This is a genomic window from Microbacterium sp. MMO-56, assembly GCF_037146215.1.
Taxonomy (GTDB): domain Bacteria; phylum Actinomycetota; class Actinomycetes; order Actinomycetales; family Microbacteriaceae; genus Microbacterium.
On the sequence record NZ_JBBCVW010000003.1, the window covers coordinates 226,674 to 281,799 of the forward strand.

General features: G+C 71.0%; 58 protein-coding genes and 1 tRNA gene (1 of these 59 running past the window's edge). 27 read left to right on the top strand and 32 right to left on the bottom strand.

What is annotated here, in order from left to right; genetic code table 11:
* Nucleotides 1–318, top strand: the 3' end of a protein-coding gene (locus WFI00_RS04320; protein WP_336630742.1) for a PLP-dependent cysteine synthase family protein. Its footprint begins 669 nt before the window's first position; 318 of the gene's 987 nt are visible here — the last part of the coding sequence; its start codon lies beyond the left edge, outside the window; its stop codon occupies nt 316–318.
* 42 nt (nt 319–360) lie between these two features.
* A complete protein-coding gene (locus WFI00_RS04325; RefSeq protein WP_336630743.1) occupies nt 361–1,518 on the top strand; it encodes a cystathionine gamma-synthase in 1,158 nt (385 codons plus the stop codon).
* Between the two features lie 12 nt (nt 1,519–1,530).
* Here WFI00_RS04325 and WFI00_RS04330 read toward each other — a convergent pair whose 3' ends face one another.
* Nucleotides 1,531–2,232: a GTP pyrophosphokinase gene (locus tag WFI00_RS04330; RefSeq protein WP_442928292.1), complete on the bottom strand. Its 702-nt coding sequence runs from the start codon at nt 2,230–2,232 to the stop codon at nt 1,531–1,533.
* Between the two features lie 62 nt (nt 2,233–2,294).
* Between WFI00_RS04330 and WFI00_RS04335 the strand changes: the two genes are divergently transcribed.
* Together WFI00_RS04335 and WFI00_RS04340 are read left to right on the top strand one after the other, a co-directional pair.
* Nucleotides 2,295–3,368 carry an FUSC family protein gene (locus WFI00_RS04335; RefSeq protein WP_336630744.1) on the top strand — a complete coding sequence of 358 codons (1,074 nt, stop codon included), beginning with the start codon at nt 2,295–2,297 and terminating at the stop codon, nt 3,366–3,368.
* Nucleotides 3,369–3,430: 62 nt separating this feature from the next.
* Complete coding sequence (locus WFI00_RS04340; protein ID WP_336630745.1) at nt 3,431–4,090, top strand: PadR family transcriptional regulator; 660 nt, start codon at nt 3,431–3,433, stop codon at nt 4,088–4,090.
* Here the strand turns inward: WFI00_RS04340 and WFI00_RS04345 are convergent.
* Nucleotides 4,062–5,714 carry an MFS transporter gene (locus tag WFI00_RS04345; RefSeq protein ID WP_336630746.1) on the bottom strand — a complete coding sequence of 551 codons (1,653 nt, stop codon included), beginning with the start codon at nt 5,712–5,714 and terminating at the stop codon, nt 4,062–4,064. The genes WFI00_RS04340 and WFI00_RS04345 overlap by 29 nt on opposite strands.
* A gap of 66 nt (nt 5,715–5,780) precedes the next feature.
* Here WFI00_RS04345 and WFI00_RS04350 point away from each other — a divergent pair, with 66 nt between their 5' ends.
* Together WFI00_RS04350 and WFI00_RS04355 are read left to right on the top strand one after the other, a co-directional pair.
* The gene (locus WFI00_RS04350; protein WP_336630747.1) at nt 5,781–6,611 is read left to right on the top strand and encodes a sulfurtransferase; all 831 of its coding nucleotides are present in this window, start codon (nt 5,781–5,783) and stop codon (nt 6,609–6,611) included.
* Between the two features lie 43 nt (nt 6,612–6,654).
* Nucleotides 6,655–7,689 (top strand): zinc-binding dehydrogenase, encoded by a 1,035-nt coding sequence (locus WFI00_RS04355; RefSeq protein WP_336630748.1) that lies wholly within the window; start codon nt 6,655–6,657, stop codon nt 7,687–7,689.
* 28 nt (nt 7,690–7,717) lie between these two features.
* Here the strand turns inward: WFI00_RS04355 and WFI00_RS04360 are convergent, their stop codons facing one another.
* On the bottom strand, nt 7,718–8,776 hold the full coding sequence (locus tag WFI00_RS04360) for a LacI family DNA-binding transcriptional regulator (RefSeq protein ID WP_336630749.1): 1,059 nt from the start codon (nt 8,774–8,776) through the stop codon (nt 7,718–7,720).
* A gap of 224 nt (nt 8,777–9,000) precedes the next feature.
* Here WFI00_RS04360 and WFI00_RS04365 point away from each other — a divergent pair, with 224 nt between their 5' ends.
* The 8 genes from WFI00_RS04365 (at nt 9,001) to WFI00_RS04400 (ending at nt 18,608) form a co-directional block, all read left to right on the top strand.
* Entirely contained in the window at nt 9,001–10,011 is a 1,011-nt protein-coding gene (locus tag WFI00_RS04365) for an ABC transporter substrate-binding protein (RefSeq protein ID WP_336630750.1), read from the top strand.
* A gap of 108 nt (nt 10,012–10,119) precedes the next feature.
* A complete protein-coding gene (locus WFI00_RS04370; RefSeq protein WP_336630751.1) occupies nt 10,120–11,703 on the top strand; it encodes a sugar ABC transporter ATP-binding protein in 1,584 nt (527 codons plus the stop codon).
* The gene (locus tag WFI00_RS04375) at nt 11,700–12,770 is read left to right on the top strand and encodes an ABC transporter permease (RefSeq protein ID WP_336630752.1); all 1,071 of its coding nucleotides are present in this window, start codon (nt 11,700–11,702) and stop codon (nt 12,768–12,770) included. Before WFI00_RS04370 ends, WFI00_RS04375 begins: the two co-directional genes overlap by 4 nt.
* Nucleotides 12,767–13,816, top strand: a complete 1,050-nt coding sequence (locus WFI00_RS04380; protein WP_336630753.1) for an ABC transporter permease — start codon at nt 12,767–12,769, stop codon at nt 13,814–13,816. The genes WFI00_RS04375 and WFI00_RS04380 overlap by 4 nt, the downstream gene beginning before the upstream one ends.
* The gene (locus tag WFI00_RS04385) at nt 13,813–14,535 is read left to right on the top strand and encodes an L-ribulose-5-phosphate 4-epimerase (protein ID WP_336630754.1); all 723 of its coding nucleotides are present in this window, start codon (nt 13,813–13,815) and stop codon (nt 14,533–14,535) included. The genes WFI00_RS04380 and WFI00_RS04385 overlap by 4 nt, the downstream gene beginning before the upstream one ends.
* Nucleotides 14,532–16,130 carry a xylulokinase gene (locus WFI00_RS04390; RefSeq protein ID WP_336630755.1) on the top strand — a complete coding sequence of 533 codons (1,599 nt, stop codon included), beginning with the start codon at nt 14,532–14,534 and terminating at the stop codon, nt 16,128–16,130. Before WFI00_RS04385 ends, WFI00_RS04390 begins: the two co-directional genes overlap by 4 nt.
* A gap of 20 nt (nt 16,131–16,150) precedes the next feature.
* Entirely contained in the window at nt 16,151–17,653 is a 1,503-nt protein-coding gene (araA, locus tag WFI00_RS04395) for an L-arabinose isomerase (RefSeq protein ID WP_336630756.1), read from the top strand.
* Nucleotides 17,654–17,657: 4 nt separating this feature from the next.
* Entirely contained in the window at nt 17,658–18,608 is a 951-nt protein-coding gene (locus WFI00_RS04400; RefSeq protein WP_336630757.1) for an aldose 1-epimerase family protein, read from the top strand.
* An 18-nt stretch (nt 18,609–18,626) separates the two neighbouring features.
* On the opposite strand, the gene WFI00_RS04405 is transcribed toward WFI00_RS04400, so the two are convergent.
* Nucleotides 18,627–18,830: a hypothetical protein gene (locus WFI00_RS04405; protein WP_336630758.1), complete on the bottom strand. Its 204-nt coding sequence runs from the start codon at nt 18,828–18,830 to the stop codon at nt 18,627–18,629.
* A gap of 179 nt (nt 18,831–19,009) precedes the next feature.
* On the opposite strand from WFI00_RS04405, the gene WFI00_RS04410 reads away from it, so the two are divergent.
* The 6 genes from WFI00_RS04410 (at nt 19,010) to WFI00_RS04435 (ending at nt 21,870) form a co-directional block, all read left to right on the top strand.
* A complete protein-coding gene (locus WFI00_RS04410) occupies nt 19,010–19,384 on the top strand; it encodes a DUF5684 domain-containing protein (protein WP_336630759.1) in 375 nt (124 codons plus the stop codon).
* A 60-nt stretch (nt 19,385–19,444) separates the two neighbouring features.
* The gene (locus tag WFI00_RS04415; protein ID WP_336630760.1) at nt 19,445–20,110 is read left to right on the top strand and encodes an asparagine synthase; all 666 of its coding nucleotides are present in this window, start codon (nt 19,445–19,447) and stop codon (nt 20,108–20,110) included.
* A 70-nt stretch (nt 20,111–20,180) separates the two neighbouring features.
* Nucleotides 20,181–20,253 (top strand) — tRNA-Arg (locus WFI00_RS04420).
* A 180-nt stretch (nt 20,254–20,433) separates the two neighbouring features.
* Complete coding sequence (locus WFI00_RS04425; RefSeq protein WP_336630761.1) at nt 20,434–20,718, top strand: hypothetical protein; 285 nt, start codon at nt 20,434–20,436, stop codon at nt 20,716–20,718.
* Nucleotides 20,718–20,978: a hypothetical protein gene (locus WFI00_RS04430; protein WP_336630762.1), complete on the top strand. Its 261-nt coding sequence runs from the start codon at nt 20,718–20,720 to the stop codon at nt 20,976–20,978. The genes WFI00_RS04425 and WFI00_RS04430 overlap by 1 nt, the downstream gene beginning before the upstream one ends.
* A gap of 139 nt (nt 20,979–21,117) precedes the next feature.
* Nucleotides 21,118–21,870 (top strand): tyrosine-type recombinase/integrase, encoded by a 753-nt coding sequence (locus WFI00_RS04435; RefSeq protein WP_336630763.1) that lies wholly within the window; start codon nt 21,118–21,120, stop codon nt 21,868–21,870.
* Here the strand turns inward: WFI00_RS04435 and WFI00_RS04440 are convergent.
* The 18 genes from WFI00_RS04440 to WFI00_RS04525 form a co-directional block, all read right to left on the bottom strand.
* Nucleotides 21,867–22,043: a hypothetical protein gene (locus WFI00_RS04440; protein ID WP_336630764.1), complete on the bottom strand. Its 177-nt coding sequence runs from the start codon at nt 22,041–22,043 to the stop codon at nt 21,867–21,869. The genes WFI00_RS04435 and WFI00_RS04440 overlap by 4 nt on opposite strands.
* 7 nt (nt 22,044–22,050) lie before the next feature.
* On the bottom strand, nt 22,051–22,218 hold the full coding sequence (locus WFI00_RS04445; RefSeq protein WP_336630765.1) for a hypothetical protein: 168 nt from the start codon (nt 22,216–22,218) through the stop codon (nt 22,051–22,053).
* Complete coding sequence (locus tag WFI00_RS04450) at nt 22,215–22,385, bottom strand: hypothetical protein (RefSeq protein WP_336630766.1); 171 nt, start codon at nt 22,383–22,385, stop codon at nt 22,215–22,217. The genes WFI00_RS04445 and WFI00_RS04450 overlap by 4 nt, the downstream gene beginning before the upstream one ends.
* Nucleotides 22,382–23,047 (bottom strand): M23 family metallopeptidase, encoded by a 666-nt coding sequence (locus WFI00_RS04455; RefSeq protein WP_336630767.1) that lies wholly within the window; start codon nt 23,045–23,047, stop codon nt 22,382–22,384. The genes WFI00_RS04450 and WFI00_RS04455 overlap by 4 nt, the downstream gene beginning before the upstream one ends.
* A 10-nt stretch (nt 23,048–23,057) precedes the next feature.
* Nucleotides 23,058–25,460, bottom strand: coding sequence for a fibronectin type III domain-containing protein (locus WFI00_RS04460; protein WP_336630768.1), 2,403 nt, complete (start codon nt 25,458–25,460; stop codon nt 23,058–23,060).
* On the bottom strand, nt 25,457–25,825 hold the full coding sequence (locus WFI00_RS04465; protein ID WP_336630769.1) for a hypothetical protein: 369 nt from the start codon (nt 25,823–25,825) through the stop codon (nt 25,457–25,459). Before WFI00_RS04465 ends, WFI00_RS04460 begins: the two co-directional genes overlap by 4 nt.
* Nucleotides 25,822–27,027, bottom strand: a complete 1,206-nt coding sequence (locus WFI00_RS04470; protein ID WP_336630770.1) for a hypothetical protein — start codon at nt 27,025–27,027, stop codon at nt 25,822–25,824. The genes WFI00_RS04465 and WFI00_RS04470 overlap by 4 nt, the downstream gene beginning before the upstream one ends.
* Nucleotides 27,028–27,534 carry a hypothetical protein gene (locus WFI00_RS04475; protein ID WP_336630771.1) on the bottom strand — a complete coding sequence of 169 codons (507 nt, stop codon included), beginning with the start codon at nt 27,532–27,534 and terminating at the stop codon, nt 27,028–27,030.
* A 3-nt stretch (nt 27,535–27,537) separates the two neighbouring features.
* On the bottom strand, nt 27,538–27,957 hold the full coding sequence (locus tag WFI00_RS04480) for a hypothetical protein (protein ID WP_336630772.1): 420 nt from the start codon (nt 27,955–27,957) through the stop codon (nt 27,538–27,540).
* A 6-nt stretch (nt 27,958–27,963) separates the two neighbouring features.
* Nucleotides 27,964–28,338 carry a hypothetical protein gene (locus tag WFI00_RS04485; RefSeq protein WP_336630773.1) on the bottom strand — a complete coding sequence of 125 codons (375 nt, stop codon included), beginning with the start codon at nt 28,336–28,338 and terminating at the stop codon, nt 27,964–27,966.
* Nucleotides 28,335–28,670: a hypothetical protein gene (locus WFI00_RS04490; protein ID WP_336630774.1), complete on the bottom strand. Its 336-nt coding sequence runs from the start codon at nt 28,668–28,670 to the stop codon at nt 28,335–28,337. Before WFI00_RS04490 ends, WFI00_RS04485 begins: the two co-directional genes overlap by 4 nt.
* Nucleotides 28,671–28,689: 19 nt before the next feature.
* Nucleotides 28,690–30,276: a phage major capsid protein gene (locus WFI00_RS04495; RefSeq protein WP_336630775.1), complete on the bottom strand. Its 1,587-nt coding sequence runs from the start codon at nt 30,274–30,276 to the stop codon at nt 28,690–28,692.
* Nucleotides 30,273–31,229, bottom strand: coding sequence for a phage portal protein (locus WFI00_RS04500; protein WP_336630840.1), 957 nt, complete (start codon nt 31,227–31,229; stop codon nt 30,273–30,275). Before WFI00_RS04500 ends, WFI00_RS04495 begins: the two co-directional genes overlap by 4 nt.
* A 204-nt stretch (nt 31,230–31,433) precedes the next feature.
* Entirely contained in the window at nt 31,434–33,074 is a 1,641-nt protein-coding gene (locus tag WFI00_RS04505) for a hypothetical protein (protein ID WP_336630776.1), read from the bottom strand.
* Nucleotides 33,075–33,152: 78 nt separating this feature from the next.
* Entirely contained in the window at nt 33,153–33,524 is a 372-nt protein-coding gene (locus WFI00_RS04510) for a hypothetical protein (protein ID WP_336630777.1), read from the bottom strand.
* 112 nt (nt 33,525–33,636) lie between these two features.
* Entirely contained in the window at nt 33,637–33,954 is a 318-nt protein-coding gene (locus tag WFI00_RS04515) for a hypothetical protein (protein ID WP_336630778.1), read from the bottom strand.
* A gap of 94 nt (nt 33,955–34,048) precedes the next feature.
* Entirely contained in the window at nt 34,049–34,324 is a 276-nt protein-coding gene (locus tag WFI00_RS04520; RefSeq protein WP_336630779.1) for a hypothetical protein, read from the bottom strand.
* Nucleotides 34,321–34,539 (bottom strand): hypothetical protein, encoded by a 219-nt coding sequence (locus WFI00_RS04525; protein WP_336630780.1) that lies wholly within the window; start codon nt 34,537–34,539, stop codon nt 34,321–34,323. The genes WFI00_RS04520 and WFI00_RS04525 overlap by 4 nt, the downstream gene beginning before the upstream one ends.
* Nucleotides 34,540–35,184: 645 nt before the next feature.
* On the opposite strand from WFI00_RS04525, the gene WFI00_RS04530 reads away from it, so the two are divergent.
* Nucleotides 35,185–35,430, top strand: coding sequence for a helix-turn-helix transcriptional regulator (locus WFI00_RS04530; protein ID WP_336630781.1), 246 nt, complete (start codon nt 35,185–35,187; stop codon nt 35,428–35,430).
* A gap of 102 nt (nt 35,431–35,532) precedes the next feature.
* Here WFI00_RS04530 and WFI00_RS04535 read toward each other — a convergent pair whose 3' ends face one another.
* The 3 genes from WFI00_RS04535 to WFI00_RS04545 are packed head-to-tail and all read right to left on the bottom strand — an operon-like array spanning nt 35,533 to nt 39,535.
* Nucleotides 35,533–36,906, bottom strand: coding sequence for an L-serine ammonia-lyase (locus WFI00_RS04535; RefSeq protein ID WP_336630782.1), 1,374 nt, complete (start codon nt 36,904–36,906; stop codon nt 35,533–35,535).
* Nucleotides 36,903–38,270 carry a DUF3100 domain-containing protein gene (locus tag WFI00_RS04540; protein ID WP_336630783.1) on the bottom strand — a complete coding sequence of 456 codons (1,368 nt, stop codon included), beginning with the start codon at nt 38,268–38,270 and terminating at the stop codon, nt 36,903–36,905. Before WFI00_RS04540 ends, WFI00_RS04535 begins: the two co-directional genes overlap by 4 nt.
* 38 nt (nt 38,271–38,308) lie before the next feature.
* Nucleotides 38,309–39,535 carry an amidohydrolase gene (locus tag WFI00_RS04545; protein WP_336630841.1) on the bottom strand — a complete coding sequence of 409 codons (1,227 nt, stop codon included), beginning with the start codon at nt 39,533–39,535 and terminating at the stop codon, nt 38,309–38,311.
* Between the two features lie 141 nt (nt 39,536–39,676).
* On the opposite strand from WFI00_RS04545, the gene WFI00_RS04550 reads away from it, so the two are divergent.
* On the top strand, nt 39,677–40,675 hold the full coding sequence (locus tag WFI00_RS04550; RefSeq protein WP_336630784.1) for an Lrp/AsnC family transcriptional regulator: 999 nt from the start codon (nt 39,677–39,679) through the stop codon (nt 40,673–40,675).
* 24 nt (nt 40,676–40,699) lie between these two features.
* Here the strand turns inward: WFI00_RS04550 and WFI00_RS04555 are convergent, their stop codons facing one another.
* Nucleotides 40,700–42,508, bottom strand: a complete 1,809-nt coding sequence (locus WFI00_RS04555; RefSeq protein ID WP_336630785.1) for an SLC13 family permease — start codon at nt 42,506–42,508, stop codon at nt 40,700–40,702.
* 165 nt (nt 42,509–42,673) lie between these two features.
* On the opposite strand from WFI00_RS04555, the gene WFI00_RS04560 reads away from it, so the two are divergent.
* Nucleotides 42,674–43,498: a sugar phosphate isomerase/epimerase family protein gene (locus WFI00_RS04560; protein WP_336630786.1), complete on the top strand. Its 825-nt coding sequence runs from the start codon at nt 42,674–42,676 to the stop codon at nt 43,496–43,498.
* Nucleotides 43,495–44,625 (top strand): Gfo/Idh/MocA family protein, encoded by a 1,131-nt coding sequence (locus WFI00_RS04565; RefSeq protein ID WP_336630787.1) that lies wholly within the window; start codon nt 43,495–43,497, stop codon nt 44,623–44,625. The genes WFI00_RS04560 and WFI00_RS04565 overlap by 4 nt, the downstream gene beginning before the upstream one ends.
* A gap of 7 nt (nt 44,626–44,632) precedes the next feature.
* Here WFI00_RS04565 and WFI00_RS04570 read toward each other — a convergent pair whose 3' ends face one another.
* The 3 genes from WFI00_RS04570 to WFI00_RS04580 all read right to left on the bottom strand — a co-directional run bounded on the left by WFI00_RS04570 (nt 44,633) and on the right by WFI00_RS04580 (nt 48,495).
* Nucleotides 44,633–44,986: a cupin domain-containing protein gene (locus WFI00_RS04570; RefSeq protein WP_336630788.1), complete on the bottom strand. Its 354-nt coding sequence runs from the start codon at nt 44,984–44,986 to the stop codon at nt 44,633–44,635.
* On the bottom strand, nt 44,983–46,419 hold the full coding sequence (locus WFI00_RS04575) for an NAD(P)/FAD-dependent oxidoreductase (protein ID WP_336630789.1): 1,437 nt from the start codon (nt 46,417–46,419) through the stop codon (nt 44,983–44,985). Before WFI00_RS04575 ends, WFI00_RS04570 begins: the two co-directional genes overlap by 4 nt.
* 162 nt (nt 46,420–46,581) lie before the next feature.
* The gene (locus tag WFI00_RS04580; protein ID WP_336630790.1) at nt 46,582–48,495 is read right to left on the bottom strand and encodes an alpha-amylase family protein; all 1,914 of its coding nucleotides are present in this window, start codon (nt 48,493–48,495) and stop codon (nt 46,582–46,584) included.
* 88 nt (nt 48,496–48,583) lie between these two features.
* Here WFI00_RS04580 and WFI00_RS04585 point away from each other — a divergent pair, with 88 nt between their 5' ends.
* Nucleotides 48,584–50,074, top strand: coding sequence for an L-serine ammonia-lyase, iron-sulfur-dependent, subunit alpha (locus tag WFI00_RS04585; protein WP_336630791.1), 1,491 nt, complete (start codon nt 48,584–48,586; stop codon nt 50,072–50,074).
* A gap of 150 nt (nt 50,075–50,224) precedes the next feature.
* Entirely contained in the window at nt 50,225–50,680 is a 456-nt protein-coding gene (locus WFI00_RS04590; protein ID WP_336630792.1) for an Hsp20/alpha crystallin family protein, read from the top strand.
* 53 nt (nt 50,681–50,733) lie between these two features.
* Here WFI00_RS04590 and WFI00_RS04595 read toward each other — a convergent pair whose 3' ends face one another.
* The gene (locus tag WFI00_RS04595; protein ID WP_336630793.1) at nt 50,734–51,165 is read right to left on the bottom strand and encodes a MarR family winged helix-turn-helix transcriptional regulator; all 432 of its coding nucleotides are present in this window, start codon (nt 51,163–51,165) and stop codon (nt 50,734–50,736) included.
* 76 nt (nt 51,166–51,241) lie between these two features.
* On the opposite strand from WFI00_RS04595, the gene WFI00_RS04600 reads away from it, so the two are divergent.
* Complete coding sequence (locus WFI00_RS04600; RefSeq protein WP_336630794.1) at nt 51,242–53,110, top strand: DUF2207 domain-containing protein; 1,869 nt, start codon at nt 51,242–51,244, stop codon at nt 53,108–53,110.
* Nucleotides 53,111–53,203: 93 nt separating this feature from the next.
* On the opposite strand, the gene WFI00_RS04605 is transcribed toward WFI00_RS04600, so the two are convergent.
* The gene (locus tag WFI00_RS04605; protein WP_336630795.1) at nt 53,204–53,524 is read right to left on the bottom strand and encodes a hypothetical protein; all 321 of its coding nucleotides are present in this window, start codon (nt 53,522–53,524) and stop codon (nt 53,204–53,206) included.
* Between the two features lie 56 nt (nt 53,525–53,580).
* Nucleotides 53,581–54,915, bottom strand: a complete 1,335-nt coding sequence (locus WFI00_RS04610) for an HNH endonuclease signature motif containing protein (RefSeq protein ID WP_336630796.1) — start codon at nt 54,913–54,915, stop codon at nt 53,581–53,583.
* Nucleotides 54,916–55,126 lie beyond the last annotated feature (211 nt).

Genomic DNA, 55,126 nt, shown 5'->3' on the forward strand with positions numbered 1-55,126 from the left:
GAGGGCGTCGGCGAGGACTTCCTCCCCGACACGTTCGACGCGTCCGTCGTCGACCGCTACGAGAGGATCTCCGACGCCGAGAGCTTCGCGATGACCCGTCGCCTCGCGCGCGAGGAGGGGCTGCTCGTCGGCGGATCGTCCGGGATGGCCGTCGTCGCCGCGCTCCGTGCCGCGCGAGAGCTGCCCGCGGACGCCGTCGTGGTCGTGGTCCTCCCCGACCACGGGCGCGGCTACCTCTCGAAGATCTACGACGACGCCTGGCTGGAGGCCCGCGGCATCCCCGTCGCCGACGTCTCCGGCATCCCGTCCCGACCCTGACCCGACCCCGCTCGATCCGATCCGATCCGCAAGGAGCCTGCCATGACCACGTCCGACGCCGCCCGCGGCTTCGCCAGTCTCGCCGTCCACGCCGGTCAGGAGGCCGACTCCGCGACGGGGGCGGTGATCCCGCCGGTGCACTTCTCCACCACGTACGCGCAGGACGGCATCGGGGGCCTGCGGCAGGGCTACGAGTACGGGCGCAGCGGCAACCCGACGCGGACCGCCCTGCAGCACCAGCTCGCCGCGATCGAGGGCGGTGCGCACGCGTTCTCGTTCGCGTCGGGACTCGCCGCGGAGGACGCCCTGCTGCGCGCCGTCCTGCGCCCGGGCGACGAGGTCCTGCTCGGCAACGACGTCTACGGCGGGACCCACCGCTTGCTCGCCCGGGTCCTCGGCCCGTGGGGCGTGGGTCTGCGCGTCGTGGACATGAGCGATCCGGACGCCGTCCGTGCCGCCGTCGCCGAGCGGCCGCCGCGGATCCTCTGGGTCGAGACGCCCTCGAACCCCCTCCTGCGGATCACCGACATCGCCGGTCTCGCCGCCGTCGGGCACGAGGCGGGCGCCCTCGTCGTCGTGGACAACACGTTCGCCACTCCGGCGCTGCAGCGCCCGCTCGCCCTCGGCGCCGACGTCGTCGTGCACTCGACGACCAAGTACCTCGGCGGACATTCGGACGTCGTGGGCGGCGCGCTGATCCTCGACGACGACGCGCTCGCCGAGAAGATCGGTTTCCTGCAGTTCGCCGTCGGTGCCGTCTCCGGCCCGCTCGACGCGTGGCTGACGACGCGGGGGATCAAGACCCTCGCCGTGCGGATGCAGCGGCACAGCGAGAACGCCGCGGCCGTCGCGGACTTCCTGTCCCGGAACGCGCGCGTCGCGCGCGTCTACTACCCGGGTCTCGCCGCGCACCCGGGGCACGAGATCGCCGCGCGCCAGATGTCGGGATACGGCGGGATCGTCACCCTCGCCCTGGAATCCGGCGCGGCGGCGCGTCGCTTCGCCGAGTCGACGCGACTGTTCCAGCTCGCCGAGTCCCTCGGCGGCGTCGAGTCGCTCGTCAACTATCCCGACGCCATGACGCACGCCTCGGTCCGCGGGACCGAGGCCGCCGTGCCCGTCGAGGTCGTGCGCCTCTCCGTCGGTATCGAGGACGAGGCCGATCTCCTCGAGGACCTCGACCGCGCCCTGCGGGTCTGAGCGCCGCTCGGCTCACACCGGCCGGAGCGGCGTGGTGCGCGGTCCGTGCAGCTGCTCGTGGAGCCCCTCCATCCGGGCGTCGAGCAGGGCGGCCGATTCGGCGGCCTCCTTGAGCTCGCTCAGGAGACCGTCGGGGACGGCGCCGTCGTACTTGTAGTAGATCTTGTGCTCGAGGCTCGCCCAGAAGTCCATCGCGATCGTCCGGAACTGCACCTCGACGGGGACCTCCACGCGTCCGGTCGACAGGAACACGGGCACCTCGACGATCACGTGGAGGCTCTTGTAGCCGTTCGACTTCGGGTGGGCGATGTAGTCCTTGACGACGCGCACCGAGATGTCGTCCTGAGCGGTCAGCAGGTCGAAGAGGCGGTAGGCGTCCTTCGCGAAGCTCGTCGTCACGCGGATGCCCGCGATGTCGCTGATCCCGGCCCAGATGGCCTCGAACGTGGGGGCGATGCCCTTGCGCGCGACCTTCTCGACGAGGCTGTCGGCGCTCTTGACGCGGCTGGAGACGTGCTCGATCGGGTTGTAGTCGTGCGTGAGCTGGAACTCGTCGCGCAGGATGACGAGCTTGGTCTCGACCTCGCGCAGACCGAACTGGTACTCGAGCAGGAAACGCTGGAACTCGTCGCGCATCGATCGGAGCTGCTCCGCCGAGAACGTGGCGACGTCGCCTCCGACCGAGATGGACAGATCGGGACTGCTGGCGCTCATGTCCCCGACGCTACCCACCCTGCGTGGACGGCGGCTGGGAGCGCCCGGGTGAGAATGGAGGGATGAGCTCCGACCGCGTGCCCCTCGCCGCGCGCGCCCGTCGCGAGGTGCGGCACGTCGTCGGGAGCCTCACGACGTTCGGCCCGGCGACGGGCCGGCGCTGGCCCCTCGCCGTGCAGGCAGGGCTGGCGATGGCCGTGCCGATCGTGGTGCTCGCCGCCGCCGGGCATCCGGAGATCGCCCTGCTCGCCGCCGCGGGGGCGTTCACCGTCATCTACGGCGGATGGCTGCGCCCGCGCGAGCGTGCGCGGTTCGCGCCGCTGATCGCGCTCGCGCTCCTGTGCTGCGCCGCGGCGGGGACCCTCGCCGCGGCGGGCGGGACGGCGACGGTGCTCCTCGGCGTCGTCGTCGTGACGATCGCTTCGGCGGCGCTCGCCTCCCGGTACTCCCTCGGCCCTCCCGGCCCGGTGTTCTTCGTGCTCGTCTTCGGCCTGTCCGCCCAGGTGACCGCGATCCACGGCGGCGCGCGCCTCGTCGATCCGGGGGTCTACCTCGCCGTCGTCGCGGCGTCCTGCGCCTTCGCGTGCCTCCTCGTCGCGGCGCCGCTCGCCCTGCCGCGCTATCGCCGGGAGCGCCCTCGCCCCCTGCGCGTGCTCTTCCCGACGACCCGGGGTGCGGTGGCCCGCACGGTGACCCTGCGCTGCGCCGTGGTCGCGGTCGCGGGCGTCGCCGCCGCCGTCCTCCTCGACCCCGAGCGCTCCTACTGGATCGTGTGTGCGGGGATCGCGGTGGCCGGCATCCCGGTCGGGCGACGGGCCGCCGCCACCCGGGGAGTCCACCGCACGGTCGGCACCGTGCTCGGCGCCGCCGTCTATCTCGTCCTCGCGATGGTCCCGCTGCCGATCTGGGCGGTGGGGCTGATGCTCGGCGCGCTCCAGGTGCTCATCGAGCTCGTCGTCGTGCGCCACTACGCGCTCGCGCTCGTGTTCATCACTCCGCTCGTGCTGCTGCTCATCGGTGCCGCGAGCGGGCACGCCGCGACGCTGCCGCTGGCGTTCGAGCGCGTCGTCGACACGCTCGCCGGCGCCGCGATCGGGACGGTGGCCGCCCTCGTCGTCCGACTGCGCGCGGACTGACGGAGACCGCCGGGTACCTATACTCGGAATGCACATACCCGGCATGCATGAGGAGGCGATCGATGTCGGTCCGGCAGAGCCTGCTCGCGATCCTCGACCAGGGGCCGTGCTACGGGTATCAGCTGCGCGCGGAGTTCGACCGCCGCACGGCGTCGCGGTGGCCCCTCAACGTCGGTCAGATCTACAACACGCTGGATCGTCTCGAGCGCGACGGACTCGTGGAGAAGGCCGAGACGGATGCGCAGGGCCACGTCTACTGGCGGATCACCCCCGCGGGTTCGGACGACGTGCGCGCCTGGCTGTCGCACCCCGTGCTCCGCTCGGAGAGCGTGCGCGACGAGCTCGTGCTGAAGCTCGCGGTCGCCGCGACGCTGCCGGGCGTCGACGTCGGAGAGATCGTGCGGGCGCAGCGGGAGGCGTCGCGCGCCCGCCGCGACGCGCTCGCCGCGCAGTACGCGCCGCTCGCGGAGTCGTCGGAGCCGGATGCCGTGCTGGCGGAGCTGGCGCCGTCGGCGGCCCTGTTCGCCGCGGACGGCGAGGTGCGGTGGCTCGACCACGTCGCCGCGCGCCTGGCGGCCCTCGCTCCCGGTGCCGCGGCGCTCGCGCTCTCGGATCAGAAGCCCGCGCGCGGACGCCCTCGCGCTCTCCGGCCGGACGCCGCAGCCCGCGGCTCGGCGGCGCGCGAGCCGGGCGTCAGCGCAGCGCGGGCGGCGACACTCTGACGGAGGCGCGCTCGAGCCTCCGCAGCCGTGCGGCACCCACGAGCCCGAGCGCGAGGAAGGCCGCCGCGACCAGGAGCGACCAGCGGGTCGCGTCGGCGAAGCCCGCCGACAGCGCGGCGATCGCGGCATCCGTCTGGGTGCCCAGCGCGCTCGCGGAACCCTCGGCGCGCAGCTGGGCGATCACCGTCCCCGCCGAGATCCGGGTCGCGTCGGCCAGGTGCTCGGCCGCGGGGCCGGACATCCCCGCGGACGACAGAGCTCCGGGCAGGGTGAGAGCGAGGGAGACCGACAGGGCGGCGCCGGCGAACGCCGTGCCCAAGGCCGAGCCGATCTGGCGCACGGTCGACTGCGTCGCCGACGCCTGGCCGCTCACCCCCACGGGCACGTCGCGCAGGACCGTGCCGGTGAGCTGGGCGGATGCGAGCCCGAGGCCGAGGCCGTAGACGACGAGGGGGAGCGCGATCACGACGCCCGGCGTGGAGGGGGAGAGCACGACGACGAGGACGAGGACACCGACCACTTCGAGCGCCAGGCCGATGAGGACCGTGCCGGGCGCGCCGAAACGCGCGGCGAGGTGGCGCGCCGCCGCGCCCGAGACGAAGGCCCCGAAGGCCATCGCCGCCAGGACGAGACCCGTCTGCACGACGGTCAGCCCGAGCGCGGAGACCAGGAACAGCGGCAGCACGAAGATGAGCGCGAACTCGCCCACCGCGACCGTCGCCGCCGTCACGTTCCCCCATGAGAAGGTCCGCAGCGAGAACAGGCTCAGGTCCAGGAGGGCGTCGCGCTGCACGCGCTCGCGGTGCCGCTCCCAGAGCACGAACAGGGTCAGCGCCACGGCGGACACCGCCAGGCACACCGGCACCGCGGACACCGGTGCCGACGCCGGCCACACCCACCCGAAGAGGGACAGGTCGCTCTTCGGCGTCCACCACCCCAGATCGGGCCCCTCGATGACGGCGAACACGAGAGTGCCGAAGCCGATCGCGGACAGGAGGGCCCCGTCGACGTCCGCCCCCCGCCGGAACGCGGTTCCGCGGGTCTCCGGCACGGCCCATACGGCGACGGCGAAGACGACCGCTCCCAGGGGCAGGTTCACCAGGAACACCCACGGCCAGGACGCGTACTGCGTGAGCAGGCCGCCCGCGAGCGGACCGATCGCGGCGGCCCCGGAGATCACGGCTCCCCAGACGCCGAACGCCGCCGCGCGCGCCCGCCCGCGGAAGACCGCGTTGACGGTGGAGAGCGTCGACGGCATGATCAGCGCCGCCCCGACGGCCTGGACCGCGCGAGCGGCCAGCAGGGGTCCGGCGCCGGCCGCGCCGGCCGCACCGAGGCTCCCCGCGACGAACCCGACGATCCCCGCCAGGAACAGCCGCTTGCGCCCGAAGCGGTCGGCGAGCTTCCCGGTCGACAGCAGGAGGGCCGCCAGGAGGACGGCGTACAGGCTGGAGACCCACTGGGCATCGGTGAGATCGAGCCCGAGATCGCCGATCATCGTCGGCAGCGCGACGCCGACGATCGTGCCGTCCAGCACGATCATCCCGAGCCCCGCGGCGAGCGCGGCGAGGCCGATCCAGGAGCGGCGGGAGGGGGCGGTGTCCACGACGGAACCTTCAGTCATGCTGAAAGTATGCCCCCGACCGGACTCGTTGTCCACCGCGCCCGTCGGCGGCGTAGCGTCGGAGGCATGACCGACAGCCCTCTCATCGACCCGGTCGAGCTCGCCGCGGCACAGACATCCGATGCCCCGCCGCGTGTCCTCGACGTGCGCTACCGCCTCGACGCGCCCGACGGGAGCGGGGCGCACCGCGCCGGTCACGTGCCGGGAGCCGTCTACGTGAGCCTCGACGACGAGCTCGCCGCCCACGCGGGCCCGGCGCAGGGGCGCCACCCGCTCCCCTCGGCGGCCGCCCTCCAGGAGGCGGCTCGGCGGTGGGGACTGCGCGAGGGCGAACCGGTCGTCGTCTACGACGACTGGAACTCGTTCGCCGCGGCCCGCGCGTGGTGGATGCTCGCCGACGCCGGAGTCGCCGTGCGGGTGCTGGACGGGGGCCTGTCGGCATGGCGCCGCGCCGGTCTGCCGCTCGAGACCGGCGACGTCCGGGCCGCCCCGGGGGATGTGACGCTGCGCCCCGGCCGGCTGCCGCGACTCGACATCGACGAGGCCGCCGACCTCGCGCGCACCGGGGTCCTGCTGGACGCCCGCGCACCGGAACGCTACCGCGGCGAGGTCGAGCCGCTCGATCCGCGCGCCGGTCACATCCCGGGCGCGCGCAACGCCCCCACGACGCGGAACCTGGACGGGACCGGGCGGCTCCGCCCCGTCGAGGAGCTGCGGGAGGAGTACGCCGACCTCGCCGGCGGCCCCGTCGGCGTCTACTGCGGCTCCGGTGTCACCGCGGCGCACGCAGCACTCGCCCTGACCGTCGCGGGGCTGCGTCCCGCCCTCTACCCGGGGTCGTGGAGCCAGTGGTCGAACACGCCCGGTCGCCCCGTCGCCACCGGTCCCCGGCCGTGAGGCCGCGCGCGGCGGTGCCGTCCGAGGGGTGTTGACTGGACTCATGCGTGCTGCCTACATGTTCGGCCCCGGCGACGTCCGGGTCATCGACGCTCCCGACCCGAGGATCGAGGAGCCCACCGACGCCCTGGTGCGCCTCGTGCGCACGTGCGTGTGCGGCAGCGATCTGCACCCGTACCACTCGATGGCGGCCGCCCCGGCGGGCGTGTCGATGGGGCACGAGTACATCGGTGTCGTCGAGGAGGTGGGCGGCGACGTCGCCACGGTGCGGCCGGGCGACCTGGTGATCGTGCCGTTCGTCTTCTCCTGCGGGACGTGCGACTTCTGCCGCGAGGGGCTGCAGACCTCGTGCCGGCTCGCGGGGCTGCGCGATCGTCGCGGTTCGGCGGGATCCCAGGCGGAGCTGCTGCGGGCACCGCTCGCCGACGGCACCCTCTACCCGGTCGCCGTCGACGAGCACAGCGAGCACCTCGCGAGTCTCCTCACGCTCAGCGATGTCTACGGCACGGGCCACCACGCCGCGCTCACCGGCGGAGCGGGCCCGGGAACCACCGTCGCCGTGATCGGGGACGGCGCCGTGGGTCTGCTCGCCGTGCTGTCTGCGCGCCGGCTCGGAGCGGAACGGATCATCCTCATGGGGCGGCACGAGGACCGCACATCGCTCGGGCGCGAGTTCGGGGCGACCGAGGTCGTCGCCGCGCGCGGGGAGGAGGGGATCGACGCCGTCCGCGAGCTCACCGGGGGCGACGGCTGCCACGTCGTCCTCGAAGCGGTCGGTCATCTCCCCGCCTTCGAGCAGGCGCTCGGCATCGTGCGCCCCGGCGGGCGGATCGCCCGCGTCGGCGTCCCCCAGTACACGCTCGCGCCGGTGGGTCGCGACCAGTTCGCGCGCAACGTGACCGTCACCGGGGGCGTGGCCCCGGTGCGGGCCTACATCGACGCGCTCCTGCCGGGGATCCTCTCCGGGGAGGTCGATCCGGGCCGCGTCTTCGACGTGGAGCTCGACCTCGAGGACGCCGCCCGCGGCTACGAGCTGATGGACCGGCGCGAGGCGCTCAAGGTGATGCTCCGACCCTGACGGGCCCCGCCCCGGCTCGAGTGCGGGGTCAGCCCCGCGGCGCCGCCGTCGATGCGCGCACGACCAGCTCGGGTTCGATCATCCGGCCTTCGACCGGGGCGCGGCCCTCCAGGGCGTCGATGAGGGTGGTGAGGGCCAGGGTGCCCAGGGCGTGGAAGTCCTGGCGGACCGTGGTGAGCGGGGGGAGGAAGTGCCGCGCGTCGGGCAGATCGTCGAACCCCACCACGCTGACGTCGTCGGGGACCCGGATGCCGCGCCGGTGGAAACCGTGGACGAGTCCGAGCGCCATCTGGTCGTTCGCCGCGAACACCGCGGTCACCTCGTCGGGGATCGCCGCGGGATCGCTGCCGACGCGGTACCCGTAGTCGCTCGTCCAGTCCCCGAGGAGCGGGGGATACGGGTCCAGACCCTCCGCCGCGAGTCGCTCGCTGTACGCACGTGCGCGCACCCGGGCATCCGCCCAGTCGCGCGGTCCGCCGAGGTGGAGGATGCGGCGGTGCCCGAGCTCCAGGAGATGGTCCACCGCGTGGACGGCGCCCGCGTACTGGTCGACCGCGACGGAGAGGACGTCGTGCTCGGGATCGGCCTTCACGAGCAGCAGCGGCACGCCGCTCGTCCGTGCGCGCAGGGTGGACAGCGTCGAGTACCGCGGCGCGATCACGCACAGCGCGTCGATCTCCTGCACGCGCGCCCGGTCGAGATCGACGTCGTCGCCGACGCTCAACGCGTTGACGCCGTACCCGGCGTCCACCGCGGCCTCTTCGATCGCGCGGAACGTGCTGCTCGGACCGTACTGCACGGGGCTGTCGACGATGACGCCGATGCGCCGCGTGCGGCTGGTGGCCAGGGCGCGGGCGATCCCGCTCGGGTGGTAGTCGATCTCCGCCATCGCGCGTTCGACGCGCTCGCGGGTGGCCTCGCGGATGTTGGGGTGGCCGTTGATGACGCGGGACACCGTCTGATGCGACACTCCGGCCCGCTCGGCGACGTCGTAGATGCTCACCTTGCCGCCCGGGCGACGCGTGCGCCCCGTGCCGGCTCCCGACATCCCGGCCCTCCGAGCGCTCTCCGCGTCGTGCGCGGGCATAGGCGACGTTAGCGCACGCTCCGGCGGTATGGCGGTGCGACATCGGTGCGGCACGGGTGCGACAGCGGCCTGCCTGGAGTGAGCGCTCACAATTCGATAACGCCGACTTGTGGCGCCGAGATTGTGAGCGCTAACATTCGAGTGCATCACGAGAGTGTCCCCACGGGCACCACCTCGTCGCCGAGTCCGGCGGCGGGGACTGATTCTCAAGGAGGAGATGGGGAATGTCCCAGAACAAGCGGTTCCGTGCTCTGACCGGTGTCGTCGCGGCGGGTGCCCTCGCACTCGGGTTGACGGCGTGCGCAGGGGGGAGCACCCCCGCCGCCACGGAGGACGGCTCGTCGACGGGCGACGTCACCACGGTCGGCTTCGTCGCCGTCGGACCCGAGGGCGGCTGGCGCAACGCCAACGAGAAGGCGATCAAGGACGCGTTCACCAAGGACGCGGGCTTCGACCTCAAGTACGCACCCGCCTCGAGCCCGAGCGACCAGAAGTCGCAGCTCGACGCGTTCTCGACCTTCGTCAACGACGAGGTCGACGTGATCCTCCTGACGGCCACCGAGGCCTCGGGCTGGGAGGACGCGCTGAAGAAGGCCAAGGAGGCGGAGATCCCGGTCATCCTGCTCGACCGCGGCGTCGACGCGCCCTCCGACCTCTACGTCACCCGCATCGCGCCCGACAACGTGCAGGTCGCCACCTCGGTGGGCGAGTGGGCCGTCTCGGCGTTCCCGCAGGGGGCGAACTACTTCGTGCTCGAGGGTGTGCCGGGCCTCTCGGTCGTCAACGAGCGCAACGAGGGCTTCGACTCCGCGATCGAGGGCAAGGCGGGCTGGAACAAGGTCGGCGCGCAGACGGCCAACTGGAAGACGGACGAGGGCAAGTCGGTCATCGAGACCGTCCTCAAGGCCAACAACAACAACGTCCAGTTCATCTTCGCCCAGAACGACGAGATGGGCATCGGCGCGGCGCAGGCCGTCACGGCGGCGGGTCTCAAGCCCGGCACCGACGTGAAGATCGCGACGATCGACGGGACGAAGGGTGCTCTCGAGGCGCTCGCCAAGGGCGACCTGAGCTTCGTCGCCCAGTACAACCCCTTCTTCGGCACCGACGCGGTCGACGCCGTCAAGAAGACCCTGGCGGGCGAGAAGGTCGACCCGACGATCATCGTCAAGAGCGCGACGTTCGACTCTCCCGAGGCCGCTCAGAAGGCGCTCGACGAGGGCCTGGGCTTCTAAGCCCCGCGGACTCCGCATCCGCCAGAACGGGGTGGGGGCGTCGGGAACGGCGCCCCCACCCCACCCCACCGCCTCGGCGGTCCACCACTCACACGAGGAAGTCTGCACGTGGAGAACGAACCCCTCCCGGTCGTCGAGGTCCGCGGCGCGTCGATCACCTTTCCGGGCGTCAAAGCCCTCGACGAGGTCGACTTCCGCCTGCTGCCCGGCGAGGTCCACACCCTCATGGGCGAGAACGGCGCCGGCAAGTCCACGCTGATCAAAGCCCTCACCGGCGTCTACCAGATCGACTCCGGCTCCATCCTCGTCTTCGGACAGGAGCGCCGGCTCTCCGGCACCGCGTCCGCGCAGGCGGCAGGCATCTCCACGGTGTACCAGGAGGTCAACCTCTGCACCAACCTGACGATCGGCGAGAACGTCATGCTCGGCCACGAGACGCGGTCGTTCTTCGGCATCGACTGGCGGGCGACCCACGCCCGTGCCCACGAGGCCCTCGCCGCACTGGGACTCGGGCACCTCGACCCGCGCGCACCGCTGTCGTCGATCTCGATCGCGCTGCAGCAGCTCGTGGCGATCAGCCGCGCGATGGTGAGCCGGTCGAAGGTCCTGATCCTGGACGAGCCGACGTCGAGCCTCGACGCCGCCGAGGTGCAGGTGCTCTTCGGCGTGATGCGGCGACTGCGCGATCAGGGCGTCGCGATCCTCTTCGTCTCCCACTTCCTCGACCAGGTCTACGCGATCAGCGACCGCATCACGGTGCTGCGCAACGGACGCTTCGTGGGGGAGTACCTCACGCGCGAGCTCGACCGCACCCAGCTCATCGCGAAGATGATCGGCAAAGACCTCGGCGCGCTGCGTGCGCTGGGCTCCAGCCGGCAGACGGACGAGCGCGACCGCAGCGAGACGCCCGTCTACGCCGCCGAGGGACTCGCCCGCAAGGGCGCCCTGACGGCCACCGACATCGAGGTGCACCGCGGCGAGGTCGTCGGCTTCGCCGGTCTGCTCGGCTCCGGCCGCACCGAACTCGCGCGGCTCATCGTCGGCGCCGACAAGCCGGACGCGGGCACGGTCCGCGTGAAGGGCGCCAAGGCCTCGATCGGCTCGCCCGTGGCGGGACTCGCGCACCGCATCGCCTACTCCACCGAGAACCGGCGCGACGACGGCATCGTCGGCGACCTCAGCATCCGCGAGAACATCATGCTCGCCGTGCAGGCGCAGCGGGGGTGGCTGCGCCGGGTCCCCGCGCGCGAGGTCGACCGGCTCGTGACGATGTACATGGAGCGGTTCAGCGTGCGGCCCAACGACCCGGACCGGCCGATCCGGCTGCTCTCCGGCGGCAACCAGCAGAAGGTGCTCCTGGGCCGGTGGCTCGCGACCGACCCCGAGCTGCTGCTGCTCGACGAGCCCACGCGCGGCATCGACGTCGGCGCCAAGGCCGACATCCAGGAGACCGTCGCCGAGCTCGCCGAAGGCGGCATGGGCGTCGTGTTCATCTCGTCCGAGCTCGAAGAGGTCGTCCGCCTCTCGGAGCGCATCGTCATCATGAAGGACCACCAGAAGGTCGGCGAGGTCGTCAACGGACCGGACGTCACGGCGGAGCGGATCGTCTCGATCATCGCCGCCGAGTCCGACGTCGCCGCGGAGGAGCGCGTTGACGCGCTCGCCGACGAGGTCGAAGGAGAACAGGCATGACCCGTGTGCGGGCGCTCATGCGCACCCCGTGGTTCTGGGGCATCGTCGGCATCGCGCTGCTGCTGGTGGTGAACACCCTGAAGGACCCGACGTATCTCGCGGTCGGCGTCAACCCGACGACCGGCCAGCTCTCGGGCAACGTCCTGGACATCCTGCGGGTGTCCGCGCCGATCGTGATGATCGCCCTCGGCATGACGTTCGTGATCGCGACGAGCGGCATCGACCTGTCGGTCGGGTCGGTGATGGCCGTCGGCGGCGCGATCGCCATGGTCACCCTGTCCGGCCTCGGCCAGCCGACCTCGATCGGCGCGATGCTCGCGGCGATCGGTCTCGCGGTGCTGCTGGGCGCGCTGCTGGGCGCCGTCAACGGATTCCTCGTCGCGGTGGTCGGGCTGCAACCCTTCATCAGCACGCTCGTGATGATGCTCGCCGGGCGCGGGATCGCCCGCGTGATCACGGGCGGACAGAACACCAACGCGGAGAACGCGCCCTTCCGCGCGCTGGCGAACGGACAGTTCCTGGGGCTCCCGTTGAGCTTCGTCCTCGCGATCGCGATCGTCGTCCTCGTCGCGCTGGTCATGCGCCGCACGGCCCTCGGCCTCATGATCGAGGCGATCGGCATCAACCCGCAGGCCAGCCGGCTCGCCGGCATCAGGCCGCGCCCCATCCTCATCTCCGTGTACGTCCTCTCCGCCGTGCTCGCCGCCGTCGGCGGCCTGTTCACCGTGTCGGAGGTCATGACCGTCGACGTGTCGGGCACCGGCTATCAGATGGAGCTCGACGCGATCCTGGCGGTCGTCATCGGGGGCACCTCGCTCGCCGGCGGCAAGTTCTCCATCGTCGGCTCGACGGTCGGGGCGCTGCTCATCGCCACCCTCAACAAGACGGTGCTCTTCCTCGGGGTCTCCGCCGCCGCGACGCCGGCGTTCAAGGCCATCGTCATCGTCGCGCTCGTGCTGGTGCAGTCGGAGCGGATCCGCTCGATCGTGCTGCACCGCGGCAGCCGGCCGCGTACGCCCGCCGCGCCGCTGGCCGAGTCCACCCAGCCGAAGGAGGTCGTCGCATGAGCGACGCATCGATGACCCGCGAGCGCGACGCGGCGGAGCTCGTCTCCGGCGGATCCGCCTGGTCGCGCGTGTGGGGCCGCAGCCAGTCGTTGATCCCCACCCTCGCGGCGGTGGTCCTCTTCGTGGGCATGCTCGTGTACGCGGAGATCGCCTACGGGCGCGTCTTCCACGCCGGCACGATGTCGAGCCTGCTCGTCAGCTTCGCGCCGACGATCATCCTCGCCGTCGGGATGACGGTCGTCATCCTCTCGGGCGGCATCGACCTGTCGGTGGGCGCCGTCGTCGCCTTCACCTCCGTGGCGGGCGTCATGCTCATGGACGCCGGCGTCAACGGCTGGCTCGCGATCGTGCTGATGATCGTGTTCGGCGCCGCGTTCGGCCTCGTCGCGGGCGTGCTGATCCAGTACTTCTCGGTGCAGCCGTTCATCGCGACCCTCGCGATGATGTTCCTCGCCCGCGGGCTCGCGTCGATGCTGTCGACGACGCCCGTGCACGCGCCCGACGACGCGCCGATCCACCTGCTCGCGACGGACTGGAAGCTCATCGACGGGCCGAAGGTCAACGACCTCGTGCTGACCCCCGGGTTCTTCATCGCCGTGATCGTCGTGATCGCCGCGGTCGTCTTCCTCCACCGCACCCGCAGCGGCCGCACCGTGTACGCGATCGGCGGCGCGGAGTCCTCCGCGCAGCTCATGGGACTGCCGGTGGTGCGCACCCGCGTGCTCATCTACGTGATCAGCGGCGCCCTCGCCGGGCTCGCCGCCGTCGTGTACACCGCGGAGGTGGGCGGCAAGGCGCAGAACGTCACGGGCATCGGCTGGGAGCTCGACGCGATCGCCGCCGTGGTCATCGGCGGGACGCTGCTCACCGGCGGTGTCGGCTACGTCCTGGGCTCGGTGGTCGGCTCGCTCGTCCTCGCGGCGCTGTGGATGATCATCACGAAGGACGGCTCCATCAAGCCCGAGTACCTCACGATCATCACCGGCGGCATCCTGCTGGTGTTCGTGCTCCTGCAGCGGGCCCTGACGAAGAGGAAGAGCGAATGACCGCCGTGACCCCGCCCGTGTTCGACACCGCCGTGCAGCAGCGGATCGACGCCGTCCGCGCCGACGTGGCGCGCCTGCACGGCGAGCTCGTCCGCTACGGGCTCGTGGTCTGGACCGGCGGCAACGTGTCCGGCCGCGTGCCCGGCAGCGACCTGTTCGTCATCAAGCCGTCGGGGGTGTCCTACGACGACCTCGCCCCGGAGAACATGATCCTCTGCGATCTCGACGGCGCCGTCGTGCCCGGGACGCCGGGGAGCGAGCGCAGCCCGTCCAGCGACACCGCCGCGCACGCCTACGTGTACCGGCATATGCCCGAGGTGGGCGGAGTCGTGCACACGCACTCCGACTACGCCGTGGCGTGGGCGGCACGCGGCGAGGAGATCCCCTGCGTGATCACGGCGATGGCCGACGAGTTCGGCGGCCCCATCCCGGTCGGGCCGTTCGCGATCATCGGCGACGACTCGATCGGTCGCGGGATCGTCGAGACGCTGCGCGGCCACCGCTCGCGCGCCGTCCTGATGCAGAACCACGGCCCCTTCACGATCGGCGCCAGCGCGAAGGACGCCGTGAAGGCCGCGGTCATGTGCGAGGACGTCGCCCGCACGGTCCATCTCGCCCGCCAGGCGGGGGAGCTGATCCCCATCCCGCCGGAGGCGATCGACGCCCTCTTCGCCCGCTACCAGAACGTGTACGGCCAGAGCTCGGACGACCGGCGATGACCGGCGGGGAGAGCATCCGCGCGGGTCGTACCGCGTTGGGCATCGAGTTCGGGTCGACCCGGATCAAGGCGTGCCTCATCGACGCCGACGATCCCACGAACGTCCTCGCGACCGGTGCGCACGGCTGGGAGAACCGTCTCGAGGACGGACGGTGGACGTATTCGCTCGACGCCGTCTGGGCGGGTGTGCAGGCCGCGTACGCCGACCTGGTCGCCGACGCGGAGCGTCGTCACGGCGCACGCATCACCGAGGTCGGAGCGATCGGGATCTCGGCGATGATGCACGGCTACCTGGCCTTCGACGCCGACGGCGAGCTGCTCGTTCCGTTCCGCACCTGGCGGAACACCACGACGGGGCCGGCGGCCGCGGAGCTGACCGGGCTGTTCGGGCTCAACATCCCGCTGCGCTGGTCGGTGGCGCACCTGCGTCAGGCGGTGCGCGACGGCGAGTCGCACGTCGGGCGGATCGCCACGGTGACCACCCTCGCCGGCTACGTGCACGAGCGTCTCACGGGGCGCCGCGTGCTGGGCGTCGGCGACGCGTCGGGGGTGTTCCCGATCGGTGCCGGCACGCTCGACTACGACGAGCGACTCGTCGCGCTGTTCGATGCCCTCGATCCGGGCGAGCTCCCACCGCTGCGATCCCTCCTGCCGGACGTCCTGCCCGCCGGGGCGGACGCCGGGGCGCTCACCGAGACGGGTGCGGCGCTGCTGGACCCGACCGGAGCGCTGCGCGCGGGTGCGCCCGCGTGCCCGCCCGAGGGCGATGCGGGCACCGGGATGGTCGCGACGAACGCCGTCGCGCCCCGCACCGGGAACGTCAGCGCGGGCACCAGCATCTTCGCCATGGTGGTGCTCGAGCGTCCGCTGTCGAGCGTCCACGAGGAGATCGACCTCGTCACGACGCCGGCGGGCGACGCGGTGGCCATGGTCCACTGCAACAACGGGGCCAGCGAGCTCGCGGCGTGGGCGGGGCTGTTCGGCCGGTTCGCCGCGGCGGCCGGGACGCCGCTGGAGGACGACGCGGTGTTCGACGTCCTGCTGCGCGAGGCCCTCGCCGGGTCACCGGACGCGGGCGGGCTGCTCGCCTACAACCACCTCGCGGGGGAGCCCGTCGCGGGCCTCACCGCCGGCCGGCCCCTCGTCGTGCGGACCCCGGATTCGGAGTTCTCGCTCGCCAACGTCATGCGGGCGCAGGTGTACGGCGTGTTCGGCACGCTCGCCCTCGGGATGCAGACCCTGGCCGCGGAGGGCGTCGCGATCGACCGGATGTTCGCCCACGGCGGCGTGTTCCGCACCGCCGGCGTGGCCCAGCGATTCCTCGCCGCGGCGCTCGACGCCCCCGTCGCGGTGGGCGAGACCGCCTCGGAGGGCGGCCCCTGGGGGGCCGCGGTGCTCGCCGCCTTCCGTCGGACCGTCGCCGAGGGCGCGGACGGCGCCCCCGCACTGGCGCGCTACCTCGACGAGACCGTCTTCGCCGGGGCGCGTGTCTCGGTCGTGGCGCCCGACACCACCGACGCGGCCGGTTTCGCCGCGTACCTCGAGCGGTACCGGGCGGGCCTCGCGATCGAGCGCGCCGCCGTCACCGCCCTCTGACCCCTCTGAAAGGACCCCCTATGTCTCTGCGCACGTCTCTCGACGGCTACACCGTCTGGTTCGTCACCGGAAGCCAGGGCCTCTACGGCGAGGAGACGCTTCGCCAGGTCGCGGCCCAGTCGCAGCAGGTCGCCGCCGGGCTCGCGTCGCTGCCGGTGCGGGTCGAGTGGAAGCCGGTGCTGACGGACTCCGACAGCATCCGCCGCCTGGCGCTCGAGGCGAACGCCGACGACGCGGTCATCGGCATCGTGGCCTGGATGCACACGTTCAGCCCCGCGAAGATGTGGATCTCGGGCCTGGACGCGCTCCAGAAGCCGCTGCTGCACCTGCACACGCAGGCGAACGTCGACCTCCCGTGGGCGGAGATCGACTTCGACTTCATGAACCTCAACCAGGCCGCACACGGCGACCGCGAGTTCGGCTACATCCAGACGCGCCTGGGCGTGCCGCGCAAGACCGTCGTCGGCCACGTCTCGAACCCGGCCGTGCAGACGCAGATCGAGCAGTGGCAGCGCGCCGCTGCCGGCTGGCAGGCGGCCCGCACGCTCAAGCTCGCCCGCTTCGGCGACAACATGCGCTACGTCGCTGTCACCGAGGGCGACAAGACCGAGGCCGAGCTCCGCTTCGGCGTCCAGGTGAACACGTGGGGCGTCAACGAGCTCGCCGACGCGGTGGCCGCGGCATCCGCGTCCGACATCGACGCGCTCGTCGAGACCTACCTCGCCGAGTACGACGTCGTCGACGAGCTGCTTCCGGGGGCCGAGCGCCACCAGTCGCTCCGGGACGGCGCGGCCATCGAGATCGGGCTCCGCTCGTTCCTCGAGGCGGGCGGGTTCGGCGCCTTCACGACGAGCTTCGAGGACCTGGGGTCGCTGACACAGCTCCCCGGGCTCGCGGTGCAGCGCCTCATGGCGGAGGGCTACGGCTTCGGCGCGGAGGGGGACTGGAAGACGGCGATCCTCGTGCGGGTCGCGAACGTCATGGGCGCGGGCCTCCCCGGCGGGGCGAGCCTCATGGAGGACTACACGTACGACCTCGCCCCGGGCGAGGAGAAGATCCTCGGCGCGCACATGCTCGAGGTCGCCCCCTCGCTGAGCTCGACGAAGGCCCGGTTGGAGATCCACCCGCTCGGCATCGGCGGCAAGGACGACCCGGTGCGGCTCGTCTTCACCGCCGACCCCGGCCCCGCCCTCGTCGTCGCGATGAGCGACATGCGCGACCGGTTCCGGCTCGTGGCCAACGTCGTGGAGAACGTGGAGGCGCCCGACCTGCCGAAGCTCCCGGTGGGGCGCGCGATCTGGAAGCCGGCGCCCGATTTCGCGACGAGCGCGGCGTGCTGGCTGACCGCCGGCGCCGCACACCATACGGTGATGACGACCGCCGTCGGGATCGAGGTGTTCCGCGACTTCGCGGAGATCGCCCGGACCGAGCTGCTCGTCATCGACGAGCAGACGACGGTGCGCGACTTCCAGCGGGAGATCCGCTGGAACCAGGCCTACTACCGACTCGCACAGGGACTCTGACGACATGACCGACCGCCCCCTCTCCGGCACCGCCCACACCATCCGATCCGGTGCGTACGTCGCCGAGATCGCGAGCGTCGGCGCGACGCTGCGGACCCTGCGTCACGACGGCCGCGACCTCGTGGTGCCGTTCTCGGCGGACGAGGTGCGCCCCGGCTACCGCGGGGCGCTGCTGGCGCCGTGGCCGAACCGGATCGTCGACGGGCGCTACGTCTTCGACGGCGAGGAGCAGCAGGTCGCCCTCACCGAGCCCGACCGCGGCCACGCCCTGCACGGGCTGGTCGTCTGGCTCGATTTCGCCGTCGTGGAGCAGGCCGCCGACGCGGTGACGCTCGCCGCGACGATCGAGCCGCAGTCGGGGTATCCGTGGCGGGTCGAGGTGGAGACGACGTACCGGGTCGCCGCGGACGGACTCACCCAGACCGTCCGCGCCCGCAACGCCGGGCCCGGGGCGGCACCGTTCGGGACGGGGCCGCACCCGTATCTCGTCGCCGGCACCGGCCCCCTGGACTCCTGGTCGCTGGACCTGCCGGCCGACCGCGTCCTCGAGGTGACGCCCGACCGGCTCTCGCCGATCGCGCTGGAGGACGTCGCCGCCGCCGACCCCGGCAGGTTCGACTGGCGTTCGCCGCGCCCGCTCGGCGCGGTCGAGATCGACCACGCGTACACCGGTCTCTCGCGCGATGCGGAGGGGACGGCGACCGTGCGGGTCCTGGATCCGTCCGGCACCGGCGTGCAGATGACGTGGGACGACGCGTGCGCGTGGGTGCAGATCCACACGGCGGACCGTCCGGGCGGCGCCGCCGACCCGTCGCACCGGATCGGCCTGGCGGTCGAGCCGATGACGTGTGCACCGGACGCCTTCAACGCGGATCGCTACGACTACGACGCCGGACTGATCGTCCTCCCGGCGGGGGACGGCGTCGAGGTCTCCTGGCGGATCAGCGCTCTCTGACCCGCCAGGAGACGGCGCTCACTTGTCGTCGCCGCGCAGCTCCGCCTTGACCTCGTTGCGCTTCTCGACGGAGTCGCGCTCGGCCTCGGCCTTCTTGACCTCGGCGTCGGCCTTCGCCTCGTCGATCTTGCCGCCGATGCGGTCGGCCGTGTCCTCGAAGGCGTCCTTGATCTTGCGCCCCGCCGTCTCTGCGGCGTCCTTCGCGTCATCGATGAAACCCATGTTCGCTCCTCCCAGATCGCACGGATCCGGCCCGACGGGCCGGTACGGATACGTCCCCACGCTACGACCGGCGGCCGCGGGAAGAAAGGGCTTGTCGGTCTCCCGGCGGCCGTGATATCCGTCCGGAGCGGGAGGGTCCCGCTTCCGTCCAGCGAGCGGATTCCCCTAGGCTGTGCCGCGTGAACGGCACTCTGGAGCAATGGCAGTCCGTCTTCGGCAACGGACTCGGATCCGTCCTCTTCCTCACGTACTACGTGCTGCTCGCCGTGGCGATGTGGCGGGTCTTCTCGAAGGCCGGCTATCCGGGCATCCTCGCCTTCATCCCGATCGTCAACTGGTTCATCCAGGTCAAGATCGCCGGATTCTCGGCCTGGTGGGGGCTCCTCGCGATCATCCCGCTCGTCAACCTCGTGTTCTTCGTCATCGTCGCCGTCCGGATCGGGCGCGGATTCGGGCACGGCGTCTTCTTCTCGATCGTGCTGCTGCTGCTGATCGCCCCCGTCGGCTTCTTCATCATCGGCCTGAGCTCGGACCGGTACACGAAGCCGGATTGATCCGCCGCCGCCATCGATTCCCGCGGGCCACCTTGCCTAGGATCGAGGGGAGGTGGTGTCGTGGTCGAGGAGCGGGCGGGTCGGCGCAGGCGCACGCGCACGCGCGATGTCGTCGCGGAGGGGCTGTACATCGCGTCCGCGGCGACGCGGCTGAGCCTGAAGAACACGATCCTGGTGCACATCCTCGCCGACGGCGAGGACTTCGATCCGCAGCGCTACCTCCCCGATGCGCGCGCCGCGCTGGAGGCGCTCGCCGACGAGGCCGAGGCCGATGCCGCGCGCGCCGAACGGGAGCGCAAGCGCGCCCGCACCCGCCACTCCGACTCCGTCGGCACGCACGACTATCGCAGCCGTGACGTGCGCAACCTCCGTCGCCGCGAGAAGCAGTCCCTCCACGTCGCCAACGAGCTGCGCCTCCGCGCGGCCGACGACGACGAGCTCCAGCGCCTCATCGCCGACGCCCGCGACGCCGCCTGGGCCGAGGTCGCGAAGAACATCGACAGCACGCTACGGATCGCCTCGTACCGCCCCGACCTCGAGCCGGACTACGAGCGCATGCGCACCGCGCGGATGCAGGCGCTGCGCCTCGTCGACCTGCCGAAGCTCCGCGCCCACCGGCGCAGCGCGAGTACGCAGCAGCGGCTCCGCGAGAGCGGCGCCCTGCCCGACATCGTCGACGACGGCTCGCTCGCGCCCGGCGCCGTGGACCCCGGCGAGTGGGAGTAGGCCTCGATTCGGCGTATCCCTCCGCGTGCGCTAAGCTGATCTACGGCCTTCCGGACAGGAAGTCCGCACTGCGCCCGTAGCTCAATGGATAGAGCATCTGACTACGGATCAGAAGGTTGGGAGTTCGAGTCTCTCCGGGCGCACACTGAGTTGAGACAGTGCGACCAGGCCCGCCACGGCGGGCCTTCGTCGTATCGATGCCCGTGCCGGGACTGGCACGACCGTGGAGACTGCCCTCTCGGGTGCTCCTGCGGATGGTGCGCCCCCGAGTTGCACGACGCGTTCTGGGGCATCGTCACCGCCGAGTTCGCCGAGGCGAGCCGATGAGCATTCCCACCGTCGTCGTGGGCGGTATCTCGTCCCAGGCGGGCCTCGCGTCCATCCGGGGCACGTTGATCCGCTGTGACTACTGCGGGGACGCTCTCCCCTCTGTGAAGAGTCGGGCACATATTCCGACCACCCCCGACCTACAGCGCCTCGGGTTCGCCGCCGACAAGATCGTCTGTCCGGACTGCGCCGCGCGCGCACGCACCTTGGCCAATCTGTCGCAGTACGGGTGTCAATCGCGGATTGACGACGAAACGGCGAACGGATCGGGGGTGGTGTGATGGCCCGTCGAGAGGTGGATACGCTCGCCATGCTCGCGTTCGCGCGTCGCATCATCCGGGCCGTGGGCGTCCGCGTGGCGGACTCGGACGAGTTCGAGCTTGCCGAACTCGTTTCGATCCGGGACGACCTGGAGGCCGCTATCCAAGTGGCTATCGATGGACAGCGGTCGGTGGGCCGTTCGTGGGCATACATTGGCGCCGCGCTCGGCACGTCTCGGCAGGCCGCACAGGCCCGTTATGCACGCCGAAACGCCGGGTGAACGCTACATATGCTTATTCTGTGAGAGCGTCCTAATGGCACCAGAATGGGATGCGGCGATAGAGGGTTTCCTGGCCGCTCAGAGAGCGGGGGGCATCGCATCCACGTCCGTCGCGACGAGGCGACAGCACCTCGTCCACATGGCCGCCCGCGTGGAGGTCGGACCTTGGGCGCTCGACGGCGCGGGCCTCGTCGCCTACATGGACGCGCAGACGTGGGCGCGCGAGACGAAACGCGGGCGCCGTAACACGTTCGCTGAGTTCTACCGGTGGGGCGTAGCGATGGGGCTCACGACGACCGACCCTACGGCCGTCGTCGTGCGGATCGCGCCGTCTGATCCGGACCCTCAGCCGGTCCCGGATCGCGTGTATCTGGAGGCGTTGATCCGCGCCGACGCTACCGAGGCGCTATGGATCGACTTGGCTGCGGAGCATGGTCTCCGTCGAGCCGAGGTCGCGGTGATCCGCGGTCGCGATGTCGTGGAGACGTTGCTCGGGTACGACCTGCGCGTGCACGGCAAGGGCGGGAAGATTCGCTACGTGCCGCTGACGCGTGCCATGGCCGAGGCGCTGCTGGGGCTCATTGAGGTCCACGGGATGCGCTACCTGTTCCCTGGAGACGACGACGGCCACGTCTCGCCCCAATGGGTAGGCAAGCGCGTGGCGCGTCTGTTGGGCGGCATCTGGACGATGCACAAGTTGCGGCATCGGGCCGCCACGAGGTTCTGGGTGCAGGCGGAGGGCGACCCGTACGTGATCGCCGATCTGATGGGGTGGGCCAACCTCAACATGGTCCGGGTCTACGTCCGGCAACCGGACGACCGGAAACGGAGGATCGTTGAGGCGGCGAGCCGGACCGGCCCACGGCTCGCCGCGGGCCGTGGGCTCTCCTAGGCCGTCTCGTCCGGCACGGCGGGAGGCCGCGTGTTGAACAGGGCGAGCACGAGGGGCAGGTAGACCGGTGCGGCCTCGGGCGGGATGACCTTGTGGTAGGTCAGGATGCCGAGCACGGCGAGGGCGACGCCGTAGAGGTAGCGGCGGACGAGGTACCACTTGATGTTGCGCATGACTCTCCTAGAGCTTGTCGGCGATGGTGACGATGATGGCGAGGACGGCGGCGATGGCGGCCGCGATGGCGGGCCACTGGGGTCGGGTGGCGATCTGGGCGGCCCGGATCGCTCCCATTTCGCGCTCGATGACCTTGAGTCGCTCATACAGGAGTTCGATGGGCTCTGTGCTCACGTGTGTCCTTTCGTGTTGATCCATCCGGCCGGGAGACGGGCGAGGTGCCCGCGCTGCTCCTGAACGGGGTACGTCCCCGCCGTGAGCGCGGGCGCGTTGCCCCGGTCCCGCTGAGCGGCCCGCGCCGTGCGGTAGACGCGGGCAGTGTTGAGGATGGTCAGGGTCACCGGGACCCGGCGACCTTCGGCAGAATGTCCAGGTCGTACTGGCTGAGCGTGACGACCTTCTCACCCTTGGCCTGGACACCGGCGAGCTCGCCGGGCGTGACGTAGCGGCGGGCGCAGTACGCGCCGCCCTGCGTGGGGTTGTTCGTGTCGCACGCGTCGGTGAAGACCGCGTAGACCTCGGGGCTCTTGTCGCCCTTGGCGTAGAACTTCGGCTGGCTCATGGTGTCCTCCAGGTAGTAGGTCGAGGGCTTCGGGGGTGTCGGGGGCTCGAAGGGCTGCGCGTCGACGGATGCGGCGCGGGCGAGGTATTCCTCCATCGCCAGGCGCTCGCCCGTCGCGTGGACGATGACGTAGCAGTGGAGGTGCGGACCTGTGGTCTGTGTGCCGGAGTTGCCTGACAGGGCGATGCGGTCGCCCTCGTCGTAGTGCCCCGCGCCGAGGCGCACCCGTAGGTGCTGTCCGTAGAAGGTCGCGTCTGCGCCCTCGACGATGACGCCGAGGCCGCCCGCGCTGGTGACGTAGGTGCTCACCCATCCGGCGAACGGCGCGAGCACGGGCGTGCCGATGTCGCATCCGTAGTCGGTAGCCGGACCGACGCCATACTCGGCGTGGCTGGCACGGTCGCCGGTGATGCGGACAGGTTCGTTGACTGGACGACGCACAATGGTTCCTTCAGGAGACGGTGACGAGGGTGGCGGGCGAGTACGGTCCGCGGCCGTAGATGTTGCGTGCGGCGACGTAGACCTGTTTGACGCCGGGTGCCCATCCGTTCGACGTGTTGGGGCTCGTGACACCGCGGATGTCGTCCCCGGAGTTGTTCCCCTCGTTGACGCCGATGGTGTAGTCGAGGATCGGGAACCCGCCGTCGTCGGCGGGAGGGCTCCAGGAGACGACGAGACGCCCCGAGACGGGCGAGGTCACCTTGGGCGCGGCGGGCGCGTCGGGGACGCTGTTGCCGTTGCGTCCGGTGACGCGCATGAGGCCGTCGCGGATGCCCCACTCGACTGCTGTGACCCGTGCGCGCTGTGTGGCGACGCCGGGGAACGTGGCGGAGAACTTCATAGCGGGCGTCGCGGTGAGGTCCATGAACGCGGTCACGTCGTGTTCCCGACCGGCCCCCGCCGCGCGGGCCAGGATCGCGGCGGCGAGTCCCGTCCCCGGGTAGGGGCGGTCGAAGGTGAGGTTACGCACCCGACCCGCTGTGCCTGCGGTTTCGGTGCGTTCCTGGTCGATGCCCCACCGGTCGCGCCACTTCCACAGGATCGACACGCCCGTGACGTAGGCGTCGTCGGTGCGGTCGATGGTGTCGGTTGCTGCGGTCGCGACGGCGCCGGTGGCGACCTCGCCAGGCAGGACGTAGGTGTTGGGATCGATGAGGAACCAATTGCGCCGCTCGTCGCAGAAGAGTCGGTAACCGAACGATCCGACAAGCGCCATGAGGAACTCCCACCCCGACATGGAGGGTCGCCAGTAGAACGTTTCGAGGGGCCGGTCAACCACCGGTGTGCGGGTCGAGGTGGACTGCTGCGCGACGCCCGACCATGCGTAGGTGTAGTTCGCGTCGTTCGGGGTGTTCCCGTCGAAGAAGGGGATTTCCTCCGTGCCCTCGTAGAACATCGCATCGTCGTTCCACACCTGTTGGTTCGATCCGGTCGTGATCGCACCGATGTGGAGGGTCGCCTGCGTGGCGCCGGGAGGCGCGGTAGCCGAGTACACGAGACGCTGATAGGCGGACGTGAGGGGCGTCTGCGGAGAGAACGTCTCTTGCAGGATCACTCCGGCGTCGTTGCGGAACCGGACCATGAACCGGCCCGGGATAGCCGCGACGGCGCGCATGAACGTGCTGATCGTGTAGGTGCGGCCCTGCTGCACACGGATCGGTCCTGCCGTGTCGATCCACGTCGCACCCGCGGCCGGTGCGGTCCACCGGGCCGCGACACTGCCGCTGCGAGCGGGCGAGGCGGGACCGAGCGCGGTCGCGTTGGTCCCTGTCGTCCACCCCAGCGCGCCCTCGTGTCCCGGTTCAGTGAGTAGGTTCGTGACCGTCCAGTACGCGGTGGCGTTCGCGTCCACACCCGGCGACGACTTGAGGCGAGGGAACGACCGCGACGGGGATGCGTTCGCGGCACCTTCCCAGGCGTAGTCGATGCCGTCGGCGCGGTCGGTGTTCCCATCGAAGTACTCTCCTGCGGCGGGCGCCTGCTCCATTACCCACCGATAGCCGCCGATGTGGTTCCCCGATGCGCCACCGACGCGACGCAGTCGCATCACCACGGTCACCGCTCCAGGCGGCGGTGTGACGCCCTCCAGCGCGGCCCACATGTATCCGGAACTCGAGGACGTGAATACTGGCGACGTGACCGTGGATATCGAGCTTCCGCCCGTCTCGCCGTAGAAGATGAACTCCACATAGAACGCGAAAGCGGCGGACTCTCCGCGCACGCGCCCGCGCATGGATAGCGGCTTCGTAGAGTCGATGGCGATGCTGTTGGTGGCCAGCCACCACGAGCCACCCGACCCGCCTGATGTGGTCAGTGTCGCCCGCACGTCTGACCCCGCGTTGCTCAGGTTGACGACATGCCCCGACGTTCCCGCGCGCCCTGCCGACCACCCTCCCGTGCCGGACGTGGAAGAGTTCGGGATGAGGTTCCGGCGCAGAGTGATGACCTTGCCGAGGACGTAGTTGCACACCGCGCGCACAGAGTCCTGGCGGTCGAGCGGTGCCCGGTCCTCGGTCAGCGGGTAATACTGCTGGAGCAGGGTCTCATCGCCGCCGAGGCTCACCGTCATCGTGCGGCCGTCACGCGTCACCCGCCGCGACTGCACTGCGAGGTCGAACACTCGCGACGTGTTTGCGATCTGCTCGGCGAGGGTGAGCGTGCCGCGGAGAGGTTGCCGAGGGTCGAGCTTGTCGATCAGCGGGAGGGCGTCCTCGGTGATCGGCAGGGTGACCTCCGCCTGTGCGAACGGCACGCGGGTCGCGTCGAGCGATGCGCGGCCCTCGGTGGGGCGCGCGGGGGTGTCGATGACGCCCGGTGCTACAAGCTCCGCGGAGGGTTGCAGGGTGATGCTCACGGGATAATCTCCTGGTAATCCACGGTCACCACGAACGCGTCGAGGGTGGTCTCGTCAAGCGCGAGGCGCACCTGTCCGCCCTCGGAGAGCGTGTACTGCATGTGCACGCGCGAGCGTTCCGCATCGCTCAGAGTGAACGTCGCGGCGCGGGAGTGAAGGGACACCGCGGCGAACGCGGCGGCCTCACTCTGGTAGAGCAGGCGCAGTGTGCCCGAGCGCGGTCGTGCGGGGGCGAGGACCACAGCGATATCGCCGCTCAGCGCCGTGTGCACCTTGGTCCCAGACGCGCGGCCGGTCTCGTAGCCGAGCACGAGGTCCGGGGCTGTCGAGGCGGGCGAGCCGGTGCTAGCCGTGATGGTGGTCATAGGAGTTGCGCCACGTTCCCTCCGCTGAAGTAGACCGTTCCGCGCTTCGCGGGCGGTTCGTAGTAGCGGACTTCCCGGTCATCGACCTGAAGTCGCACCCATGCGGTCTTGTCCGAAATCTGGCGCCGCTCCAGCGCGTCGAGGTCTTCGTACGCGGTCTTCGTCTTCGCGTTGACGACGATGTCTTTCCCGTCGGGGAGCTTGTAGATTGCGTTGCCCAGGTCGTCGGTTTCGCCGGTCGCCACGCCGACGCTTGTCGCGTACTCGTAGTTCAGGCTCGCCGCGATCCGGGCGGCGTCCCCGCCGTTCAGGTAGCCCTCCCGGGTGCCCTTGAGAGCGCCCTCCAGCTCCAGAGCGCGGTTCGTGGCAACGTCGGTGGTGTTGGCGCCCTTCTCAAAGGCATCCCAGAGGGCGTCGAGTTTCGCGCCGCCAGAGGCAAGTGCGTTGATCACGTCGGCGACGTTCTGCCCGGAGACCTTCGCGATGTCCTGTGCCTGCTTCAGCTTCTCGGTATCGCCGGTCCACTCGGCGATGCGCTGCGTGTAGCCCGCGGCATCGAGAGCGCCGCCGACGTCGTAGGCGAACTGGAATGCGGAGTCGCGGGCTTCGTCGGCCGCCTCGCCCGCCTTGACGAAAGCGTCGGTGATCACGCCGACGCCTGCGGCGGCTGCGGCTGCGGCGATGCCCAGACCGGGGCCGAGACCCTGCGTCAGACCACCGAGGGTGCCCTGCACAAGGTCGCCAACAGACTCCATCGAGCCGTTGAACGATGACGTAACCTCGGACAGGTTCGACAGGGTTTCGTCTTTGAACTCGGCCCCGGCGTCACTCGCCTTGCCGAATCCCTTCTTGGCACCGTCGCCGATCCCATCGATAGCCTTGTCGGCCTTCTTGGCCTCGCGCACCATGTCTGCGAATGACCGCTCCACACGGTCGCCGCTGCGGTCCGCGTCGCGCGCGAGGTCGCCGAGAGAGTCAGACACCTTGCCGACCGCCTGGCGGGTGTCGTCGGTGGCACGATCTGCCTTCTTGGCTTCCCGCGTCATGTCGGAGAACGCCCGCTCCGCGCGGTCGCCGCTGCGCGCCGCGTCGCGCGCGAGGTCGTCCAGAGAGTCGGCGACGCTTTCGAGCGCCTGGCCCACGTCCTTTACGCCGGACACGGCGGAGCGCGTGTTCGCGGCGATATCGAGGGTGAGGGGCATCTACTCTTGCTTTCCTTCGAGGGCGGTGGCGATGGTGCGGACGGTGGTCTGAACCCACAGGCGCCCGATGCGCGGGATCATCGTGCGTGCCGAGGGGCCGAACACGTGACCGGTGCGAGACCGGCCCTTGAGGTTCGACGGCATAGGTTCGGTGACCTTGTGAACGGCGCCCTTCCGGCTGCGCCGGTTCGAGGTGGTGCGGCGGCTGCGGTCCACGCCCCACTCGGCCGCGGGGTAGTCCGCCTTCGGGTTGAATCCGCCCGAGAGCGGCCGACCCTTGGAGGCGGACTGCATCCGCACGTTGCGGTCGGAGACCGTCACGATGGACGTATCCACGAGTGCCCGCCGCTCCAGACCGGTTGTCGCTCGGGCGGCCATCGCCTTCTGGAACTCGGGTGCGGCCATCGCCTTCGTGAATTGCCGGATCATCTTGCGGAGCGGCTTGTCCACGTTGGCGATGGCCAGGATGACCGCCCGTAGTTCGCGGGACTCGCGGGCGTCGATCATGGGTCAGGCGACGGTGCGGACCGGCTGCCCCGAGCACGGCAGGGTGACGGACGACGCGGCGATGGTGTCCACGGCGCCACCGATGGTGGTCGGGATCATCATGGCCGTGATCGTGTACGTCGGCGCGGTGCCGCTGGCGGGCTTCTTGGGCTTGAGCGTGACGCTCTTGTTCTGCCCGTTGTTGTCGAGCAGGTAGAGGCTCAGGCTCTTGGCCGTCGCGTGGTCCTGGGCGAAATCGAGGTTCATGACCCACGATGTCGTCGCGGCGAGCTGGATCATGCTGCCGGGGGTCATGCCCGAGAACGAGACGGTCGGCGTCGTCGGGACGAATTCCGCCTTGGAGACGGCGGCCTCGTAGTTGTCCGCGCCGATGATGAGCACGATGTCGTTGAGAACGATGGGGACGGGGACGATGTTGGCCACGGCGGGCTACTCCTTCGGGGCGAGGACGGTGGTGGGAATGTCGTACGCGAGGCGTTCGGTGCCGTAGGCGACGGCCTCGGCGTCCTCGTGTTGGAACGTCTTGTCGAGGTAGGCGAGGATGGCGGGCACGATGTCGTCAAGCTCGCTCGCGCCCTTCTCGGGGTCGGTGTGCCGGGTGATGACGGTGATGAGCATCCCGACCGCCCAGTGAGACGTGGGCGCTTCCTTGGCCTTGCCGATGCTCTTCTGCCGGATGAGCACGGTGGGGGCACTGATGACGCCCACGTTGCGCTCGGTGCACACGACGCGGACCCGTTTGAGGGTCGGGTGGGTGCGCCAGGCGTCGCGGAGACGGGCGGCGAGATCCGCGCGGATGCTCACAGGATCACCCCCACGCCCGACTGCGGGCGGAGCAGCTGCTTAACCTGCCAGTCGAGCGGGTGGGCGACGAGGCCGTAGCCGCCGCCGTCGAGGTCGCCGCCCGGGGCGGCGACCGCGGCGTTGTAGACGTTGGCGGCCTGCATCGCCTGGGCCACACGGTAGCTGTCGGGGACCGTGTGGCCCTCGGGGAGGGCGGGAGCGTACGCGATGCACGCGGACTTGGCGACTGCGAGGTAGACCTTCAGCACACCTTCCGGGAGGCTGGCGCCGTCCGGCCACACGACGCCGAGCAGGTCCACGTCGTCCTCGTTCTGGGGGTCAAGCCATGCCATTGCGTGTGCTCCCTCCGACTCAGGCGGCCGGGGTGACCGAGCGGATGGCGGCGCCGTTGTTCGTGAGCGTGGCCCAGTAGCCGAACACGGCCACGTCGTTCGAGCCGTTGCCCGGGACCACGCCGTCCACGCGGATCGGCGTCTCGCCGAGTTCGTAGAACGTGAGCGCCTCCTTGGCGCCAACGACGACCTTGCCCGAGGTCGCCGCCGGCCGAATGGTGAAGCCGGGGCCGGTGCCCTGCTCGAACCCGAACCCGGTCTCCAGGTACGCGAGGATGTCGTCCTTCGGCGTGAGCAGGATGTCGCGCCAGAGTGTCGGGTCCACGAGCGCGTACGAGGGGCTGTTCTCCGTCGCGATGACGCCGAGCGCGCCGTCCACGATCGCGGCGAGGCCCTTGGCGATGCCGCTCGGGACGGTGCCGGGGGCGGTCGTGGTCGCGGCGGCGAGGACCGCGGCGAGTGCCTTGGCGTCCGTCTTGCGCTTGTAGTCCTCGGCCTGGTTGATGAGGTACGACGCCACAACCTCCTGGTCGTTGAAGTCGGTGTAGCGACGGTCGAGGCGGTGCCCACCGGCGAGCCGGGACGCGCTGACATCGACCGGCTCGGTGTCCACGGCGTTGCTCGGCACCTCGGCGGTGTTGCCCGAGTAGTCGGCGACCTCGGGGCGCTTGCCCTCGACCCAGCGCCAGCCCTTCATGTTCCACGAGGTGAGCGCCGCCTGCTGGAGCAGGGGCACGTAACGGCGGTTGTACGGGGCGCGCGTCCAGAGCTCGCCGAGGTAGTCGGGGCGCTGGGTGTCCGTGCCGATGGTGACCGCGGAGGGGCCGGAGTGCTGGACGGTGGCGAGCGCGAACAGGTCGCCCGCCTCGCGGTACTGGCGGAGGGCGTCGGGGTCCTGCCGCGCGATGGCGGAGAACAGGCCGTTGAGGCTGAGCGCCGCGGGTGCTGCGGGCTGGCCGGGGACGATGGTGGTGGCGGTCATGAGGGCGCTTTCCTCTTCCTGGGGTTCGGCCTCGTCGGCCTTGTCGGTGGTCACGGATTCCACGACGGTTGTCGTGGTGGTGCTGGTGCCGTCGTCGTCGTGGACGGTGGTCGAGTCCTCGACTCGCCGCCAGGTGACGCCGTGCTCGTCGGTGTACTCGCGGGCTTCGTGGGCGCTTGTCTCGGTCGAGAACAGGGCGGCCGACGCGAACGCGCCCTCGGTCGCGATGGATGCGCCGGTGAGGATGCCTGAGACCGCGACGCCCGACGCCCGCACGAGGCTCTTGATTTCGGCGCTGAGACGGAGGGGCTTTCCTGCGGCCTTGGCGGCTTCGGCGCGGGACAGGAGCGCGTCCCCGTTTTCGTCTCGGGCGATGGAGAACGTGGCGACCACGCCCGCGTCGGTGCGCTCGAACTCGACGCCACGCCCACGCGGCTCGAACCGGTCATGGTCGTTGTCGTAGAGGGTGGCAACGCCGGGGTCGGCGGGGAGCGTGAGGCCGGATGCGGCGGTGAACATCACAGGTTCGGCCGTGATGCTGGGGCGCGACATCTCGCCGAAGGGGATGAGCAGGCCGCGGATGGTCCGCGCCTCGGCGTCGATGGTGAACAGGTCGTTGGTCATGCTGCGTTCTCCTGTGCGGGGGCGTCGTCCCGCGGCGCCTCGGCCCCGTGGGGGTCGTTGGGCGTGGCGGTGAGGTTGGAGCGGTTGAAGCGGATGACCTTGCCCGCGGCCCCGGTGACATCGGCCTCAGATAGCCGCGCCTCGAACGGGGTGAGCCAATACTCCAGATCGTCAATGAGGGCGTGCCGGTCGCCCTCCTGCGTCACGTAGGTCAGCGACGACGTGGCCGTGGAGCCGTCCAGGTAGGAAACGGGCAGGTTCATGTGGTTGGCGATGTCGATGCGGGCCGCGTTGCGGCCTTCGTTGAAGAGGTCCGCCTTGGCCTCGCCCATCGCCTGGATGCTGTATTTGGCCGGGAGGAAACCCACCGCGCCGTTCGGAGAGGTGCGCGCGGAGGCGAACGCATCCACGATGGCTTTGGCCTCGTCGGGCGTGGCGCCGTTTTGCTCCTTCTCCTCGATCACGATGAGGGGGATGGGGTTGCGGACGCGCCCGACCCATGCGCGCTCCATGTGCCGCCATCCTCGAATGGAGTCCTGTGCGGATTCGAGCAGGCCGTCATCGGGACCGGCGAACAGGACGACGCTGCGCGGATCGGTGACCGGCATCCACACGAGGCCGGTGGCCTCGGTGCCGAATGCCCACGCGACGCCCGTGGGGGAAGTGGCGTCGAACTTCCACCGGCTGCGCTCGATGTAGTCCGCGTCGGTGATCGCGCCGGACTCGTCGCGCTCGACGGACCAGAGAGCCCAGCCGGTGAACAGGACATCATCCAGGGCGGACGCGAACCGGTACCACGGCGTTGTGGCGATGCTGGAGGTCTCCGAGAGCCAGGCGGGTTGCGTCTTGTCGGCGACGAACTCACCGGCGACGACCTCGCCAATCTCCATAGGGAGGTCGGAGAGACGGCCGAGGATCACGGCGCGACCGCGCTTGACCGGCGCGACGCGCATGGCCACGGATCGCGTCACGAGGTCGGCATCCTCAGCGCCCGCCACGTCCTTGTACACGAGTGCCTGGAGGTGCGGCGACGGCGTGCTCCAGGGGAACATGAACCCGGGGAGCAGGGCCGAGACGGCGTTCGTAAGTCGAGACATCGGGCATCACCATAGGATCGAGATTTGTAGATTGTCCAACTTGGACTGTGGATAACCTTGTCAGTTAGATACAACAATCGGGCCGAAGGTGGAGACGGGGGCGCTCACGGGGAGGCCGTGGATGGCGGCGGCACCGGCCTCCAGAGGGGTGATTTCCTGGGTGGGGTCGGTGTCGTCGGGCACGCCGAGTAGGCGCATCTTCCCGGGCCGGTAGACGGCGAGAGCGGCCGACGCGTCTAGCGGTTCCTGCGCCCAGTGGTCGATGGTGCCGTGGTCGATGCCGTTGAGCATTGTTGCCGTGGCAACGGACTTCTCGGCCATGGTCATGGGGTTCACGCCGACGCGCGGGCGGGCGATGCGCTGTAGCCGTTCGATCACGGCGCGCTCCTGTGGGGCGTTGTCGTACGTGACCGGGAGGCGGTGGGCGCGCGCGAGATCGCGGAGGACGTACTCCAGTCGGCCGTTTCCCTGCTGATGGTGGACGATCTTGAACGCCATGCGGGGCGGTGCGTCGTCGCCGTCGAGCGCGTTGGCTGCGGCTACGAGGTCGCCGGGTGCGGCGTCGAGTAGCCAGGCGACGGCGACGGACGCCCACGCGCCTCCCGGGTGGACCGCGAACGCGAGCGACATCGGCGCGATCCCGGTCGGTACGGGGCCGCGGAGTGTGGTCGTGGTCCAGGCCGTGAGCGATACGGCGGTGTCATTGCCTGCCGCGCGGCCGAAGTGGCCACAGTATTCGAGGCCGAATCGGGCGGGGCCGAGGATGCGGTAGTTGCGCTGGATGGACTCCAGCGTCGTCAGCCCGTCGAGGCCGGGATGCAGGGCCGCGATGATGGGGCCGATGGTGTCCCACGACGACAGTGCTTCCTCATCGAACTCATCGGCCACGCCGTAGCGGATGCGACCGGCGTCTGGATCGTGGAGGGTTGCCCAGAAGTGAGAGCCGTCTCGGTAGTGGCCACCGGTGCCCGCGTACACGAGTTGGGCGCCCTCGCCGCGAGTGTCGAACGATGGGACGACAGCGCCCACGATGTCGTCCCACATGTCGGGCTCGGCCTCGCCGCCCTCGTCCAGCACGAGCACGTCATAGGCGCCGGATCGCACGTCGTCGCCGTTGGGAGAGAGAATCGCGAGCTTGGACCCGTTGGGGAACTCCAGGCCCATCGACCCGTTCGATTCGTTGACCTTGACGGGGCGCGTCGGCTTGTCGCGCCACTTGCGGAGGATCGAGTCCCGCACGTCGAGCTTGAATCGCTCGTTGGCCTTCTTGGCCGTCGTGAGCATCGTGTACCCCGCCATGTACACCGGCCGCATCCAGCACCGGCCGATAAGGATGCACCAGACGGTCGTGGTCTTGGCGGAGCGCCGAGGCTCGAGGATGGCGTTGGCGAATCGCTCGGCCGCGAGCATGTCGGCGGTGTGGAGCATCTGGGGCTGGAGGTTCCCGAGCAGTGAGCCGCCGAGACGGGGCGGCACGATCTTGTCAATGACCCACGCGCCCACCAGGAACTCGGCGCGCGCCTGGTGCGTGCTGCGGATCGGTGACACGTCGAGGGGCTTACGGCCCGAGTCGCGCAGATCGTTCCACGCGTGAGCGATGCCAAACGCGTCCATCTGGAGCAGCGGATGCGCCGCCACTTCGGCGGGCACCTTCGTGCCGTCCCAGTCGGTCGGGTTCGTCGGGTCGTGGGTCTCGCTCATGCGGATGATGTCCTGATCAGGGGGGGGATTTTGCTGCCGGTGGCGGTAGTGATGACGGCCGGTCTCAAAGAACGACGATCAGACGGGCCAGACTCGCGCGCGCTCGGCCGGGATCGTGGGTGTGTGTCGGGCGTTGGTCATGGCGGCGCCGACCTTGCCGCCCTTGGATCGGTTGCCGGGACAGATGCCCGGTATCTCGTGGCGGTGCTCGGGCGCCAGGTTGCCGAGCGCGTTGCTCGGCCCGTTGACGTGGCCCACGTCGTACCGCATCCCTGGCGGGATGGCGCGTCGGCATCGCCAGCACGGCACGGCCTCGCCTCGGCGGTGGACGGATGCCACGCGGTCGCGGACGGTGCGGGCGTTGCGGCGATACTCGGCCGTCTGGTGCTTGGCGCTCATGATGGCCCGACCGATCGTGCACACTCGGTCGCCGGTCGAGCGGAGACGCATCCGCCGACGCTACAGAGGCGTTCACACGTCGCGCGTGGGATCGACGTCGGACGGGCCTGGGCGGTCGCGCGGACGGGCGAGGTGCGATGTGGTGCGCGTCGGATGGCCACCGTCACCACCGGCCGAGGATGCCGAGGGCTCGGGCGCGGACGCGCGCCACGGCGCAGTCCATGGCGCCGCGCCAGGTGAGGTGCGGGCACCAGTCGGAGCCGCCGTCGCCCCAGATGCAGAGCCAGCCGTCCGCGTATCGGGTCTGCCCGAACACGTCCTCTTCGATGCACCGCTCGACGCGGATGCGCGGGGCGGTCGGCGCGATGGGTCGAGGGTTGTCGCTCTGCATCATCGCCTGGAGCGCACGTTCATCGGTCGCCAGGAGGTCTACGACGTTCATGCCGCGCAGGGCGTGCACGGTGAGGGTCTGGAGGCTCATGGCCGGTTCGCCTTTCGGTTCTGGAGGATGAGGACGAGGACGAGGCCCGCGGCGAGGATGAGGCCGGGGACGGGTGGGATGGTGTCCGGGAGGATCATCGGCGGACGCCTCGGCCGATGTGGACGGCGTGGGCGGGCAGGTACTCGGTCGCCGCCTCGATGGACGTGAGCGCTCCGGCGATGTCGGCCTCGCCGTCCTCCAGAAGTCGTGTGCGCCAGCCGTCGAGGTCTCGGGCGATGGCTCGCACCTGTTTGGCGGTCTCGGGCATCCCGTGGGCGTCGGCCGTCTTGGCGAGTTCGCGGGCGGCGTCGATGAGGTCGGATGCGTCGGTGACCGTGGACAGGACGGCGTGGGTGGGTCGGCCGGTCATGCGCTGAGTTCCCGTGCGAGGTGTTCGACGGCCTCGGCGAGCACCTGGCGCACGGCTTCGTCTGACATGGAGTTGATGCGCACGCTCGCGTCGATGTAGAGCGCTGCGGCGCGGATCGTGTGACCGTCCGTGAGGTAGAGGGAGTCGGCGTCCATGACGGTCGCCACGAGGTCGGCAAGCGCGGACTCTGCGTCGTCGCGGGTGATGGTGGTCATGTTGTCGGGGCTTCCTCGGTGGTGGTGGTCGGTTCGGTGCGGGGGCGGTAGACCCATCCGCGGCGGTTGATGCGTTCTCCGGTGTCCCGTGTCCCGCATCCGCACCATCCGCTCAGCGGGTCGAACGTGTGTGCGTGGGCCATGTCCTTCGTCGTTCCTGCTTGATGGTGAAGGTTGGTGAGGTGGGTGCCCCCCCCCTACGCGTGAGAGCGCGGGAGGGGGACACTCATGGGCTGCTTGACGGAGCCAGGCTGGAGCCTTGGAGTGCTCGGCGGGTGAGGCCGACACGGACGGGATATGAGACGGGCGGGATGACTTGGAGGGAATCGCCGCGCCCGGTCATGCCTTTACCGCGGCCCCGCCCGTCTCTCGGGTTGCATCTTGTTTCGCGGAGCGCATCCCGCGTGTCTCCCGGTCCGTCTCGTGGCGGCGGGTGTTCGGCGGCAAGATGCGCGCCTGGGTCATCCCCTCGTGCGCCCACGGCTGTCCCGTGGGCAGAGATGCCTCCTGAGCGCGAGAGCCTGCGCGAGGCATGTGCCTTGTTTTTGAGTCACGCGTCACACAATGACGGCAGGCTCGACACGAATAGCGGATTGTCGGCGGCGTGTCGCGTTATTGAGTCATGAGACGCGCTACCATCGCATCATGACGACCATCACCCTGAATGGGACCTTGACGCTCGGGAGGCTGCTGAGCCTCTACCGGCAGACGGCAGGCATCGACCAGACGCAGATGGGCGCCCTCGTGGGCGCGTCACGCGCGACGATCAGCGCGTGGGAGACGGACGGCCGGGAGCCGTCGTTTTCGCAGGTAGTGGCGTGGGCGCGGATTACCGGTCAGCCGCTCGACGCCCTCGTGGAGGCGGCTACCGTACACGGATCAGAAGGTTAGGGGTTCGAGTCCCTTCGGGCGCACACTGTGTTGAGACAGTGAACGATCGACAGCCCCCGGCATCGCCGGGGGCTGTCGTCTTGTCCGGGCGCCCCCGACAGGTCAGCACTCCACGACGTTGACGGCGAGACCCGCCTCACTGGTCTCCTTGTACCGGGTCGACATGTCGGCGCCGGTCTGACGCATCGTCTCGATCACCGTGTCGAGGCTCACCACATGAGTGCCGTCGCCGAGGAGGGCGAGCCTCGACGCGGTCAACGCCGTCGCCGCCGCCACGGCGTTGCGCTCTATGCAGGGGATCTGCACGAGACCGCCGACGGGGTCGCACGTCATGCCGAGATGATGCTCCATCGCGATCTCCGCCGCGTTCTCGATCTGCGCGGGCGAGCCGCCCCGGATCGCGGTGAGTCCGGCGGCCGCCATCGCGCACGCGCTGCCGACCTCGGCCTGACACCCGGCTTCCGCTCCCGAGATCGAGGCGTTCGCCGCGATGATCGAGCCGACAGCGGTCGCCGTCAGCAGGAACGTGCGCACCTCGGCCGGGTCGAAACCGCCGTCCCGGCAGGCCTGGTACATCACCGCCGGAAGGACCCCGGCGGCGCCGTTGGTGGGCGCGGTGACGACGCGCCCCCCGGCGGCGTTCTCCTCGTTGACCGCCATCGCGTAGAGCGACAGCGCCTCCGCCGAGAGGGCGGGGTCGCCGTGCGCCGCGAGCATCCGCCACGCCGCGGCCGCCCGTCGGGGCACGCGCAGTCCGCCCGGCAGGACGCCCTCGGCGCGCAGGCCCCTCTCGACGCATCCGCGCATCTCCCGCCAGATCGCATCGAGACCCGCGGCGGCGCGGTCGGCGCCGTGCATCGCGACCTCGTCCGACCAGGCGAGCTCCGCGATCGTGCGCCCGTCGAGCGCGGCGAGCAGCTCAGCCATGGAGCGATACCGGGAGCGCGGTCGGCCCGTCGACGCCGCGCCGCGATCCTCCTCGGTCCCGTCGGAGCGCCGGATGAACCCGCCTCCGACGGACAGGTACGTCTGCGACGCGAGCGTCCGCTCGCCGGCGAACGCGGTCAGGGTGAGCGCGTTCGGGTGCCCGTGCTGCCGTTCCCGCGGCGCGAACTCGATGTCGGCGGCGACCAGGGGGACGGCTCCGATCATCACCGTCTCCCCGGCGTGGAGCCTCGCCCACTCGCCGTGCACGAGCGCGGGGTCGACGCTCTCCGGAGCGTGCCCGCGGAGTCCCGCGATCACGGCATCCGGGGTGCCGTGGCCGACACCGGTCGCCGCCAGGGATCCGTGCAGTCGGCAGACGAACCGCGTGACGCGGCTGCGGGCATCCTCGGCGGTCAGCGCGCCGAGGAAGGCGAGCGCGGCCCGCATCGGTCCCACCGTGTGCGAGCTCGACGGTCCGATGCCCAGCGAGAACAGGTCGAGCGCGGAGACGTAGGCTCCGCGCCCGACCTCGACGGCGGTGGGACTCACCGGCCCCACAGTCCCAGCGCGAACTCGGCGACGACCGCCGACAGCAAGAACGAGGCGGTGATCGAGACGATCCCGACCGGGATGATCTTCCACCCGATGCTGCGCAGCATCGGCAGGTCCTTGCCCAGGCTGAGTCCCGCGATCGTGAGCATGACGGTGATGAGGGCGAGGAAGTCGACCGACGCCGCGATGCCCGTGAGCCAGCCCGCGATCGGCGAGATCGGCGAGGTCAGCAGTGCCCCGCCGGTCATCACGACGATGATCGCGGGCACCCGACCGCGCGTCAGCGTCGCGATCCCGAGCCCGACCGTGACGAGTGCTGCGAGCAGCGCGTAGGTGATCACCATGTCGACGGAGAAGGTCCTGGTGGCGATCGCCGCGACCACGAGGCCGGCGGCGGAGATGATGGACAGCGACACCCACAGGGGCACGCGCACCGCGCGCGGCGTGAGCACCGCCGCCTCGACCGCCGCGGGGAGAGCATCGTCGGTCGACGGACGGCGACCCGGGAGCACCGCGTTCTTGTCGCGCGTGAGCACCTTGTAGAACCGGTCGGCGAGGGGGAGCGAGATCCAGACACCGACGTAGAGGCCGAGCAGACCCGTGATGAGATTCGAGGTGGCCGCCAGCGCGAGCACCTGGTCCTGCATCTCCGGGTGCGCCGAGACGATCACGGAGGCGGCGGCCGCCATCATCGAGCCGGACCCGACTCCCGCGCCCATCGCGAGGGCGAGCGGGTCGAAGATCCCGAGCGATGCGGCCAGGGATGCGATGAGGCTGACGATGACCGCGCCGAAGATCGTGCCGAACACGTACATCGACAGCACCCCGCGGTACTGCGGCGAATCCGAGCCGTACCGCTCGCTCACCATCGCGAACGAGCCTTCCCGGTCGATCGAGAAGGTCGCGCCGACGGTCGCCGGTCCCATCCGCAGCAGGACGGCCAGCGGCAAGGCGAGAGCGATCGTGCCGAACAGGTGACCCACCTCCTGCAGCAGCAGGGCCGGGCCCGCCTGCAGGAGCAGGGGGATGTTCGGGCCGATCGTGAACGACATCCGTGCGACGAGGAAGAGCACGGCGACGCCCATGATCGCGGTGGCCGCCTGCTGCAGGTCGATCGGGAACGGGCGCAGCCGCTGACCCGAGACGATCGTGCCGGCGAGGATGCCCCAGATCATCGGAAGAAGCGTGATCGACGCGATCCCGAGCGGGATCACGATCGGCCCGATCGCCTGCGCTCCGGCGGCGATCAGGATCGTGGCGCCGATCAGCACCCACAAGCGCCGATCGCGGAGGGTGAGGGTGAGCACGTCGGTGACGGTGCGTGTGGGCGCGTCGCCGGCGCGCGTGTCGTGACTGGTCATGGCATGGTCTCCGGGTGAGGGGCCTGGCGCGATCGCGGTCAGGCCTCGAGCGTGATCCGCGTCGCCCCGGCGGGACGAGCGGCGGTGCGCCGGTGGAGCTCTGAGCGCAGGTCTGCGTCGCAGGCGGCGTCGAGTGCTGTCCAGGCCAGCAGCACGGCGCCGTCGACGACGGCATCGTCGGCCGCGGGCGTCGCCGCCGCTGCCGCGAAGTCGGGGTTGTGGGGCACGGCCGTCTCGCCGAGGAAGGCGATCGTCGGGTGGATGGAGGGCACCACCTGCGAGACGTTCCCCATGTCGGTGGAACCGCCGCCCATCGGTGCGGCGGTGATGGTCCTGCCGCGGGCGACGAGGTTGCGGTCCCACAGCCGGGCGAGGTCGTGGTCCGGTGCCAGGGGAGCGTACGGGTGCTCCGTCGGTCGCCATTCCCACCGGCAGCCGGTCGCGATGGCGGCCCCCTCGAAGCACGCGAGGACCTTCCGCTTCATGTCCCGCCAGACATCGATCTCGTAAGCGCGCAGCTCCACCTGGACGACGGCGCGGCCCGCGATGATGTTCGTCGCTTCGCCTCCGTGCGAGACGAAGGTGTTGAGGTTCGTCGCGGCGGGGAGATGCTGGCGCAGGAGGGCGATCGCGGTCTGGGCGAGGGTCGCGGCGGAGGCGGCGTTGATCCCGCGCTCCGGCGCGCCCGCCGCGTGAGCGGTCACACCGTGGAACTCGACCTCGAAGCGGTCGACGGCGGTGGAGGCGAAGGCGGCCGCCGAGATGTCGCCGCCCGTCATCCCGTGCACCATCATCGAGAAGTCGACGTCCTCCCAGGCGCCGGCGCGGAGCATCGCGACCTTTCCGCCGCCGTGCTCCTCGGCGGGGGTGCCGAGCAGCTTGATGCGCAGCCCCGACGCCTGCGCCACCGGGGCGAGGGCGAGTGCCGCACCGACGGCGGCCGCTGCGATCACGTTGTGGCCGCAGGCGTGGCCGATGCCGGGGAGCGCGTCGTATTCGGCGCAGAGCGCGAGCGTGAGGTCACCGTCGCCGTAGACGGCCTCGAACGCCGTCGGAAGGTCGTACGCGCCTCGGGTGAGTGCGAACCCCTCCGCGTCGAGCAGGTCGGCGATCCGGGCGGAGGCCTCGTGCTCCTGCCAGGAGAGCTCCGGGTTCGCGTGGATCGTGTGGCTGAGGGCCACCAGGGACGCGCGGCGTGCGTCGACCTCGTCGGCGGCGAGCTGCTTGAGGACTGCGGAGGTGTCGGCGACGACGGCTTCGGTCATGGTCACGGCGGAGACCCCTTTCGTGTACGGCTGCGACGAGTGTGCCGAGTCGAATGTCACAGAGATGTAAACTTGCCGGATTCCTGCGGGATACTGATGTGCGATGACCGAATTCCTTCTCCCACCGCCACTCGGAGCATCATGAACGACGTTCTGGACGAGACCGACCTCCGCGTCCTGCACGCGCTGCAGATCGAGCCGCGTGCCGCGTGGAGCGACCTCGCCCCCGCGGTCGGGGTAGACGCTGCGACGATCGCCCGCCGCTGGGCACGGTTGCAGGACGCCGGCATCGCCTGGATCACCGGATACAGCAATCACGGGCAGGGAGCGCTGCTGGAGGTCGAGTGCGACCTCGCGGCGCTCGACGATGTGGCCGGTGCACTCCAGCGGGACCCCTCGGTCGTCGTCCTCGACCACGCGTCGGGATCGCGCGATCTGCTGGCGCTCGTCCAGACCCCCGACATGGCGTCGCTGTCGTCGTACGCCGTGCGCCGGCTGGGCGGCCTCGAGGGCATTCGGGCCGTCCGCACGCACCTGACCAATGAACTGTTGATCGAGGCGTCGAGCTGGCGTCTGCGGGCGCTCGACGCGGATGAGGTCGCCCGGATCCGCCCGCCGAGGCCACCGCGACCGCGGGCCGGCGCCCACGTTCCGGAGGAGCTGACACGCGCACTCCTGAACGAGCTGTGGACGGACGGACGGATGAGCATCACCGCGCTTGCCGAACGGACCGGGTTCGGTCCGCAGCGGATCGCGGACGCGATCGCGACTCTGCGCCAGCGCGGGGATCTGCGGCTGCGGGCCGACCTCGCCCGGGGCTTCACGGGGTGGCCGATCTACACGTGGTACTTCGTCGAGGCTCCCGCTCGCGTCGTGGATGCCGCGCGACACGCCATCCGCAGTGTCCCCGAGGTGCGACTGGCGATGACGGCGGCGAGCCGCTACAACCTCATCCTCGCCGTGTGGCTGCGCACCCTCGCCGACGTCAACAGGTTCGAGATCGCCCTGGAGACCGCCCTCCAGGGCGCGCGCATCGCCGACCGCGCGGTCGTGCTGCGCATCTCGAAGCAGATGGGGCGATCGGTCGGGGCCGACACCCGCGCGATCTCGCTCGTGAGCGGTCCCTTCGGAACGCTCTGACCGTCCCGCGCGCTGTCCCGGGCGTCAGTACAGCGGCATCAGGATCGGCACGAGCACGACGCTCACGACCATGACGAGGAGTGCGAACGGCGCTCCGATGCGGACGAAATCGCCGAACCGATAGCGGCCGGGCTCGACGACGAGCGTGTTGACCGGCGACGAGATCGGCGTCACGAATGCCGACGAGGCGGCGAGGGCGACGATCATCGCGAACGGCAGCGGCGAGGCGCCCAGCTCGTCGGCGATGTGGATCGCGATCGGCGCGATGAGCACGGCGGTCGCGGTGTTCGAGATGAACAGTCCCACGAGCGCGGTGAGGGCGAACACGGCCGCCAGCAGCACCGTGGGGCTCGCGCCTCCGAACGTGCCGAGGAACGCGTCGACGGCCAGGTCCACGCCGCCGGTGCGCTGCAGCGCGAGCGCGAAGGGCAGCATGCCGACGATGAGCAGCAGCGTCGGCCAGTGGATGGATCGATAGGCGCTGGGCATGTCGATGCAGCCCGAGACCCCCATCATCAGCGCCGCGATCAGGGCGGCGATCGCGTTGGGCACGACCCCGGTGACCATGAGGACGATCATCACCGCGACGCTCAGCAGCGCGAACGGAGCCCGCGCTGCGGCGGGGGCGAGGTCGTCGAGCTCGGCGGGAAGCTCCAGGACGAGGTAGTCCCGACGCTCGGCCTGCAGGCGTCGCACCGCGTCCCAGCGGCCGGTGACCAGCAGGGTGTCGCCCGTCGCGAGCGGCTCGACGGCGTCCTGCACGGATCGGCTCGTGCTCCGGTGGCGCACGCCCAGCACGACGAGCCCATGACGCTGCCGCAGCGCGAGCTCGTCGACGGTGTGCCCGCGGGCGCTGGAGCTCGGCGGGATCATGACCTCGGTCGCCGCCAGGTGCGCGGCGAACCGCTCGAAGAAGTCGGGGCGTGCTCCTGCCGGGTCGAGGCCGAGCCCGTCGCGGTCCGCCGCGGAGAGCTCCCGGTCGAGGTAGATCAGATCCCGCTGCCGGAGGACCGCATCCGGTGCGGCGCTCTGGCGCGACGCGCGCCAGAGCCGGCCTCGCTCGACCAGCAGCGGGGACGCCGCGCGGACGGGGACGCGCCCGAGCGACGTGCCGATCAGCGCCGAACCCGCGGCGACGCGATACCCGTGGACGCGCGCTCCGACGCCGTAGTCCGACAGCAGCGCCGACAGCGTCCGGCGGCGGTCGGTCCCCGCCTCGCCGCCCGGTGCGACGAGGAAGCGCTGGGCGAAGAGCATGTAGCCGATGCCGAGCGCGAGGATGACCAGGCCGAAAGGGGTGGGCGCGAAGAAGGAGAACCCGTCGTGGCCGGCCGCGGTCAGCTCGGCGTCGATGACGAGGTTCGGGGTGGTGGCGATGAGGGTCAGCATGCCGCTGATGAGTCCCGCGACGCTGAGCGGCATGAGCAGCTGACGCGGCGACACCCCCGTCCGCGCGGCGACGCTGAGCGCGACGGGGATGAAGATGGCGACCACTCCCGTCGAGCTCATCACGGCGCCCAGGAGCGCGACGCAGAGCATCAGGAGCACGATCGTCCGTGCCAGGTGCGCCCCGGCCGTGCGCGCCAGCCAGTCCCCGAGCCGATACGTGACCCCCGTGCGCGAGAGCCCCTCGCCCACGACGAACAGCGCGGCGATGAGGATCACGTTGGGGTCGGCGAAGCCCGCCAGGGTCTCCGGGAGGGAGAGGACGCCGCTGAGCGGCAGGGCCACGATCAGCATCACCGCGACGACGTCCATGCGGGGCCTGCCGACCGCGAACATGGCGATGCTCGCGACGAGCAGCACGAGGACGACGATCAGGTCTGCGTTCATGGTGCCCTCCGCCTGTGGAGTGTACGGATCGGGCCGAGATGCCCGCCGCCGTCTCGGCCGGACCAAAGACAAAAACTTCCACTCGGAGGTTTTGTCCGCTATCGTCGAGGACACGGCGCCGCTGCCGCGCCATCCCCACGACGACGTACCCGGAGGACGTGCACCATGACCCTTCCCGAGGCCTCGGTCCAGCTGTATTCGCTGGCGAAGGACTTCTCCGCAGACATGTCCGGCTCGCTGGACAAGCTGGCCGCGATCGGCCTGCGCAACGTGGAGGCGTTCGACTTCGTCCGCCGCCCCGCCGAGATCCGCGCCGCGCTGGACGCGAGCGGGTTGGTCTCGCCCACGGGCCACGCGCCCCTGCTGACCGACGAGCTGTGGACCCCCGACGGCTCGATCCCCACCCCGGCTCCCGAGGTCGTCTTCGAAGCCGCCGCGCAGATCGGCATGTCCACCGTCATCGACCCGTTCGTGGCTCCCGAGCGGTGGCTCACCGAAGACGGCGTCGCCGACATCGCCGAGCGGATGAACCGCGCCGCCGACCTCGCCGCGACCTACGGCCTCACCGTCGGATACCACAACCACGCCCAGGAGTTCGTCGCGTCCTTCGACGGTCAGAGCGCGTACGAGCGCTTCGTGGCGCTCACCGACGAGCGCGTCCAGCTCGAGCTCGACCTGTTCTGGGCTCTCACCGGAGGGCAGGACGTCCCCGCCCTCGTCGCCGCCCTCGGCGACCGGCTGACCGCCGTGCACGTCAAGGACGGCGTCGTGCCGGCATCCAACCCGTGGGCGCCCGGCGCGCCGGCGTTCGGATCGGACAGCCTCGACCAGCGCCCGGCCGGCACCGCCGACGTGCCGCTCGCCGCGGCGCTCGCCGCGGGCACGGGCATCCGCTTCGCCGTGATCGAGTACGACAAGGCGCCCGGCGACGTCTTCGACGACATCTCGGCGAGCCTCGCCTTCCTCGTCGACGGCGGGTTCGTCGCATGACCGCGCCGCTGCGGATCGGCATCATCGGTACCGGCGTCATCAGCCAGACGTACCTGGAGAACCTGACCTCGTTCCCCGACGTCACCGTCACGGCGGTCGGCGACCTCCTGCCCGAGCGCGCCCGCGCCAAGGCGGAGGAGCACGGCGTCGCCGCGTGGGGCACCGCCGAGGACGTCCTCGCGAACCCCGACGTCGACCTGGTGGTCAACCTCACGATCCCCGCGGTCCACGTCGCCGTCTCCGAGGCGGCGGTCGCCGCGGGCAAGCACGTGTGGACGGAGAAGCCGATCGGCCTCGACCGCGCCTCGACGAAGGCGCTGCTGGCCCACGCGGAGGCCGCTGGCGTGCGGATCGGCTCCGCCCCCGACACGCTGCTCGGCCCCGGGTTCCAGTCCGCGAAGCGGGCGATCCAGGCGGGTGTCATCGGCGAGCCGCTGTTCGTCCAGACGGCCTTCCAGACGCAGGGCCCCGACCTGTGGCACCCGGAGCCGGCGTTCCTGTTCGCCGAGGGCGCCGGTCCGCTCCTGGACATGGGCCCGTACTACTTCTCCGCTCTCGTCAGCCTGCTGGGGCCGATCGCCGGTGTCGCGGCCCGCGGCTCGCGTCCTCGCCTCGAGCGCACGATCCACACGGGGCCCCGAGCGGGCGAGACCTTCCCGGTGGAGGTCCCCTCCACCGTCCAGGTGCTCACCTCGTTCGCGGGCGGCCAGCACGGCACGCACCTGCTGAGCTTCGACTCGGCGCTCGAGCGTCACGGCGTGGTAGAGATCCACGGGTCCGAGGGCACGATGGTCCTGCCCGACCCGAACCAGTTCGACGGGCGCATCGCGTACGTGAAGCCGCTGGGTGTCCTCCGTGACGGCATGAAGACGTCGCAGGAGTGGATCGAGATCGAGCGCGAGGGCGCCGTGGTCGGGCGGGGCCTCGGAGTGCTCGACATGGCGCGGGCGATCGCCGAGGACCGGCCGCACGTGGCCACCGGCGAGCTCGGCTACCACGTGCTCGACGTCATGCTCTCGGCGCAGGAATCGGCAGCGACGGGCGCGTACCTCGAGATCGAGAGCTCCGTCGCGCCCGTGCCGCTGCTGCCCGACGGGTTCGACCCCTTCGCTCGGACGCGCGGCTGAGGGCGGCTCAGACGAGGTAGACCTTCCGCAGGGTCTCGTGGACGGTCCAGACCGTCCGCATGCCGGACTCGAACCGGACGACCGAGCCGGGCACGAGGTCGATGCTCGGGAGGGCGGGGGCGACGAACTCGACGGTGGCCGTCCCCGCCACCACGACGAAGACCTCGTCGATCTCCACGTCGCGCATGGCTCCCGCGGTCATCTCCCACACGCCGAGACCGAGGTCCTCGTCGAGGTCGACCGATCCGGTCCGAGGCTCGCCCGCGATGATCAGGTCGGCCGGCACCGGGGTCAGCGGCACGGCCACGGAGAGGGCCGAGACGACCGCGCCCGGGTCGAGCTCCTGCGCCTCGACGCTCACGAGTCGAACCCGAGGCCGAGGGCGTCGAGGGTCTTCAGCATGATGTTGCGCTTCCCTTCGTTGTGGTCGGCCCGGTCGAGCGACCAGCGGGTGAGGGCGATGCCGAGCGCCGCGGCCGGTTCGGGCGGGAAGGGCAGAGGCCTCTTGCGCACCATCTCGAGTCGGGTGCGCTCCGTGTCCTCCCCCGCGAGCAGGTCGAGCATGACGTCGCCGGCGAACCGCGTCGATCCGACGCCCAGACCGGTGAAGCCCGCCGCGTAGGCGATGCGGCCGCCGCGGGCCGTCCCGAAGAACGCCGTGAACTGCGTCGACGTGTCGATCGCTCCAGCCCACTGGTGCGAGAACCGCAGACCTTCCAGCTGAGGGAACGTGGTGAAGAAGTGCGATGCGAGCCGCGCCCACACGTCGGGGCGGTTCTCGTACCGGGGGTCGACGCGCCGGCCGTAGTGGTAGAGCGCGTCGTACCCGCCGAAGAGGATCCGGCCGTCGCGCGTCGGACGGTAGTAGTGGAACTGGTTCGCCATGTCGCCGACGCCCTGTCGGCCCCGCCACCCCACCGCATCCCACTGGGCGTCGGTCAGCGGCTCGGTCATGAGGACGTAGTCGTAGACGGGGACCGTCATGAGCCGGTTGCGCGTGAGGAGCGAGGGGAAGACGTTCGTCGCGAGCACCGCCTGCTCGGCCTCGACGCGGCCACCGCGGGTGGTCACCGTCACGCCGCCGCCGGTGGCGTCGATGCCGGTCACGAGGGATCGCTCGAAGATCTCGACGCCCCGCTCCTCGGCCGCGCGGGCGAGCTCGGCGCACAGGCGCGCAGGATGCACGAGCGCGCACGTGCGCTTCTCCCAGATGCCGGCGAGGTAGGTCGGGGAATCGATCTCGGCGCGCAGCGCCGAGCCGTCGAGGTAGGCCAGGTCGGGGTCGCCCGCGGCCTCGGCCCGCCAATCGTCGAGCCAGGCGAGCTGGTGCGGCTCGACAGCGGGCGCGATCATGCCGGTCCGTTCGAACTGGACGTCGAGGCCGAGGTCCGTGACGGTGCGCTCGATCGCGTCCAGGTTCTGCACCCCCAGCCGCTCCAGCGTGTGGATCTCGTCCGGCCAGCGTGATGCGCCGTTCTCGTGCCCGTGCGTGATGCTCGCCTCGCAGAAGCCGCCGTTGCGGCCGGAGGCGGCCCATCCGACCCGCTGCGCCTCCACGACGACGACCCGGCGATGCGGGTCGCGCAGCTTCGCGAGGAGCGCGGTCCACAGTCCCGTGTAGCCGGCGCCGACGATCACGAGGTCGGTGCGGACGGTGCCCTGCAGAGCCGGACGGTCCGGGCGCATCGAGGCGGGCAGATCCTCGGTCCAGAAGACCGCCGACGCCGTCGTCTGGAGGCTGTGCGCGACGACGGATGCCGCCGGTGCGAGTCTTTCGAACACGGTGGATGCCACCGGTATCACTTCCCGTCTGGATGCGCGGACCGCCACGTGGGCTGACGGCCATTCAATACGTCCGCACCCGCCTCGCGCAAGGAAGCGGGTCAGTGCCGGACGAACGAGCCCGCGGTCACGGATGGCCGGACGGATCGTCCGGGCCTCCCCGCGCGCATCGCCTCAGAGCGGCGTGACCCGCAGCCAGGTGAAGCCGTGCGGGGCGAGGACGATGCCGACGTCGAGGTCGACGTCGATGTCGTGGACCAGGTCGAACGCGGTGCGGTCGAAGCCCGACAGCGTCAGCGGATCGATGTGCACCGGGTCGTCGCCGACGTTGGCGAGGGCCAGGACGCGCGTCGTCTCGCCGGACCGCTGATATCCGACGACCGAACGGTGCGGGGTGCGGAATCCCACGAGGTCGTTGCCCGCGAGCTCCGGCGTCGTCTGACGCACCGAGATCAGCTTCGTCAGTCGGCGGAAGACCCGGCCCGCGGGAGTCTCGAGATCGTCGCGTCGCGCGTACTGGTCGCGGGGGCGGTTGCCCCGGTGCACCCAGCGCGTGTCGCCGCGACGCAGCGGATCGTCGGCGTAGGAGTAGTCGTTGAGCTGCGCGACCTCGTCGCCCAGGTACAGCAGTGGGATGCCCCCCGTCGAGAGAGCCAGGGCGTGGGCGAGCACGATCCGGTCCTCGCCGCCGGGATCGCCCGCCTCGACCCCCGCCAGCGACGCGGTCGTCCCGGTGACGCGGGCGTCGCCCGTCGCGGGGTTCTCCTGGAAGGGCACGCCGCGCGCGAAGCCTCCGTCGTGGCGCCCGGTGTAGAAACGATTGAGGAACTGGCGGTGCGCGTAGCCGTCGATGCCGAGGGCCGCGGCGTCCTCGTCGGCGAACGTCCATCCGATGTCGTCGTGGCTGCGCACGTAGTTCACCCACGCGGTGCCGGGCGGGAGGGCGTGCCGGTTCTCGAGGGCGTCCTGCAGCAGCCGGCCGTCGCGGGTGGCGAGGGCCTCCCACGTCAGCGCCATCTGCAGCGGGTTGTAGGACAGCTCGCATTCCTCGCGCGAGATGTAGGTGACGACCTCGTCGGGGTGGACGATCGCCTCGGATTTGAACACCATGCCCGGCGCCGCCATCGCCAGGATCGCGTTGAATGCCTGCAGCAGAAGATGCGCCTCGGGTAGCGACTCGCAGGAGGTGCCCAGACGCTTCCAGATGAAGGCGACGGCATCCATCCGCAGCACCTCCACGCCGCGGTTGGCGAGGAAGAGCATCTCTCCGGCCATTGCGCGGAACACCGCGGGGTTCGCGTAGTTGAGGTCCCACTGGTAGTGGTAGAACGTCGACCAGATCCACCGGCCCGGGGCGCCGTCCACCGAGGGCAGCTGGACGAAGGATCCGCGGTGGTCGTCGGGGAAGATCTCGCGCGTCGTGCGCTCGTACGCGTCGGGCATCTCGCGGTCGTCGAAGATCAGGTAGAAGTCCGCGAACTCCGGGTCGCCGGCCACCGCCCGCTGCGCCCACTCGTGCTCGTTGCTGGTGTGATTGAAGATGAAGTCGACGACGAGCGAGATCCCGGCGGTGCGCAGGTCCGCGGCGAGGTCGGTCAGCTGGGCCATCGTGCCGAGGCTCGGGGCGACCTCGCGGTAGCTCGACACGGCATAGCCGCCGTCGTTCTCGGCGCCGTGGTCGCCGGGGCTCGCGAACAGCGGCATCAGGTGGAGGTAGGTGAGGCCCAGGTCGCGGAAGTACGGGATCTGGTCGCGGATGCCGGCGAGGTTCCCCGCGAAGCGGTCGACGTAGCAGACGCCGCCGAGCATCCGCTCGGACTGGAACCACTCCGGATCGGCCTCGCGGAGCGCGTCCCGCGCCTTGAGCTCGAGCGGGCGCGCGTTCCACGCCGACGACGCCTCGGCGACCGCGCGGGACAGCTGCTCCTGCCCGTCGGCGCGCTCGCCGTACAGGCGGGAGAAGAGTCCGTGCAGGCGGGGGAACTGCGCGTCGAAGCGCCGGTGGAAGGCGTCGTCGACCCGCCCCGCCGCTTCCGCGGCGGCCAGGGCCGCCGTCCGGTCCGTCTCCAGGGAGGTCAGCGCGGTCATCGGGGCTCCTTCCGCCTGGAGACAGCCTAGGGGCGGGCCCCGCGACGGGTGCGGTGCGCACTCCGGACATCGGACGTAGGCTCGCAGAATGGGTGCCTACGTCTCGGCGTTCGAGCTGTTCTCGATCGGTGTCGGACCGTCGAGCTCGCATACCGTGGGGCCGCTGCGCGCCGCGCGCGACTTCGCCGAGCGGGTGGCCCCGCAGGGCGGGATCACCCGCGTGACGTGCGAGCTGTACGGGTCGCTCGGGGCGACCGGAATCGGCCACGGCACGCCCGACGCGGTGGTGGCCGGCCTGCAGGGCCACCAGCCGGAGACGGTGGACCCCGCCCTCGTGCGCGGCGCCTGGACGACGTGGCCGGACGGCGCGGAGCTCCTGCTCGCGGGCCGCGTCCCGGTCCCGTTCGAGCGCGCGGACATCGCCTTCCTGCCGCGCACCCGCCTCCCCGGTCACCCGAACGCGATGACGCTGCGGGCGTGGGATGCGTCCGGTGCGGAGCGGGCCGCGGAGACCTACTACTCGATCGGCGGCGGCTTCATCCGGCGGGAGGGCGAGGGGCCGGCGGTCGAGGCGACCGCGTTCCCGCTCGCCTTCGGGAGCGCGGCCGAGCTCCTCGGGATCTGCGACGAGCAGGGGCTGACGATCGCCGAGGCGGCGCGGCGCAACGAGGAGGCGCTGCGCGGTGAGAGCGAGGTCGCGGCGGGACTCGACGCGATCTGGGACGCGATGTCGTCGTGCGTCGACGCGGGCCTCGGCGCAGAGGGCGTGCTGCCCGGCGCGCTCCACGTCACGCGTCGCGCGGGGCGCATCCGCGCCCAGCTCGAGGAGGCGGAGGCGAGCGGCGGCCGCGAGCTGCCCGGAGAGTGGCTCGGCGCCTTCGCGCTCGCCGTCAACGAGGAGAACGCCGCGGGTGGCCGCGTCGTCACCGCGCCCACGAACGGGGCGGCCGGCATCGTCCCCGCCGTCGCGATGTACTGGTGGCGCTTCCTTGCCGACTCCGGCCTCGGGTCGGCGACCGCGGTCACCCCCTACGGCGAGCTCGTCGGGTCGGCGCTGCTGGGTCTCCACGCGCCGGCGACCGCGACCGCGGCGTCGACGGCGGGGGCCGACGCGGCGGTGCTCGCGGAGGCGAACCGCCGCCGTGGCATCCGGCGATTCCTCCTCACCGCCGCCGCCCTCGGATCCCTCTTCAAGGCGAACGCGTCGATCTCCGGCGCCGAGGGCGGGTGCCAGGCGGAGGTCGGATCCGCGTGCGCGATGGCGGCCGGGGGGCTCACCGCCGTCATGGGCGGGACGAACCGGCAGATCGAGAACGCGGCGGAGATCGCGATGGAGCATCACCTGGGGCTCACGTGCGATCCCGTGGGCGGTCTCGTGCAGATCCCGTGCATCGAGCGCAATGCCATCGCCGCCTCGACCGCCGTGACGGCGGCACGCCTCGCGCTGCGCGGCGACGGCGAGCACTTCGTGTCGCTCGACGCCGTCGTCGAGACGATGCGCCAGACCGGCATCGACATGTCCCACAAGTACAAGGAGACGAGTGAGGGCGGCCTCGCGGTCAACGTCATCGAGTGCTGACGCGCGACTTCTCCCCGCCGCAGGCGCGGAGTCGGCGAGGTGATGTTCGCCGTCCGAGAACCGTTGGCACTCTCCATGCCCGAGTGCTAATCTGAGCTTAGTTGAGTCCATGTGACTCAAGTTTCAGATCCGAGAGACAAGGAGAGAACGATGGCCACATACGATCCGTTCCGTGACCTCGACCGCCTCGCGTCGAGTCTCCTCGACACGCGTCGCGGCCCGCGCCGGATGCCGATGGACCTCTACCGCGACGGCGACCACTACGTGCTCAGTGCCGACCTGCCGGGGATCGACCCGGGGTCGGTCGACATCGACGTGGACGGCCAGCTGCTGACGATCCGCGCCGAGCGCACGCTCCCCGAGGGTGACGGAGTGAAGTGGATCACCCGCGAACGCGAGGCCGCGAGCTTCCTGCGCCAGTTGAACCTCGGCCAGGGGATCGACACCGAGGGGATCGCCGCGACCTACAGCAACGGTGTGCTGACGGTCACGATCCCGGTGAGCGAGAAGGCCAAGCCCCGCAAGGTGCAGGTCGTCTCCGACGCGGGAGCCCCGACCATCCGCGCTCACGAGAGCTCGCAGGAGCCGCAGCCCGTCGAGCAGTGACACGCGCGCGACAGCCCCGATCCGCATCGGATCGGGGCTGTCGCGCGTCCGGCTCAGCCGTTCCGGCGGAGCTTCGCGGTGAGCGCCTGGAGCTGGCCGAGCTCGTCCTCGTCGAGGGCCGACATCCGATCCGCGATGGATCGGCCGTGCGTGGTCGCGACGCGGCGGAAGGCGGCGGCGCCGGCATCGGTGGCGCGCACGATCGCGCCACGCCCGTCCTGCGGGTCGGGGCACTTGGTGAGAAGGCCCCGGGCGACCATCCGATCGACGAGGCGCGACACGCTCGGCTGGCTGATGAGCATGTTCGCCGTCACGTCGCGCAACCGGGCGCTGCGGGCATCGCCGCGGGTCACCGTCAGCAGCACGTCGTACTCGGCCTGGGACAGGTCGTCGTCGTGGAAGTCGCCGCTGATATCGCGGAGCACCTCGTGCTGCGCGCGGAAGAGGCTCTCCCACGCGGCGATGGCGAGGCGGCGGTCGGTCATGGCGTCCACTGTAGTAGCGCCGAGCCCGGCGGGGCGCCCGCACGGAGGCCCCGGCGCCACAGCCTAGGGTGGGGGCATGAGCCGGATGCGTGGCCCCCTGACCGCCCTGGCCGCCGTCGTCGGAGGCCTCCTCGTGACGCTGGTGCTGACGGGGGCGGCGGCGACGCCGGCGCTCGTGGGAGCGCGTGAGGGTGCGGGGTCGGCTCCGTCGGCCGTGTCGGTGCTGAGCGTGCGCCCGGCGGATGTCGACGACTTCCGCTTCGACTCCTTCGACGCCGACTACACGCTCTCCCGCGCCGACGACGGCTCGAGCCTGCTGCGGGTGGTCGAGACGATCGTCGCGGACTTCCCGCAGACGGATCAGAACCGCGGCATCCGGCGCGCGATCCCGGCGACGTACAACGACCAGCCCCTGCACGCGCGGCTCGTGTCGGTCACCGATGAGAACGGCGCGCCGCGGGCATCCGAGGTCGAGGACGTCGACGACGAGTTCTCCGTCGTCTCGCGCGCGGACGGGTACGTGCACGGCAGTCAGACGTACGTGATCACGTACACGCTCGAGAACGTGACGTGGGACTTCCCCGACACTGGGCTGGAGTTCTATTGGGATGTCAACGGCGTGGACTGGGCGCAGCCGTTCGGCTCGGTCACCGCCCGCCTGCACGTGCCGGCGGAGCTGGCCGGCGCGCTGACCGGGCGGGAGTCCTGCTACCAGGGTGCGCAGGGGGCGACGGCGGAGTGCGCCTCGATCACGTCGTCGGACGAGGACGGCGGCGGCGTGGTCATCACGGCGCAGTCCGGTGCGCTGGCCCCCTACGAGACGCTGACGATGGCGGTCGGGTTCGCCCCCGGCGCGTTCACGGTGTTCGACTCGACCTACCTCGCCACCCCGTTCGGATGGCTGCAGGCGATTGCCGGACTCGGCGTCGTCGGTGCGGGCGTGCTGGCGATCCGCGCCCGGCGGCGCGGCCTCGCGGACGAGCCCGGGCGGCCGACGATCATCGCGGAGTACGACCCGCCGAGAGGTCTGGATGCCCTGCAGAGCGCGGTGCTGCTGCAGCAGCGGTCGAAGGCGATCCCCGCCGAAGTGCTGGAGCAGGCCGTTGCGGGCTCGATCCGCATCGTCGAGGGCGAGCGGAGATGGAACGGCAAGACGAAGCTGGCCGCCGAGCTCATCGATCCGACGCGCGCGGACGGCGACGGGCGGATGCTGCTCGACGGCCTGTTCCCCGGCGGTGCGCCCGGCGACAGGTACGAGTTCGGCTCGCAGGACACGCGCTTCTCCTCGGCCGCGCAGAAGATCCTCACCGCGGCGGACAAGGACCTCACGGCCCGGGGCATGCGGCGCACCGTCCGCGCCGGTGCGCGCGCACTGCCGATCGGGGTCGCGCTGCTCTCGCTGGCGCTCGTCTTCGTGCTGGGCATGCTCGCGATCGGTCGCGGTACGCGCGAGGTCGTGCCGGTGCTGGTGATCATCGGGTCCGGGCTCGTGCTCTTTCTGGTCATCGCGCTCGTCGTCCGTCGCCCGCTGAGCGCGGCGGGGGCCGAGGCTCGCGACCATCTGCGGGGCCTCGAGGAGTTCATCCAGTGGGCGGAGGCGGATCGCATCCGCATGCTGCAATCGCCGCGCGGAGCCGAGCGCGCCCCGGTCGACGTCACCGACCCCCGCCAGAAGCTCGAGCTGTACGAGAAGCTGCTGCCGTACGCCGTCGTCTTCGGGCAGGAGAAGGAGTGGTCGCGCGAGCTCGCCGTGCTGTACACCGCGGTGGGTGCCGCGGGCCCCTACTGGTACTACGGCACAGGAGCGTTCGACGCGTCGGCGTTCTCGGCGGGGATCGGGTCGCTCTCCGCAGCCGCGTCCTCGTCGTCGTCGACCTCGGGCGGTTCGGGCGGCGGCGGCTCCGCGGGCGGCGGTGGCGGCGGAGGAGGCGGCGGCGGGGTGTGACGCCCTTCCTGGGGTGATGTCCGCGGGGTGATGCCGGCGGGGTGGTCCGGCGGGTCGATCCCGGCGGTGGATCCCGCTGGTCGATCCCGTGGGTCAGGCGAACTCGCCGGCGGTCCCCTCGAGGATGTCCCGCATCGTGTCGGCGGAGATCTCGTCGCTCACGCCGTCGACCCACTCGACGATCCGGAAGGGAGCGCCGAGGTCGGTGAGGTAGGCGATCGTCTTCTCGAGTCTCGGCACCACGTCGATGTGGTCGGTGCCGAACAGGGGCGCGGTGTAGACGGCCTCGCCTGCGAGGATGTCGCGCCGGAGCTCGACCGTCGATCGTCCGGTGATGCGATAGAGCGCCTGCAGGATGGCGCTCGGCAGGTCGGGAGTGCCGTCCAGGACGATCGAGAGCGCGTTGTCGTGCATGCTGACATTCCATCACGACGAGCGATGGCCGGGCGATGGCCGGGCGACGGCCCTGATCAGAAGGGCGGCGGTTCGAACGTGAGGGTGCGCGCCGGGCGGTCGTCGTAGACCCGGCCGGTGGGACTCGTCCACTCCAGGACCCCGCCGGGTCGCTGGCGCACCCGCCAGGCGGAGTGGTGTTTGAGGATGTGATGCCGTCGGCACAGGTGCGCGAGGTTGGCGATCTCGGTGGGACCGTCGTGGGCGCGTGCCACCGTATGGTCGATGTCGCACCGTGGGGTGGGCTGCCGGCATCCGGGGAACCTGCAGTGCTCGTCGCGGGCGCGCAGCATCCGGCGCTGCTCGCTCGTGGGGCGGTAGCGGTCCACCGCGAGGACGGCGCCGCTCGTCGGGTGGACGAACAGTCGATCCCAGCCGCGGGCCGTGGCGGCGATTCCGCGGGCGGTGCGTGCGTCGATCGCTCCGTGGCCGGTGAGTTCACCCGCCTCGTCGGCGAGACCCGTCAGGGTGGCCACGGGGATCGTGACCTGGATGCGCGCGTGCACGGCCTCGTCGACCGGCGGGGAGGCGGCGCTGTCGGCCGCATCGCCGTGCCCGGTCAGCAGGAGATCGAGTGCCACGTCGGCGCGCACCTCGTCGATGCACCGTCGATCCGGCTCCACGGGAGTCTCCGTCACCGGCCCGATCCCGTCGAGTCGATGTGTCTCCTCGGGGTCCGCGGTCGGTGTCGCGTGCCGGCGGGCGTCGATCACCGCGGAGGCGAGCTGGGTGAGACGGTCGTGGGCCCCGCGGACGAGGTGCGCCGGACCCCGGAGGCCGAGCTCGGCCAGGCCGTCGTCCAGATCGGTCACCCAGACCCGACGTGTGCGTGCGGCGGCGCGGTGGCGTTCGTCGATCGGGATCGGGTGGGTGCGCTGTGCGCACCGGCGGGCGAGGGGGCGCAGTCGCCCGGCCGTCTCCCGCTCCGCGATGGGGAGGACAGCGTCCTCGTACCGGGCCCGGGCATCGGCCTCGGGGAGGGCGGCGCCGGCATCCGCGATCACTCCCGCGTGCGCCCGGCTCACTCGCCCCGCCCGGAGTGCGCGCCAGGTCGAGGGGAAGTCCTCGATGAGGGTGGCGGCGTCCTCCATCCGCGTCTGGACCGTCCGGTCCGACTGGACGGTCGCGGTGCCGATCTCCGCCGCGACCGACCGCAGCGGCACGTCCCGCGGCTGCTCCGGGTCGATCGTCGGAGTCGCCATCCGTGCGATCGCATACTCGCGGGCGGCGTGGAGAAGACGCACCTCTTCAGCCTGGAGTTCGGCGATACGACGCCGCGTGTCCACGAGGCCAGCGACGATGGCGTCGAGACCCGGCGGGTCTTCGCTCGGCGCTGCATCGGTGGCTTTCATACCCTCCATCATGCTCGGGGGGTCCGACATCGCCACCGAAGAATCCCCGGTCAGCGCCGAGATGTGGACAAGTCCCGATAGCGCGAGCCTGTGGAGGAATTGACGGCGCAGCCGCCGCCGACGGGGGACAGAGTAAGGGCCGGTCGGAGAGGCTTCCGACCGGCCCTTGTCCCTTGCACCAAGAGTGTCCTGCAATCACATGCCGGTAGCT

Coding starts and splice junctions, on each gene's coding strand:
- WFI00_RS04380 (WP_336630753.1), top strand. CDS start 12,767: ATGAGCGACGCATCGATGACCCGCGAGCGCGACGCGGCGGAGCTCGTC.
- WFI00_RS04550 (WP_336630784.1), top strand. CDS start 39,677: ATGAACGACGTTCTGGACGAGACCGACCTCCGCGTCCTGCACGCGCTG.
- WFI00_RS04350 (WP_336630747.1), top strand. CDS start 5,781: ATGACCGACAGCCCTCTCATCGACCCGGTCGAGCTCGCCGCGGCACAG.
- WFI00_RS04405 (WP_336630758.1), bottom strand. CDS start 18,830: ATGGGTTTCATCGATGACGCGAAGGACGCCGCAGAGACGGCGGGGCGC.
- WFI00_RS04530 (WP_336630781.1), top strand. CDS start 35,185: ATGACGACCATCACCCTGAATGGGACCTTGACGCTCGGGAGGCTGCTG.
- WFI00_RS04525 (WP_336630780.1), bottom strand. CDS start 34,539: ATGACCACCATCACCCGCGACGACGCAGAGTCCGCGCTTGCCGACCTC.
- WFI00_RS04475 (WP_336630771.1), bottom strand. CDS start 27,534: ATGATCGACGCCCGCGAGTCCCGCGAACTACGGGCGGTCATCCTGGCC.
- WFI00_RS04520 (WP_336630779.1), bottom strand. CDS start 34,324: ATGACCGGCCGACCCACCCACGCCGTCCTGTCCACGGTCACCGACGCA.
- WFI00_RS04435 (WP_336630763.1), top strand. CDS start 21,118: ATGGCCGCCCGCGTGGAGGTCGGACCTTGGGCGCTCGACGGCGCGGGC.
- WFI00_RS04345 (WP_336630746.1), bottom strand. CDS start 5,714: ATGACTGAAGGTTCCGTCGTGGACACCGCCCCCTCCCGCCGCTCCTGG.
- WFI00_RS04545 (WP_336630841.1), bottom strand. CDS start 39,535: ATGACCGAAGCCGTCGTCGCCGACACCTCCGCAGTCCTCAAGCAGCTC.
- WFI00_RS04365 (WP_336630750.1), top strand. CDS start 9,001: ATGTCCCAGAACAAGCGGTTCCGTGCTCTGACCGGTGTCGTCGCGGCG.
- WFI00_RS04580 (WP_336630790.1), bottom strand. CDS start 48,495: ATGACCGCGCTGACCTCCCTGGAGACGGACCGGACGGCGGCCCTGGCC.
- WFI00_RS04555 (WP_336630785.1), bottom strand. CDS start 42,508: ATGAACGCAGACCTGATCGTCGTCCTCGTGCTGCTCGTCGCGAGCATC.
- WFI00_RS04440 (WP_336630764.1), bottom strand. CDS start 22,043: ATGCGCAACATCAAGTGGTACCTCGTCCGCCGCTACCTCTACGGCGTC.
- WFI00_RS04590 (WP_336630792.1), top strand. CDS start 50,225: ATGGCCACATACGATCCGTTCCGTGACCTCGACCGCCTCGCGTCGAGT.
- WFI00_RS04335 (WP_336630744.1), top strand. CDS start 2,295: ATGAGCTCCGACCGCGTGCCCCTCGCCGCGCGCGCCCGTCGCGAGGTG.
- WFI00_RS04330 (WP_442928292.1), bottom strand. CDS start 2,232: ATGAGCGCCAGCAGTCCCGATCTGTCCATCTCGGTCGGAGGCGACGTC.
- WFI00_RS04495 (WP_336630775.1), bottom strand. CDS start 30,276: ATGACCAACGACCTGTTCACCATCGACGCCGAGGCGCGGACCATCCGC.
- WFI00_RS04400 (WP_336630757.1), top strand. CDS start 17,658: ATGACCGACCGCCCCCTCTCCGGCACCGCCCACACCATCCGATCCGGT.
- WFI00_RS04385 (WP_336630754.1), top strand. CDS start 13,813: ATGACCGCCGTGACCCCGCCCGTGTTCGACACCGCCGTGCAGCAGCGG.
- WFI00_RS04375 (WP_336630752.1), top strand. CDS start 11,700: ATGACCCGTGTGCGGGCGCTCATGCGCACCCCGTGGTTCTGGGGCATC.
- WFI00_RS04585 (WP_336630791.1), top strand. CDS start 48,584: ATGGGTGCCTACGTCTCGGCGTTCGAGCTGTTCTCGATCGGTGTCGGA.
- WFI00_RS04430 (WP_336630762.1), top strand. CDS start 20,718: ATGGCCCGTCGAGAGGTGGATACGCTCGCCATGCTCGCGTTCGCGCGT.
- WFI00_RS04390 (WP_336630755.1), top strand. CDS start 14,532: ATGACCGGCGGGGAGAGCATCCGCGCGGGTCGTACCGCGTTGGGCATC.
- WFI00_RS04600 (WP_336630794.1), top strand. CDS start 51,242: ATGAGCCGGATGCGTGGCCCCCTGACCGCCCTGGCCGCCGTCGTCGGA.
- WFI00_RS04470 (WP_336630770.1), bottom strand. CDS start 27,027: ATGCCCCTCACCCTCGATATCGCCGCGAACACGCGCTCCGCCGTGTCC.
- WFI00_RS04490 (WP_336630774.1), bottom strand. CDS start 28,670: ATGGCATGGCTTGACCCCCAGAACGAGGACGACGTGGACCTGCTCGGC.
- WFI00_RS04505 (WP_336630776.1), bottom strand. CDS start 33,074: ATGAGCGAGACCCACGACCCGACGAACCCGACCGACTGGGACGGCACG.
- WFI00_RS04425 (WP_336630761.1), top strand. CDS start 20,434: ATGAGCATTCCCACCGTCGTCGTGGGCGGTATCTCGTCCCAGGCGGGC.
- WFI00_RS04340 (WP_336630745.1), top strand. CDS start 3,431: ATGTCGGTCCGGCAGAGCCTGCTCGCGATCCTCGACCAGGGGCCGTGC.
- WFI00_RS04360 (WP_336630749.1), bottom strand. CDS start 8,776: ATGCCCGCGCACGACGCGGAGAGCGCTCGGAGGGCCGGGATGTCGGGA.
- WFI00_RS04500 (WP_336630840.1), bottom strand. CDS start 31,229: ATGCGCGTCGCGCCGGTCAAGCGCGGTCGCGCCGTGATCCTCGGCCGT.
- WFI00_RS04595 (WP_336630793.1), bottom strand. CDS start 51,165: ATGACCGACCGCCGCCTCGCCATCGCCGCGTGGGAGAGCCTCTTCCGC.
- WFI00_RS04565 (WP_336630787.1), top strand. CDS start 43,495: ATGACCGCGCCGCTGCGGATCGGCATCATCGGTACCGGCGTCATCAGC.
- WFI00_RS04465 (WP_336630769.1), bottom strand. CDS start 25,825: ATGACCACCATCACGGCTAGCACCGGCTCGCCCGCCTCGACAGCCCCG.
- WFI00_RS04355 (WP_336630748.1), top strand. CDS start 6,655: ATGCGTGCTGCCTACATGTTCGGCCCCGGCGACGTCCGGGTCATCGAC.
- WFI00_RS04560 (WP_336630786.1), top strand. CDS start 42,674: ATGACCCTTCCCGAGGCCTCGGTCCAGCTGTATTCGCTGGCGAAGGAC.
- WFI00_RS04605 (WP_336630795.1), bottom strand. CDS start 53,524: ATGCACGACAACGCGCTCTCGATCGTCCTGGACGGCACTCCCGACCTG.
- WFI00_RS04515 (WP_336630778.1), bottom strand. CDS start 33,954: ATGAGCCTCCAGACCCTCACCGTGCACGCCCTGCGCGGCATGAACGTC.
- araA (WP_336630756.1), top strand. CDS start 16,151: ATGTCTCTGCGCACGTCTCTCGACGGCTACACCGTCTGGTTCGTCACC.
- WFI00_RS04510 (WP_336630777.1), bottom strand. CDS start 33,524: ATGCGTCTCCGCTCGACCGGCGACCGAGTGTGCACGATCGGTCGGGCC.
- WFI00_RS04325 (WP_336630743.1), top strand. CDS start 361: ATGACCACGTCCGACGCCGCCCGCGGCTTCGCCAGTCTCGCCGTCCAC.
- WFI00_RS04610 (WP_336630796.1), bottom strand. CDS start 54,915: ATGAAAGCCACCGATGCAGCGCCGAGCGAAGACCCGCCGGGTCTCGAC.
- WFI00_RS04540 (WP_336630783.1), bottom strand. CDS start 38,270: ATGACCAGTCACGACACGCGCGCCGGCGACGCGCCCACACGCACCGTC.